The 56,871-nt window shown below is 71.3% G+C and carries 48 protein-coding genes (1 of these 48 cut by a window edge); 19 read left to right on the top strand and 29 right to left on the bottom strand.

From position 1 onward, the window contains the following. The coding region (locus ACHBTE_RS21785; RefSeq protein WP_394725672.1) for a TerD family protein at positions 1 to 649 on the bottom strand (649 nt) is incomplete at its 3' end. Positions 650 to 807: 158 nt separating this feature from the next. Continuing rightward, complete coding sequence (locus tag ACHBTE_RS21780; RefSeq protein WP_394725671.1) at positions 808 to 1,404, bottom strand: M48 family metallopeptidase; 597 nt, start codon at positions 1,402 to 1,404, stop codon at positions 808 to 810. Positions 1,405 to 1,722: 318 nt separating this feature from the next. On the opposite strand from ACHBTE_RS21780, the gene ACHBTE_RS21775 reads away from it, so the two are divergent. Then, positions 1,723 to 2,931, top strand: a complete 1,209-nt coding sequence (locus ACHBTE_RS21775; protein WP_394725677.1) for a TOMM precursor leader peptide-binding protein — start codon at positions 1,723 to 1,725, stop codon at positions 2,929 to 2,931. Beyond that, a complete protein-coding gene (locus tag ACHBTE_RS21770) occupies positions 2,924 to 4,294 on the top strand; it encodes an ABC1 kinase family protein (RefSeq protein WP_394725670.1) in 1,371 nt (456 codons plus the stop codon). The genes ACHBTE_RS21775 and ACHBTE_RS21770 overlap by 8 nt, the downstream gene beginning before the upstream one ends. Before the next feature lie 13 nt (positions 4,295 to 4,307). Here the strand turns inward: ACHBTE_RS21770 and ACHBTE_RS21765 are convergent, their stop codons facing one another. The 5 genes from ACHBTE_RS21765 to ACHBTE_RS21745 all read right to left on the bottom strand — a co-directional run bounded on the left by ACHBTE_RS21765 (position 4,308) and on the right by ACHBTE_RS21745 (position 8,301). Further along, a complete protein-coding gene (locus tag ACHBTE_RS21765) occupies positions 4,308 to 4,559 on the bottom strand; it encodes a hypothetical protein (protein ID WP_394725669.1) in 252 nt (83 codons plus the stop codon). A gap of 134 nt (positions 4,560 to 4,693) precedes the next feature. Continuing rightward, positions 4,694 to 5,017 carry a hypothetical protein gene (locus ACHBTE_RS21760; RefSeq protein ID WP_394725668.1) on the bottom strand — a complete coding sequence of 108 codons (324 nt, stop codon included), beginning with the start codon at positions 5,015 to 5,017 and terminating at the stop codon, positions 4,694 to 4,696. Continuing rightward, positions 5,014 to 5,382 carry a WhiB family transcriptional regulator gene (locus tag ACHBTE_RS21755; protein WP_394725667.1) on the bottom strand — a complete coding sequence of 123 codons (369 nt, stop codon included), beginning with the start codon at positions 5,380 to 5,382 and terminating at the stop codon, positions 5,014 to 5,016. Before ACHBTE_RS21755 ends, ACHBTE_RS21760 begins: the two co-directional genes overlap by 4 nt. Positions 5,383 to 5,556: 174 nt before the next feature. After that, positions 5,557 to 5,883, bottom strand: coding sequence for a hypothetical protein (locus tag ACHBTE_RS21750; protein ID WP_394725666.1), 327 nt, complete (start codon positions 5,881 to 5,883; stop codon positions 5,557 to 5,559). Between the two features lie 165 nt (positions 5,884 to 6,048). Continuing rightward, positions 6,049 to 8,301 carry an ATP-dependent DNA helicase UvrD2 gene (locus ACHBTE_RS21745; RefSeq protein ID WP_394725665.1) on the bottom strand — a complete coding sequence of 751 codons (2,253 nt, stop codon included), beginning with the start codon at positions 8,299 to 8,301 and terminating at the stop codon, positions 6,049 to 6,051. Between the two features lie 126 nt (positions 8,302 to 8,427). Between ACHBTE_RS21745 and ACHBTE_RS21740 the strand changes: the two genes are divergently transcribed. Beyond that, complete coding sequence (locus tag ACHBTE_RS21740) at positions 8,428 to 8,670, top strand: mycoredoxin (protein WP_394725664.1); 243 nt, start codon at positions 8,428 to 8,430, stop codon at positions 8,668 to 8,670. A 93-nt stretch (positions 8,671 to 8,763) separates the two neighbouring features. On the opposite strand, the gene nudC is transcribed toward ACHBTE_RS21740, so the two are convergent. The 5 genes from nudC to ACHBTE_RS21715 all read right to left on the bottom strand — a co-directional run bounded on the left by nudC (position 8,764) and on the right by ACHBTE_RS21715 (position 19,312). Continuing rightward, positions 8,764 to 9,708, bottom strand: a complete 945-nt coding sequence (gene nudC, locus ACHBTE_RS21735) for an NAD(+) diphosphatase (RefSeq protein ID WP_394725663.1) — start codon at positions 9,706 to 9,708, stop codon at positions 8,764 to 8,766. 156 nt (positions 9,709 to 9,864) lie between these two features. After that, positions 9,865 to 11,268 (bottom strand): dipeptidase, encoded by a 1,404-nt coding sequence (locus ACHBTE_RS21730; RefSeq protein ID WP_394725662.1) that lies wholly within the window; start codon positions 11,266 to 11,268, stop codon positions 9,865 to 9,867. Positions 11,269 to 11,278: 10 nt separating this feature from the next. Continuing rightward, complete coding sequence (locus tag ACHBTE_RS21725; protein WP_394725661.1) at positions 11,279 to 14,944, bottom strand: UvrD-helicase domain-containing protein; 3,666 nt, start codon at positions 14,942 to 14,944, stop codon at positions 11,279 to 11,281. Positions 14,945 to 15,092: 148 nt separating this feature from the next. Further along, positions 15,093 to 18,638 carry an ATP-dependent helicase gene (locus ACHBTE_RS21720; RefSeq protein ID WP_394725660.1) on the bottom strand — a complete coding sequence of 1,182 codons (3,546 nt, stop codon included), beginning with the start codon at positions 18,636 to 18,638 and terminating at the stop codon, positions 15,093 to 15,095. A gap of 266 nt (positions 18,639 to 18,904) precedes the next feature. Continuing rightward, positions 18,905 to 19,312, bottom strand: a complete 408-nt coding sequence (locus tag ACHBTE_RS21715) for an MGMT family protein (RefSeq protein WP_394725659.1) — start codon at positions 19,310 to 19,312, stop codon at positions 18,905 to 18,907. Positions 19,313 to 19,498: 186 nt separating this feature from the next. On the opposite strand from ACHBTE_RS21715, the gene ACHBTE_RS21710 reads away from it, so the two are divergent. From ACHBTE_RS21710 to ACHBTE_RS21700, 3 genes are all read left to right on the top strand, one after another. After that, positions 19,499 to 22,393, top strand: coding sequence for a YbhN family protein (locus ACHBTE_RS21710; RefSeq protein ID WP_394725658.1), 2,895 nt, complete (start codon positions 19,499 to 19,501; stop codon positions 22,391 to 22,393). A gap of 165 nt (positions 22,394 to 22,558) precedes the next feature. After that, positions 22,559 to 24,106 carry an alpha/beta hydrolase gene (locus ACHBTE_RS21705; protein WP_394725657.1) on the top strand — a complete coding sequence of 516 codons (1,548 nt, stop codon included), beginning with the start codon at positions 22,559 to 22,561 and terminating at the stop codon, positions 24,104 to 24,106. A 128-nt stretch (positions 24,107 to 24,234) separates the two neighbouring features. Next, entirely contained in the window at positions 24,235 to 25,794 is a 1,560-nt protein-coding gene (locus ACHBTE_RS21700) for an alpha/beta hydrolase (RefSeq protein ID WP_394725656.1), read from the top strand. 155 nt (positions 25,795 to 25,949) lie between these two features. On the opposite strand, the gene moeZ is transcribed toward ACHBTE_RS21700, so the two are convergent. From moeZ to ACHBTE_RS21665, 7 genes are all read right to left on the bottom strand, one after another. Continuing rightward, complete coding sequence (gene moeZ, locus ACHBTE_RS21695) at positions 25,950 to 27,128, bottom strand: adenylyltransferase/sulfurtransferase MoeZ (RefSeq protein ID WP_394725655.1); 1,179 nt, start codon at positions 27,126 to 27,128, stop codon at positions 25,950 to 25,952. A 63-nt stretch (positions 27,129 to 27,191) separates the two neighbouring features. After that, positions 27,192 to 27,941: a spherulation-specific family 4 protein gene (locus ACHBTE_RS21690; RefSeq protein ID WP_394725654.1), complete on the bottom strand. Its 750-nt coding sequence runs from the start codon at positions 27,939 to 27,941 to the stop codon at positions 27,192 to 27,194. After that, positions 27,929 to 28,912: an NAD-dependent epimerase/dehydratase family protein gene (locus tag ACHBTE_RS21685; protein WP_394725653.1), complete on the bottom strand. Its 984-nt coding sequence runs from the start codon at positions 28,910 to 28,912 to the stop codon at positions 27,929 to 27,931. Before ACHBTE_RS21685 ends, ACHBTE_RS21690 begins: the two co-directional genes overlap by 13 nt. A gap of 251 nt (positions 28,913 to 29,163) precedes the next feature. After that, the gene (locus tag ACHBTE_RS21680) at positions 29,164 to 30,501 is read right to left on the bottom strand and encodes a hypothetical protein (RefSeq protein WP_394725652.1); all 1,338 of its coding nucleotides are present in this window, start codon (positions 30,499 to 30,501) and stop codon (positions 29,164 to 29,166) included. Next, a complete protein-coding gene (locus ACHBTE_RS21675; protein ID WP_394725651.1) occupies positions 30,498 to 32,204 on the bottom strand; it encodes a DUF3492 domain-containing protein in 1,707 nt (568 codons plus the stop codon). Before ACHBTE_RS21675 ends, ACHBTE_RS21680 begins: the two co-directional genes overlap by 4 nt. Before the next feature lie 254 nt (positions 32,205 to 32,458). Further along, positions 32,459 to 33,985, bottom strand: coding sequence for a DUF3152 domain-containing protein (locus tag ACHBTE_RS21670; protein WP_394725650.1), 1,527 nt, complete (start codon positions 33,983 to 33,985; stop codon positions 32,459 to 32,461). Positions 33,986 to 33,993: 8 nt separating this feature from the next. Next, positions 33,994 to 35,034, bottom strand: coding sequence for an alpha/beta fold hydrolase (locus ACHBTE_RS21665; protein ID WP_394725649.1), 1,041 nt, complete (start codon positions 35,032 to 35,034; stop codon positions 33,994 to 33,996). A gap of 421 nt (positions 35,035 to 35,455) precedes the next feature. On the opposite strand from ACHBTE_RS21665, the gene ACHBTE_RS21660 reads away from it, so the two are divergent. From ACHBTE_RS21660 to ACHBTE_RS21645, 4 genes are all read left to right on the top strand, one after another. Continuing rightward, positions 35,456 to 35,680 (top strand): hypothetical protein, encoded by a 225-nt coding sequence (locus ACHBTE_RS21660; protein WP_394725648.1) that lies wholly within the window; start codon positions 35,456 to 35,458, stop codon positions 35,678 to 35,680. Between the two features lie 197 nt (positions 35,681 to 35,877). Further along, positions 35,878 to 36,519, top strand: a complete 642-nt coding sequence (locus ACHBTE_RS21655) for a TetR/AcrR family transcriptional regulator (protein ID WP_394725647.1) — start codon at positions 35,878 to 35,880, stop codon at positions 36,517 to 36,519. A 197-nt stretch (positions 36,520 to 36,716) separates the two neighbouring features. Then, the gene (locus ACHBTE_RS21650; RefSeq protein ID WP_019754243.1) at positions 36,717 to 36,944 is read left to right on the top strand and encodes a DUF3107 domain-containing protein; all 228 of its coding nucleotides are present in this window, start codon (positions 36,717 to 36,719) and stop codon (positions 36,942 to 36,944) included. 219 nt (positions 36,945 to 37,163) lie between these two features. After that, complete coding sequence (locus ACHBTE_RS21645; RefSeq protein WP_394725646.1) at positions 37,164 to 37,433, top strand: hypothetical protein; 270 nt, start codon at positions 37,164 to 37,166, stop codon at positions 37,431 to 37,433. A gap of 185 nt (positions 37,434 to 37,618) precedes the next feature. Here ACHBTE_RS21645 and ACHBTE_RS21640 read toward each other — a convergent pair whose 3' ends face one another. Further along, positions 37,619 to 38,383 carry a ferritin-like fold-containing protein gene (locus ACHBTE_RS21640; protein ID WP_394725645.1) on the bottom strand — a complete coding sequence of 255 codons (765 nt, stop codon included), beginning with the start codon at positions 38,381 to 38,383 and terminating at the stop codon, positions 37,619 to 37,621. A 472-nt stretch (positions 38,384 to 38,855) separates the two neighbouring features. Here ACHBTE_RS21640 and ACHBTE_RS21635 point away from each other — a divergent pair, with 472 nt between their 5' ends. Together ACHBTE_RS21635 and ACHBTE_RS21630 are read left to right on the top strand one after the other, a co-directional pair. Beyond that, positions 38,856 to 41,411 carry a DEAD/DEAH box helicase gene (locus ACHBTE_RS21635; protein ID WP_394725644.1) on the top strand — a complete coding sequence of 852 codons (2,556 nt, stop codon included), beginning with the start codon at positions 38,856 to 38,858 and terminating at the stop codon, positions 41,409 to 41,411. A gap of 207 nt (positions 41,412 to 41,618) precedes the next feature. Further along, on the top strand, positions 41,619 to 42,530 hold the full coding sequence (locus ACHBTE_RS21630) for an alpha/beta fold hydrolase (protein WP_394725643.1): 912 nt from the start codon (positions 41,619 to 41,621) through the stop codon (positions 42,528 to 42,530). Positions 42,531 to 42,574: 44 nt separating this feature from the next. Here ACHBTE_RS21630 and ACHBTE_RS21625 read toward each other — a convergent pair whose 3' ends face one another. Next, positions 42,575 to 43,468, bottom strand: coding sequence for an NYN domain-containing protein (locus ACHBTE_RS21625; protein ID WP_394725642.1), 894 nt, complete (start codon positions 43,466 to 43,468; stop codon positions 42,575 to 42,577). A 206-nt stretch (positions 43,469 to 43,674) separates the two neighbouring features. On the opposite strand from ACHBTE_RS21625, the gene ACHBTE_RS21620 reads away from it, so the two are divergent. Next, on the top strand, positions 43,675 to 43,827 hold the full coding sequence (locus tag ACHBTE_RS21620; RefSeq protein WP_394725641.1) for a hypothetical protein: 153 nt from the start codon (positions 43,675 to 43,677) through the stop codon (positions 43,825 to 43,827). A gap of 125 nt (positions 43,828 to 43,952) precedes the next feature. Here the strand turns inward: ACHBTE_RS21620 and ACHBTE_RS21615 are convergent, their stop codons facing one another. The 3 genes from ACHBTE_RS21615 to ACHBTE_RS21605 form a co-directional block, all read right to left on the bottom strand. After that, positions 43,953 to 44,558, bottom strand: a complete 606-nt coding sequence (locus ACHBTE_RS21615) for a MarC family protein (RefSeq protein ID WP_394725640.1) — start codon at positions 44,556 to 44,558, stop codon at positions 43,953 to 43,955. A 137-nt stretch (positions 44,559 to 44,695) separates the two neighbouring features. Next, complete coding sequence (locus ACHBTE_RS21610) at positions 44,696 to 45,553, bottom strand: PHP domain-containing protein (protein WP_394725639.1); 858 nt, start codon at positions 45,551 to 45,553, stop codon at positions 44,696 to 44,698. Between the two features lie 371 nt (positions 45,554 to 45,924). Continuing rightward, positions 45,925 to 46,566, bottom strand: a complete 642-nt coding sequence (locus ACHBTE_RS21605; RefSeq protein WP_394725638.1) for a DUF6758 family protein — start codon at positions 46,564 to 46,566, stop codon at positions 45,925 to 45,927. Positions 46,567 to 46,735: 169 nt separating this feature from the next. On the opposite strand from ACHBTE_RS21605, the gene ACHBTE_RS21600 reads away from it, so the two are divergent. Further along, positions 46,736 to 47,962, top strand: a complete 1,227-nt coding sequence (locus ACHBTE_RS21600; protein ID WP_394725637.1) for an MFS transporter — start codon at positions 46,736 to 46,738, stop codon at positions 47,960 to 47,962. 30 nt (positions 47,963 to 47,992) lie between these two features. Here the strand turns inward: ACHBTE_RS21600 and ACHBTE_RS21595 are convergent, their stop codons facing one another. Continuing rightward, positions 47,993 to 48,577 carry a suppressor of fused domain protein gene (locus ACHBTE_RS21595; protein ID WP_394725636.1) on the bottom strand — a complete coding sequence of 195 codons (585 nt, stop codon included), beginning with the start codon at positions 48,575 to 48,577 and terminating at the stop codon, positions 47,993 to 47,995. Between the two features lie 504 nt (positions 48,578 to 49,081). Here ACHBTE_RS21595 and ACHBTE_RS21590 point away from each other — a divergent pair. Together ACHBTE_RS21590 and ACHBTE_RS21585 are read left to right on the top strand one after the other, a co-directional pair. Then, positions 49,082 to 50,197 (top strand): magnesium and cobalt transport protein CorA, encoded by a 1,116-nt coding sequence (locus ACHBTE_RS21590; protein WP_394725635.1) that lies wholly within the window; start codon positions 49,082 to 49,084, stop codon positions 50,195 to 50,197. A gap of 33 nt (positions 50,198 to 50,230) precedes the next feature. Further along, positions 50,231 to 50,743 (top strand): hypothetical protein, encoded by a 513-nt coding sequence (locus ACHBTE_RS21585; protein WP_394725634.1) that lies wholly within the window; start codon positions 50,231 to 50,233, stop codon positions 50,741 to 50,743. Between the two features lie 54 nt (positions 50,744 to 50,797). Here the strand turns inward: ACHBTE_RS21585 and ACHBTE_RS21580 are convergent, their stop codons facing one another. Next, positions 50,798 to 51,544: a hypothetical protein gene (locus tag ACHBTE_RS21580; protein WP_394725633.1), complete on the bottom strand. Its 747-nt coding sequence runs from the start codon at positions 51,542 to 51,544 to the stop codon at positions 50,798 to 50,800. Between the two features lie 235 nt (positions 51,545 to 51,779). On the opposite strand from ACHBTE_RS21580, the gene ACHBTE_RS21575 reads away from it, so the two are divergent. The 3 genes from ACHBTE_RS21575 to ACHBTE_RS21565 are packed head-to-tail and all read left to right on the top strand — an operon-like array spanning position 51,780 to position 54,852. Then, positions 51,780 to 53,075 carry a magnesium transporter MgtE N-terminal domain-containing protein gene (locus ACHBTE_RS21575; protein ID WP_394725632.1) on the top strand — a complete coding sequence of 432 codons (1,296 nt, stop codon included), beginning with the start codon at positions 51,780 to 51,782 and terminating at the stop codon, positions 53,073 to 53,075. Then, positions 53,065 to 53,676, top strand: coding sequence for a DUF1003 domain-containing protein (locus ACHBTE_RS21570; RefSeq protein ID WP_394725631.1), 612 nt, complete (start codon positions 53,065 to 53,067; stop codon positions 53,674 to 53,676). The genes ACHBTE_RS21575 and ACHBTE_RS21570 overlap by 11 nt, the downstream gene beginning before the upstream one ends. 42 nt (positions 53,677 to 53,718) lie before the next feature. Then, positions 53,719 to 54,852 carry an Mrp/NBP35 family ATP-binding protein gene (locus ACHBTE_RS21565; protein WP_394725630.1) on the top strand — a complete coding sequence of 378 codons (1,134 nt, stop codon included), beginning with the start codon at positions 53,719 to 53,721 and terminating at the stop codon, positions 54,850 to 54,852. 142 nt (positions 54,853 to 54,994) lie between these two features. On the opposite strand, the gene ACHBTE_RS21560 is transcribed toward ACHBTE_RS21565, so the two are convergent. The 3 genes from ACHBTE_RS21560 to ACHBTE_RS21550 form a co-directional block, all read right to left on the bottom strand. Then, positions 54,995 to 55,666, bottom strand: coding sequence for a hypothetical protein (locus ACHBTE_RS21560; protein WP_394725629.1), 672 nt, complete (start codon positions 55,664 to 55,666; stop codon positions 54,995 to 54,997). Between the two features lie 268 nt (positions 55,667 to 55,934). After that, positions 55,935 to 56,387 carry a sec-independent translocase gene (locus ACHBTE_RS21555; protein ID WP_394725628.1) on the bottom strand — a complete coding sequence of 151 codons (453 nt, stop codon included), beginning with the start codon at positions 56,385 to 56,387 and terminating at the stop codon, positions 55,935 to 55,937. 225 nt (positions 56,388 to 56,612) lie between these two features. After that, positions 56,613 to 56,871: the end of a trypsin-like peptidase domain-containing protein gene (locus ACHBTE_RS21550; protein WP_394725676.1), read on the bottom strand. 1,460 nt of this gene lie beyond the right edge of the window; only the last 259 of its 1,719 coding nucleotides appear in the window; the start codon falls outside the window, past its right edge; it ends in the stop codon at positions 56,613 to 56,615.

Raw genomic sequence — 56,871 nt, 5'->3', positions numbered from 1 at the left:
CGGGAGCCGCCGGTGCCGGTGCGCCCGGGGCGCCGAACGCGGGCGGGGCGGCGGCCTGAGCGGGCGGCGCGAAGCCGGGGGCCGCACCTCCCTGGGGCTGCGGGGCGGCCGGGGCCTCCTCCTCGGCGACCTCGCCGCCGAAGTTCCTCAGCAGTGCGTCGAGGCCGCCGTCGAAGCCCTGTCCGACCGCGGCGAACCGCCAGACGTCCTTCAGATAGAAGTCGCCCAGCATCACGGCGCGCTCGGTGGAGAACTCCGAGCCGCTGAAGGCGTACCGGGCCACCTCCTCGCCGCCCGCGACGATGCGCAGGTACCCGGGGCCGATCTGCGACATCTGTCCGGCGCCGTCGATCGTCGCCGTGAAGGACAGCTTGTGGATCTGCGGGGGGATCTTGTCGAGCGTGACCCTGAAGGACTCCGTGTCACCGGCCTGGGCGCCGAGGAGCTGGACGGACTCCTCGGGTGACTTCGGCTGGTTGAAGAAGACGAAGTAGCGGTCGTCCGAGAGCCGTTCATCGGCGTCGAGACCGAAGCAGCTGATGTCGAAGGTCAGCCCTGGAGCGGAGATCTGCACGCCTACGTACAGATCTGTGCCCGCGGTGAGGTCACTGATCCGGGCCTTGTGGCCGCGTTGGAATTCCCTGGCCATGCGTAACGACCGTCCCCCATCCCGAGTGTGAGTGCGTCGCGCCAGGCTAACGGCAAACTCGGACATCGGACGAAGCCGGTACAGACCCGGTACACAACGTTCTCCGGCGAGAGGGGAAGAACTGCTTCCGCGGGCACCCGAGGTGGCTCAGGGCGCCGTCACTCGTCGCGCGCGCCGGGCACATGGGGCAAGCGCTCGGCGGCGACGACGCCTTCGAGGTAGCCCTTCGCACGCTCCGTACGGGGATACGCCTCCAGCAGCCGCCAGAAGCGCGGCCCGTGTCCGGGCACCAGCAGATGGGCGAGCTCGTGCAGGAGGACGTAGTCCACGACGTACTCGGGCATCCCCTGGAGGCGGTGCGAGAGACGGATACTGCCCTCGGCCGGGGTGCACGAGCCCCAGCGTGTGTTCTGGTTGGTGACCCAGCGCACCGACTTGGGGCGGGCGCGGCCGTCGAAGTACTGGGACGACAACTGCTGGGCGCGCTCCGCCAGTTCGGAGTCGCCGAGAAGCTGCCTGCTCTCCTGGGCGGCCAGCTTGTCGAGCATGACGTTGACCCAGCGCTGCTCCTCCGCCTCGGACATCCGGGCAGGGATGAGCACGACGGTGCGATCGCCCTCGCGGTACGCCGAGACCGTCCGGCGGCGCCGGGCGCTCCTGCGGACCTCGATCGCGTTCGCCCCCGAGCCGCTGGACGGCGGGCTCGTCGTACTGCGCTGTGGCGTTCCGGCGCGGTGCAGTGGGTCGGCGGACACGCCCCGACGTTACCCGCTGCACATGGGGGAAGTCCCGACTCCGGGACGGTTCGATGCCGATCCCCCACCGAGCGTTTGATTTGTACGACGAATATCCACTGCCTGTGGACAACTTCGGACGACGAGCGCCGCGCCAGGGCATGCTGGCTGTGCCGGCGGAGCTGGGACCGAGCTCCACCGACAACGGGGACGTTGGGCGACGACTACGGGGGCCTGTTCATGCATACGAAGTTCTCGGCATCATCAGACATTTCGAAGATGTCTGATACATCGGGCGGGTTGAGCTCGGCACCTTCGACGACCGTGCAGGTTCCGCAGATGAAGCCCGCGCTCAGGAGAGGCTGGCGCGACCTCAACACCGTGCAATTCGGGATGACTCCGGCACATGCGATGACGGTGGGTCCGATGGACACGGCGACAGGCAGCTTTCTCGACCTGCTCAACGGCACGCGCGGAATGGACCTGCTGCGCGAGGAGGGCCGCCGCATGGATCTGCCGGACGGTCACGTCGACGAACTGGTGCGACGGCTGGCGCGCGCCGGGCTTCTGGACGACGCGAAGGGTGGCGGCCCGGCCGCCGAGGCGTTGCGGGGAAAGACGGAAATCCTGGACCGGCTGCGCCCCGACCTGGCCTCGCTCTCCCTGATGACGTCCGAGCCGGGCGAGGCGATCGGCCGTCTGGCCGCCCGTCGTGCCCTGCGGGTCCAGGTGTGGGGTGCCGGGCGGGTCGGTGCGACGGTGGCCTCCCTGCTGGCAGGCGCCGGGGTCGGCGAGGTCGACGTACGCGACGTCGGCCGTGTCGAGCCCTGGGACGTGGCGCCGGGCGGCCTGCCCACCGAGGCGGTCGGCGACCGCAGGGACGAGGCCGCGCCTCGGGCGGCACGCCGCTCGGCACCGGGTCGTCCACCACGCCGACGCCCCCAGCCATCCGCCGGAGAGGACTGCGCGGGCCGCTCCCTGGTGATCCTCGCCCCACGCGACGACGTCGCGGTGCACGCGCCTGCCCCGTCCACGGCCGAACCCCTCATCGCCTCCGGTACGCCGCACCTGTACGCCGGTGTCGTGGAAGGAACCGGTGTCGTCGGCCCGCTCGTCCTGCCCGGCGAGACCGGCTGCGCCGGCTGCCTCCACGAGGGGCGCACCGACCGGGATCCCGACTGGCCGCGCCTGGTCACCCAGTGGCGCACGGGTTCGGTGAGGTCCCATGATGTGCGACCCTGCGATCTCACTCTGGCCACCACGGTCGCCGGGCTGACGGCCGCGCACGCCCTCGCCTTCCTGGACGGGCACGTTCCGTCCAGCGCTGGTGCACGCTGGGAAGTGTCCCTGCCCGGTCTGAACTGGCACGCCCGGCCGGTGGGGGCGCATCCCGCGTGCCCGTGCGGCGCCGCGCGAAAAGGTGAGGGAGAACACCCCTCCGAGGACGGGGAGTCGCACGAGACAATGGCGGAACAAGGGCCGTCGTCCGAGTCACGCCGTGAGGCGGACGCGGAGCGGCCGGCTGTGACCTGGAGGGCGCATGTCTGATCTTCCCCGCAAGGCGGTGACCCGTACCGCCAAGCTCGCCGCGCTACCGCTCGGCTTCGCAGGGCGCGCGACCTGGGGACTGGGCAAGCGGATCGTCGGCGAGTCCGCGGAGCTCGTCGGCCGCGAGCTTCAGCAGCGCACCGCCGAGCAGATGTTCAAGGTGCTCGGCGAGCTCAAGGGCGGCGCGATGAAGTTCGGCCAGGCCCTGTCCGTCTTCGAATCGGCCCTGCCCGAGGAGATCGCCGGCCCCTACCGCGCGGCGCTCACCAAGCTGCAGGAGGCGGCGCCCCCGATGCCGACGCGCACCGTGCACGCGGTGCTGGCGGAGCGGCTCGGCGAGGACTGGCACGACCTGTTCCTGGAGTTCGAGGACAAGCCCTCGGCGGCGGCCTCGATCGGCCAGGTGCACCGCGGGGTGTGGCACGACGGCCGCGAGGTGGCGGTCAAGGTGCAGTACCCGGGCGCCGGTGAGGCCCTCCTGTCCGACCTGAACCAGCTGAGCCGCTTCGCCCGCCTGCTGGGCCCCCTGGTGCCCGGCATGGACATCAAACCGTTGATCGCGGAGCTCAAGGACCGGGTCTCCGAGGAACTGGACTACGCCCTTGAGGCACAGGCCCAGCAGCAGCACGCGCAGGAGTTCGCCGACGACCCGGACGTCGTGGTGCCGGCGGTGGTCCACCACTGCGACCAGGTCCTCGTCACGGAGTGGATCGACGGTGTCCCGCTCTCGGAGGTGATCTCCGAGGGCACTCAGGAGCAGCGGGACCGTGCCGGTCAGCTCCTGGCCCGTTTCCTGTTCTCCGGCCCGGCCCGCACCGGTCTGCTGCACGCCGACCCTCACCCCGGGAACTTCCGTCTGCTGCCCGGCGGCCCGGACGGCGAGGACGACTGGCGGCTCGGCGTCCTGGACTTCGGCACGGTGGACCGGCTTCCGGGCGGTCTGCCGACCCCCATCGGCGACTCCCTGCGCATGACCCTGGACGGCGAGGCGGACGCGGTCTACGAGCTCCTTCGCACCGAGGGTTTCGTCAAGGAGACCATCGACCTGGAGCCCGACGCCGTCCTCGACTATCTCCTGCCGATCATCGAGCCGGCCCAGGTCGAGGCGTTCACCTTCACCCGCGGCTGGATGCGCAGCCAGGCCGCGCGGGTCGCCGATCCCCGCTCCCCCGCCCACCAGCTGGGCAAACAGCTCAATCTGCCTCCGGCCTACCTCCTCATCCACCGCGTGACCCTCAGCACCATCGGTGTCCTGTGCCAGCTGGGCGCGACGGTGCGGCTGCGCGAGGAACTGGAGGAGTGGCTGCCGGGCTTCGCACCGCAGGACACGACGGACGAGGAGGAGTCCGCGGCTCAGGCCTGAGCCGATGTGCGGCCTACCACCACTCCGAGTCCAGCCGCCCCTCGATGGCTCGGAGGTTCTCCCGGGAGCAGGCATCGCAGAAGTAGTGGCGGACGCCGTTCTCCACGGAGAAGGTCCAGGTGGGCTGCGGGGCCTCGGCCCGGGTGCCGCAGCGGGCACAGACAAGAGGCTCGGGCTTTGTGCCGGAGTCGTCGTCATCACGGCCGTTGTCATCACGACCGCTGTCGTCACGGCCGTTGTCACTGCCTCCGGGAAGACTCGTCACCCGGCGACGATAACGCCGCCGCTGACTGATCGCCGGGCACAACGCACCGCGGGGGCCGGTCCGTTCGCACGGACCGGCCCCCGCGGGAAGCCACTGCCTGCCGAGGCCGGGAGGCTGTCTGGCGGTGGGGTCGACTACTGCATGACCGCCATGGCGAGCGCACGGCGAGCGCGCAGCGAGGCGCGCTCGGCCCTGCGCTGCATGCGGCGAGCGGAGGCCAGGCGCACGGCCCGCCTTTCCCGCTCGGCCTCATGCTGTCGCTCGTGCATATGCGCACGCGCGAGGGCTTCTTGGATGAGTTGCATCTCTCGGTTCCTGTTCTGACGCGAGGCGTTCGCGCCGCTGGTGGTGAAGTCTTCAGGCGCGGGGCCTGCTGGTTCGTGGGTGGACGGCTTCATCGGGGCCTGCTTCTGGGGGTCGTGCGTGAAGGGACGGTCGATCGTTCCTGCGGTGTTCATGCCGTGACCGGGTTCTTGCGCGGGCGACCACGCGGCCGCTTCCGGGCGACGACGACACCCTGGACGAACAGCTCGCCACCCCAGACGCCCCAGGGCTCACGCCGCTCCTTGGCGCCGGCGAGGCAGGCCTCGATCAGCGGGCAGGTGCGGCAGAGGGACTTGGCGTACTCGACGTCCGCCGGCGACTCGGCGAAGAAGACCTCCGGGTCGTAGGAACGGCAGGGGACGGGTACGCCGAGGTTCTCGATGGCGTCGTCGAGCGCGGTGAGCGCAGTGAGCGGGGTCAAGGTGGGGTCCTCCGTGGAGCCGGGCTTGGGAATCGCGTCTGAAGGCGGTACGGACGGGGCGTGCGCTTCGAGTTGCACGGTTCGTCTTCCTCGTCTGGTCGTTCCGGCCCTGTTGGACCGGGTGGCGGCTGGTACCGGGTCTTTCCTGTCCCGAGGCCCCTTCACTCCGTCATCCCTGGTGGGGGACAAACAGAAGGGCCGCGGATCCCGGATGGGGTTCCGCGGCCCTGAAGGCGCCGGCCTGATCGACGATCAGGCTGGATCACTCCAGGGTTCTGGCCCACGGAAGGCCCACATCAGGTGGTGCTGCTTCGTCTGCTTCCGGAATCCGGCACCGGTCGCCGTAAAGGCATAGGCCTGTGCCTGTGCCTCTACTGCCGCTTCCAGTGCCTCGGTCGGTCGCTCATTGCGCTCACGGACGGGAAGGCCCGCGAGAGAGACGGAGGACGCCGGACGAACGGCACGGATGCCGGACAGACCGGTGCCCTGGCCCGAGGCGCTGAGCATGCACAGGGAAGCGACGACCGAGCGATCGGTCATTTTGACGGTGCTGATGGTGCTGGCGTTGATGCTGATCACTGGACTCGCCTCCTCTCGGCGTCTCGGGGGACTGGGGTGAACCAGTCCGACGGGTATGCAAGTACATCACGGAATTGGGGCCTCCGAGAAGGCCGCCGTTCGCGTGGTTAAGAACCTATGGGGATTGCTGGGGCATGCGCAAACTATTTTTTCGACGAGTTCGCATCATTCCCCGTCGCTGCCCTCACCAAGCTCCTGACCTGCGCAGATGGCGAGCACATCGGCTCCGTAGCGGTCCAGCTTGCGCTTGAGGACGCCGGGGATGCCGGAGAGCTCTACCGGAGTGGTCGGCTCCGCCTCGGCGATCGCCATCAGGGTGCGGTCCGTGAAGACGCAGAAGTCCGGCTGGCCGCTCTGCCGGGCCTGGACCGCACGCCACTCACGCAGTCGTAGGTAGAGGCCCTCGTCCATGTCGGAAGGGCAGTCCTCGCAGCGCATCAGCTTCATCTCACCGGCGTCGGTGAGGGTGCGCCCGCAGACGCGGCAGCGGGCGGGAGTGCGCTGAGTCCGTCTCGGGACGGCATCCGGCCTGCTGGTGAAGCCGCGCACGACCCCTCCGCCGCCACCGGCGGCGCCGCGTCCGACGGTGGCGGTCGAGCCGGGGCGCAGGCCGTCCAGGAAGCGGCTGGGGCGGCGGTTGGGCCTGCCGCCGGGTGCCCGGGTGAGCGCCCAGGAGACATGGAGGTGCTGCCGGGCGCGGGTGACTCCGACGTAGAGGAGGCGGCGCTCCTCCTCGATCTGCTCGTCGGTCCTGGCGTAGGTGATCGGCATCATGCCTTCGGCGACGCCGACCAGGAAGACGACGTCCCACTCCAAGCCCTTGGCCGAGTGCAGGGAGGCAAGGGTGACGCCCTGGACGGTCGGGGCGTGCTGGGCGTTCGCGCGTTCGTCGAGTTCCGCGACGAGGTCGGCGAGGGTGGCCGCGGGTTTGGCGGCGGCGAAGTCCTGGGCGAGGTTCACCAGGGCGGCCAGCGACTCCCAGCGCTCTCTGACGGCGCCGGAGCCGGCCGGGGGCTCGGTCGTCCAGCCCTCCCCCGACAGGACGGCGCGCACCTGCGAGGGCAGGTCGACGGCGTCGTCGAGGAGCGAGTCGTTGCCTCCGAAGCGAGCCGCGCCGCGCAGCGCGATACCCGCCTTGCGCACCTCGGGCCGGTCGAAGAACCGCTCGGCGCCGCGCAGCTGGTAGGGGATGCCCACGTCGGCGAGGGCCTGTTCGTAGGTCTCGGACTGGGAGTTCGTACGGAACAGTACGGCGATCTCGCCGGCCGGGATGCCTGCCTCCATGAGTTCCCGGATGCGACGGGCCGCGCCCTCGGCCTCGGCGGGTTCGTCGGTGTACTCGGTGTAGCGGGGTTCGGGGCCCGGGGCGCGCTGGGAGATCAGCTCCAGGCGGTGGTCGGCGGCGCGGCCTCGGGCCTGGGCCAGCAGGCCGTTGGCGAGGTGGACGACCTGCGGGGTGGAGCGGTAGTCGCGGACCAGTTTGACGACGGTGGCCCCGGGGTGGCGGGTGCGGAAGTCGAGCAGATGGTCGGGGGTTGCTCCCGTGAACGAGTAGATCGTCTGACTGGCGTCGCCGACCACGCACAGATTGTCGCGGTCGCCGAGCCACAGCTCCAGCAGGCGTTGCTGGAGAGGGCTGACGTCCTGGTACTCGTCGACCACGAAATGCTGGTACTGGGAGCGGACCTGGTCGGCGACGTCGTGCCGGTCCTGGAGGATGCCGACGGTGAGCAGCAGGACGTCCTCGAAGTCGATGACCGAGCGGTCGCGCTTGAGGTCCTCGTAGACGTTGTAGAGCTGGGCGATCTCGGCAGCGTCGCGGGGGATGTCGCGACCCGCCTTGGCGGCGGCGAGTGCGTAGTCGGCGGGGACGGTCTGGGTGACCTTCGACCATTCGATCTCGGCGGTCACGTCGCGCAGCTCGTTCCGGTCGAGGCGGATGCGGCAGGCGGCAGCCGCGTCGACGACGATCTGGATCTTGCGGTCGACCAGCCGGGGCATGGAGCCGCCGATCGCTTTCGGCCAGAAATACTGAAGCTGACGGAGGGCTGCCGAGTGGAAAGTGCGGGCCTGGACTCCGGCGGCACCGAGCTGGCGCAGCCGGCCGCGCATCTCTCCTGCGGCGCGGTTGGTGAAGGTTACGGCGAGGACGCTGGAGGGCTGGAGGATCCCAGCACGCACCCCATAGGCGATGCGGTGAGTGATCGCCCGGGTCTTACCCGTGCCGGCACCCGCAAGCACGCACACCGGACCGTGCAGGGCGGTCGCCACCTCGCGCTGCTCGGGGTCGAGCCCTTCGAGCACCGCGTCGGCAGTGTCCGGTGCCTGCGGGAAGAGGGTGGAGTGCGTTGCTGCTGTCACACGGCCATGCTGCCAGGTCGCCGGAGACGGCTGCGCCGGTTGTCCACAGGCGGGCATGGATAGTCGTACTAATGCGGCAGGCGTCACGTGGCCGGGCATACCCCGGGTGGGAATGGCTCCCCGAGTCCGTGCGTTCATTACCCCGGACGAGTTCTTCCCCGACCCCCGAGGAGCGCGCGAGACATGCAGGGCACTGTGACGATGTACAGCACCACCTGGTGCGGCTACTGCCAGCGGCTGAAGAAGCAGCTGGACCGCGAGGGCATCGCGTACACCGAGATCAACATCGAGCATGACCCGCAGTCCGCGTCTTTCGTCGAGAAGGCGAATGGCGGAAATCAAACGGTCCCGACCGTGCTCTTCGCAGACGGTTCGACGCTCACGAACCCGTCGCTGGCTCAGGTGAAGCAGAAGATCGGCGTCTGACCGACGCCCGCGTTCATCACGCACAAGGAGAGGGTGGCCACCCGGGCTGGGCGGCCACCCTCTCTTTGTACGGCTCTTCGAGGCTCTTCCGGCTCAGAAGGAGCTGCGCGTCGGCAGCGGCTTGCCGTACCAGAGCTCGATCAGTCGGGCCGCGATCGAGATTCCGTACGGCGGCAGGACCTCGCCGGATTCGAAGGCGTCGCGCAGTTCCTCGCGGGAGAACCAGCGGGCCTCGTGGATCTCGTCGCCGTCGACCTGGACCTCGGTGGAGGTGGCGCGGGCCATGAAGCCCAGCATCAGGCTGGACGGGAACGGCCAGGGCTGGCTGGCGACGTACTCGACCTGGCCGACGCTGACGCCGACCTCCTCATTGACCTCGCGGCGCACCGCCTGCTCGATGGACTCGCCCGGTTCGACGAAGCCGGCGAGGGTCGAGAAACGCCCCTCCGGCCAGTGGACCTGGCGGCCGAGGAGGATGCGGTCGTCCTCGTCGGTGACGGCCATGATCACGGCGGGGTCGGTGCGCGGGTAGTGCTCGGCGCCGCATGCGGGGCAGCGACGGATGTGGCCGGCTGCGGCGATCACGGTGCGCTCGCCGCAGCGGGAGCAGAAGCGGTGGGTGCGCTGCCAGTTTTCCAGGCCGACGGCGTGCACCATCAGGCCGGCGTCGCGCGGTGACAGCAGCAGGCCCGCCTCGCGCAGGCCGGCCGGGCGGGCGGACTGGTCGATACGGCCGGGCAGCGCGTCCTTCTGGAGGGCGAAGTAGCTGACACCGTCCTCGTCGATGCCGAGGAAGTAGCGGTGGGCCTCGGTGAGGGGGGCCTCGAAGGACGGGGTCATGACGAGCTCGGTGCGCCCGTCCGTCGTCTCGTCGATGAGGACCTGGCCGCCGGAGACCACGAAGCAGCGGGTCGTGGGGTGGCTCCATGCCGCCGCGAGCCAGGCCTCGTCGAGCCGGTGGTGGGCGGCGCGGTCGATGCCGCTCGGGAGGGTCAGCGAGACGGGTCGGTCGGCGGTGTGGTCGGTCGAGGTGGTCACGGGTGCTTCCAACTCCCCCAGTGGAACGGTGTGCTTCGGCGGGTGGATCGGCGGGACGTACGACGGGTTGCGACCGGAGGCGGCAGGGCTCTATGACGCGGGGCGGCCCCTTCAGTGTGCCCCGCGCGCGAGGCCGGTCCGGACGGACGGGGGCGCTCAGGGCGCATGGCGCCAGTTCGCGGCGAGGTCGCCCCAGAGGTAGGCGGTGCTCTCGACGCCCTTGAGCAGCAGCTCGAGCTCGACCTTCTCGTTCGGGGCGTGCCAGCCGTCGGAGGGGACGGAGATGCCGAGGAAGAGCACGGGTGCGCCGAGGACGTCCTGGAGGTCGGCGGCGGGCCCCGAGCCGCCTTCGCGCGTGAAGCGGACGGGCCCTTCGAAGGCGCGGCCCATGGCCCGGGCCACGGACTGAAGGGCCGGGTGGTCCAGGGGCGTCAAGCATGGGCGGGTGCCCGCCGAGAAGGTGATCTCCGAGCGGATACCGGCGGGCGTCCGGTCGTCGGCCCAGGCTCGGACGATCTTCTCGATGTGGTCGAGGTCCTGCCCCGCGACCAGTCGGAAGGAGAGCTTGACCATGGCGGAGGACGGGATGATCGTCTTGCTGCCGGGGCCCTGGTAGCCACCTCCGATGCCGTTGACCTCGGCGGTGGGGCGGGCCCAGATGCGCTCCAGGGTGGTGTGACCGATCTCACCGTGGGTGGCGTACGACTTGGCGGTGCGCAGCCACTGCTGCTCGTCGAAGGGCAGCTCGGCGAAGAGCTCGCGCTCGCGGTCGGTCAGTTCCACCACACCGTCGTAGAAGCCGGGGATCGCCACGCGCGCGTGCTCGTCGTTCAGGGCGGCGACCAGGCGGGCGGCAGCGGTCGCCGGGTTGGGCACGGCGCCGCCGAAGGAGCCGGAGTGGATGTCCTGGTCGGGGCCGTACAGCCGGATCTCGCATTCGGCGAGGCCCCGCATGCCGGTGCACACGGTCGGAGTGTCCTCGGACCACATGCCGGTGTCGGAGACGATCACGGCGTCCGCCGCGAGGCGCTCGGCGTGCTCCTCGACGAGCGCGCGGAAGTGCGGGGAGCCCGACTCCTCCTCGCCCTCGATCAGCAGCTTCAGAGTGACGGCCGGGGTGGTGCGGCCGGTCGCGGCGAGGTGGGCACGGACGCCGAGTGTGTGGAAGAACACCTGGCCCTTGTCGTCGGCCGCCCCCCGCGCGTGGAGGCGTCCGTCGCGGAGGACCGGCTCGAAGGGCTCGCTGTCCCAGCCGTCCTCCAGGGCGGCGGGCTGCACGTCATGGTGGCCGTACACGAGGACCGTGCGGGCCTCGGGGTCCTCGGAGGGCCACTCGGCGAAGACGGCGGGGGCGCCCGGTGTCTGCCAGACCTCGGCGGTCGGGAAGCCGGTCTCCTTGAGCTTGGCGGCGAGCCAGTCGGCGCTGCGGCGTACATCGTGCGCGTGGTCGGGCTGGGCCGACACGGAGGGGATGCGCAGCCATTCGGCGAGGTCGGCGAGGAAGGCGGCACGGTGCTGCTCGATGTACGTACGGACGGCGCTGTCCGGGGTCTGGCTCATGGTCACGAGCCTATCGGCCCGCACCGACATCCTGATTGGGCGGTTCCTCACAGTCCGTCTCCGCGACCGGCTCCTGTGTGAGCAGTCGCTCCAGTGCTGCCCGGCCCGGCAGATCGTCCGGACGTACGACCTCACCGCTGCGGACGTACAGGAACGCGGCGCCGACCGATTCCAGGGGCACACCCTGCTGCTCGGCCCAGGCGAGCCGGTACAGAGCGAGCTGGAGTGGGTCGGCGGTGCGCGAGCGGTTGGTCTTCCAGTCGACGATCTCGTAGGTCGCCGCCGTGCCGTCGCCTTCCTTGTAGACGGCGTCGATACGGCCCCGTACGACGCGCCCGGCGATCGTGAGCTGGAACGGGGCCTCCACCCGGTATGGCGTGCGGTGCGCGTACTCCGTGCGCTCGAAGGCGTCCTTGAGCGCTTCCAGGTCGCGTTCGTCGGCGATCTCGGCCTCGCTGCCGGGCAGGTCCTCCGGTTCCAGCATGGGCAGCGTCAGCTCTTCGAAACGGGCCTCGACCCAGGCGTGGAATCGGGTGCCTCGACGTGCGGCGGGTTGTGGGGGGCGTGGCATGGGGCGCGCGAGTTCCTGCGCGAAACCATCCGGGTCGGCGGCCAGGCGCAGCAGCTGGGACGCGGTGAGGGAGGTGGGCAGGGGGACGTCCGTGACACTCGCGCGGGCGCGAAGGAGCTCGCCGGTGAGGGCGTCGAGGTCACGGTCCCAGGAGGCGATGGTGCGGGCCTCCTCCGGAGTGAGAGGACTCGGCTCCTGGGCGAGGGGATCCGGCGCCGCGGTGAAGGGGTTCGGTTCGGAGGTGAAGGGGTCCGGTTCGGAGGTGAAGGGGTCCGGTTCGGGGCTGACGGGTTCCGCTCCCGAGGTCACGGGTTCCGGTTCCGTGGGGTGGGGTGGGCGGGCCGGTGGGGTGACAGGGTCCGGGGACGCCGCCTGGTGCGGGACCGTCGGGCGGTCGGTGCTCCAGGAGTCCCAGTCGGCGGGGTCTTCCTCGGAGTAGGGGTCAAGGTCCGAGAAGGAGCCCTCCCCGGCGAACGGGTCCTCCTGCGCGTACTCCTCGGAAAGCGCTTCGGGGAGCGCTTCGTCGTCCGGGGGCGCGGGCCAGTCCGGGTCGTCGTAGGTGTCCGGGCCATGAGTCGCGGTGGGGTGGCCGTCCTCCTGGGACGCCAGCTCCTCCAGGTGGGCCAGGACCGTCTCGGCGGCTGCGCGGCGCCGGGCCAGCGCCCTCTCGTCGAGGGGCAGGGGCCACGCCTGGTCGGTGCTCTCGCGGTGCAGGGCAGGGTTCTGCGCGTTTTCAGCCGGCTCGTCGGCCCACGCCTCGATCTCGCCGTACCCGGCCGCGCAGTGCTCGTACAGGGCCGTCAGGAAGTCGGAGGGGCCGCGGGGCTTCTTCTGGGTGGGGCCCCACCAGTGGCCGGAGCCGAGGAGCAGGGAGCGGGGACGGGTGAAGGTGACATAGCCGAGGCGGAGTTCCTCGGTGTGCTGGTGGTCCTTCATGGCCTCGTGGAAAGCCTTCAGGCCGCGGGAGTCCCAGGAACCGACGTCGGGCAGGGTGTCGGCGTCGCCGCGCAGCTCGTGCGGGAGCACCTTGCCCTGGGCGGTCCACTTCTCGCGGCCCTGGGTGCTCGGGAAGCTGCCGGTGACCAGGCCGGGGACGGCCACGACGTCCCACTCCAGGCCCTTGGACCTGTGCGCCGTGAGCACCTTGACGGTGTTCTCGCCACCGGGCAGGGCGTTGTCGAGGCCCTTCTCGTACTGGGCGGCGGTGCGCAGGAAGCCGAGGAAGGCGAGCAGGGTCGCCTCGTTGTCACCGGCGGCGAAGGAGGCGGCGATGTCGAGGAAGTTGGAGAGGGTCTCGCGGCGACGGGCGGCCAGGGCGTGCGGGGACGCGGAGAGCTCCACCTCCAGGCCGGTGACGGCGAGGACGCGGTGCAGGACGTCCATCAACGGGTCGGACAGGGAGCGGCGCAGGTCGCGCAGTTCGCCGGCCAGGCGGGCGAAGCGCACGCGCGCGTCCGGCGAGAAGGGAAGGCCGTCGTTGTCACCGTCGCCGTCCAGCGGCGTCTCGAGGAAGGTGTCGAGGGCGTCCGCGAGCGAGATCACCTCGGCGGGGTCGACGCCCTCCACGGCCTCGGCGAGTCTGCGGTCCGGGTCGTCGTCGCCGACCACGCGCGCGGGGGACACCAGCAGCCGTGCGCGGCGCCCCAGGAGGGCGAGGTCGCGCGCGCCGATGCGCCAGCGCGGGCCGGTGAGCAGGCGGACCAGGGAGGCGTTGGCGCCGGGGTCCTGGAGGACCTCGCAGACGGCCACCAGATCGGCGATCTCGGGCAGGTGCAGCAGCCCGGACAGACCGACCACCTCGACGGGGACGTCCCGGGCGACGAGCGCGCCCTGGATCGCGGCGAAGTCGGTCGCCGTACGGCACAGGACGGCGATCTCGCCGGGCGCTTTACCGGTCCGTACGAGATGGGCGACGGAGTCGGCGATCCAGTCGATCTCGTCGGCGTGGGTGGGCAGCAGTGCGCAGCGGACCGTGCCGTCGCGCTCGGCACCGGGGGCCGCGCGGAGGGCCTCCACGCCCGCGTGCATGGCGCGCAGGGGGTCGGCGAGGCCGTTGGCGAGGTCGAGGAGGCGACCGCCGCTGCGGCGGTTCTCGCTGAGCGCCTGGCGGGTGGCGGGGCGGCCGTCGGCGTGGGCGAAATGCTCGGGAAAGTCGTCGAGGTTGGCGACGGAGGCGCCGCGCCAGCCGTAGATCGCCTGGCAGGGGTCGCCGACCGCGGTCACGGGGTGGCCGGTGCCGCCGCCGAACAGCCCTGCCAGCAGGACGCGTTGGGCGACGGACGTGTCCTGGTACTCGTCCAGGAGGACCACACGGAACTCGTCGCGCAGGATGCGGCCCACTTCGGGGATGCCCGCGAGCTGTGCCGACAGGGCGATCTGGTCGCCGAAATCGAGCAGGTCGCGCTCGCGTTTGGCGGCCCGGTAGCGGCCCACGAGAGCGGCGAGTTCGCGCCGCGCCGCTGCCGCCTCGGGGACCTTGCGCAGATCGGCGTTGGTGAGCTTGGCACTCCGCAGGCCCAGCAGCAGCTGGGCGTCGTACGCGCGCAGGGCCTCGGGGCGTACGAGGTGCTCGGCGAGTTCGGAGTCGAGGGCGAGGAGGTCGCTCACGAGGTCCGCGAAGGAGCGGGTCAGCGCCGGGTACGGGCCCGGGGCCTCGCGCAGCACGCGCGCGGCGAGTTGGTAGCGGGTGGCGTCGGCGAGCAGGCGGGAGGTCGGTTCGAGGCCGATGCGCAGGCCGTGGTCGGTCAGCAGGCGGCCGGCGAAGGCGTGGTAGGTGGAGATCACCGGTTCGCCCGGGGGGTGGTCCGGGTCGATGACGTCGGGGTCGGTGACACCGGCTTTGACGAGTGCGGTGCGGACGCGCTCGGCGAGTTCACCGGCGGCCTTGTTGGTGAAGGTCAGGCCGAGGACCTGTTCCGGGGCGACCTGGCCGGTGCCGACGAGCCACACCACGCGAGCCGCCATCACCGTCGTCTTGCCCGATCCCGCTCCGGCCACGATCACCTGCGGGGCGGGCGGCGCGGTGATGCAGGCCGTCTGCTCCGGGGTGAACGGGATGCCGAGGAGCTCCTTGAGCTGCTCGGGATCGGTGATACGGGCGGACACCTCAGAGAGGCTAGCGGCGGCCACTGACACTCGATGCCGGACCGGCCTCCGAGGCGTGAGAAGCGCAGGTCAGCACACGGGGTGCGATCGATCACGCCGGTCACTCGACCATCCGCGATGCGACCGATTCGCCCTCGTACAGACCGATTTACTCGACCACGTGCCGTCCTTCGGGTCGCGCGCTGCACGACGCCCGGAACGCGCAGTGTGTGCAGTGTTGTCCCGCACTGGGCGCGAACCGCTCGTCAAGGACCTTGCCGGCCGCCGTGGCCAGCAGCTCGCCGACCCACTCCCCCTCCGGCCCGTCCAGCGGCTGCTGCCCCTGCACCTTGGGCAGTGTCTCGCCGCCGTCACGCTTGGCGGCACCTTGGCGCAGCTGGACGAGTTCGGCGCCGCCGGGCTCGGGCCGCAGACCGTCGAACGCCTCGTCGACGGCGCCCTCGCGTACGGCGAGCTGGTAGACGGCGAGCTGTGGATGGCGGGCCACCTCGGCCGCGCTCGGCGCCTGCTTGCCGGTCTTGAAGTCGACGACGTAGGCCCGTCCCTCGCCGTCGGCCTCGACGCGGTCCATCTGACCGCGGATGCGCACCTCGAAGTCTCCGGCGCCCAGCGTCACATCGAAGTCGTGCTCGCTCGCCACCGGTGTGCGCCCGGCGCGGTCCATCACATGCCACTTCAGGAAGCGTTCGAGCGCCACGCGCGCGTGCTCCTTCTCCTGCGCCGACTTCCAGGGCGCGTCGAAGGCCAGCGCGTTCCACACGGAGTCGAGGCGCTCCATGAGGACGGCGAGGTCGGCCGGGGTGCGCCCGGAGGCGACCTCGTCGGCGAGGACGTGCACCACGTTGCCGAAACCCTGGGCGGCGGTCGCGGGCGCGCCGGCCTTCACCTCCCGGCCCAGGAACCATTGCAGGGCACAGGTGTTGGCCAGCTGGTCGAGGGCGCTTCCGGAGAGCACGACGGGCTGGTCGCGGTCACGCAGCGGCACTTTGGACTCGGTGGGCTCGAACATGCCCCACCAGCGGTAGGGGTGCGCGGACGGGACCAGCGGGCGGCCGTCCTCGTCGGCGAGCGCGGCGAGCCGGGCCAGGCGGCGAGCAGCGGCCTCCCTGAGCCCGTCCGAGACGCGCGGGTCGACCGTCGTCGCCCGGAGTTCGGCGACGAGTGCGGCGACGGACAGGGGGCGGCGCGGGCGGCCCGTCACGTCCTTCGGTTCGACGCCCAGTTCGGTCAGGAAGCGGGAGGGCTGGTCGCCGTCTTCGGCCGGGGCCTTGACCGCCGTGACGACGAGGCGCTCACGCGCGCGTGTGGCGGCCACGTAGAACAAGCGGCGCTCCTCGGCCAGCAGCGCGCCCGGCGTGAGGGGTTCGGCGAGGCCGTCGCGGCCGATGCGGTCGGCCTCCAGAAGGGAGCCGCGGCGGCGCAGGTCCGGCCAGAGGCCCTCCTGGACGCCGGCGACGACCACCAGGCGCCACTCCAGGCCCTTGGAGCGGTGCGCGGTCATCAGGCGCACGGCATCGGGGCGCACGGCACGCCGCGTGAGGGTGTCGGCGGCGATGTCCTCGGCGTCGATCTCCTCCAGGAAGTTCAGGGTGCCCCGGCCGCCGATGCGCTCCTCCGCGCGGGCCGCCGTCGCGAACAGGGCGCATACGGCGTCGAGATCACGGTCGGCGTTGCGTCCGGCCGCGCCGCCGCGCCGCGCCGCCCGCTCCAGCCGCGTGGGCCACGGAGTGCCCTCCCACAGGTCCCACAGCGCCTCCTCGGCCGTGCCGCCGCCCGCGAGTCGCTCACCGGCCTTGCGCAGCAGTGCGCCCAGTCGCTGAGCGCCTCGGGCGTAGGTGGGGTCATGCACCGCCAGCCGCTCCGGCTCGGCCAGCGCCCGCGCGAGCAGCTCGTCCGAAGGGGGTGGCAGCGGGTTGCCTGCGGCCCGCTCCTCGTCGCGCAGGGCGCGCCCCAGGCGACGCAGATCGGCGGCGTCCATGCCGGCGAGGGGGGAGGCGAGAAGGGTGAGGGCGGTCTCGGTGTCGAGCCAGCAGGCGTCGGGGACCGGCTCGTCGGGGCCGGACTCCGCTCGGGTCGCGTCCGGGTCCGCGGAACGGTCCTTCCGCTCTGCCGCACCGGCGTCCCCGGAGTGGTCCAGGAGGGTGCGGCCCTCATGCTCTGCCGTGTCCGCGTCTGCGTCCGTGTCCACGTCCGCGTCCGTCGAGCCAGCGCCGGCCCCCTGTTCGGCCGTCTCAGCCCCGTCGGACGAGATTTTCCGTCCCGCTGCCTCCGTCGCCGCCGAGGAGCCCTCCCGCCGCGCAGCCTCCGCGCCGGCCACCGCCCTCAGAGCCGTCAGCAGGGGCGCCACGGCCGGCTCGTGGCGTAGGGGCAGGTCGTCGCCGTCGATGTCCAGGGGCACCCCGGCGGCGGTGAGGGCGCGGCGCACCGTCGGGATCGTGCGCGACCCCGCGCGCACCAGCACGGCCATCTCGCTCCAGGGCACGCCGTCCTCCAGATGGGCGCGGCGCAGGATGTCGGCGATGTTGTCCAGTTCGGTGCCGGGCGTCGGACAGGTGAAGACCTCGACGCGGCCGGACTCGCGGATCGGGGTGAGTTCGCGGTGGGCGCGCACCTTCTCCGCCGGGAGGCGGGTGAGCGGCATGCGCTGGGTCAGCAGTCGGGTCGCGGTCAGCAGGGCGGCGCCGGAGCGGCGGGAGGTGCGCAGGACCTCGACGGGCGCCGGACGGCCGTCCACGCGCGGGAAGGCATGGGGGAACTCCAGGATGCCGTTCACGTCGGCGCCCCGGAAGGCGTAGATCGACTGGTCGGGGTCACCGAAGGCGACCAGGGTGCGTCCTGCGCCGGCGAGGGCGTGCAGCAGCCGTACCTGGGCCGGATCGGTGTCCTGGTACTCGTCGACGTACACGGCGTCGTACTGGGCGGCGAGCCGCTCTCCGGCGCCGGGGCGGCGGGCGAGGAGCACCGCGCGGTGGACCAGCTCCGCGTAGTCGAGCACGCCCTGCATGTCGAGCACGTCGAGGTACTCGGCGAGGAAGGACGCCGCGGCACGCCAGTCCGGTCGGCCGAGACGACGAGCGAAGGCGTCCAGGGCATCCGGGCCGAGGCCCAGTTCGCGGCTGCGGGCCAGGACCGCGCGGACCTCGTCGGCGAAGCCACGGGTGGTGAGGCAGGCGCGCAGTTCGTCGGGCCAGCGCACATGCGCCAGTCCGAGCCCCTCCAGGTCCGGCTGGCCCGCGAGCATCTCCCGCACGGTCACGTCCTGCTCGGGGCCGGACAGCAGCCGCAGCGGTTCGACGAACAGCGCGCTGTCCTGGTTCGCGCGGACCAGGGCGTAGCAGAACGAGTGGAACGTGGTCGCGCGGGGCGCGCGAGCCGCCCCCATGCGCAGCGCCATGCGGTCGCGCAGTTCCACGGCTGCCTTGCGGCTGAACGTCAGCACCAGGATGCGCTCCGGGTCCCCGCCGCGGGCGATGCGCTGTGCCACCGACTCGACCAGTGTGGTGGTCTTTCCGGTGCCTGGACCTGCGAGAACGAGCAAGGGGCCGGTCTCATGGTCAACCACGGCGCGCTGTGCGGCGTCAAGACGAGGGGGAGCCGCCCGCACCACAGGGGTACGCACCAGCCGGTAAGCGCCACGGCTCCCCTGTCGCATCCGGGGATGCGACAGGCGCCTGGTGGAGGAAGAGGAGCTCACGTGGTTCGCCGGTCCTGGTGGGTGTGCTGGTGGGTCGTCCCTCGCGTGGGAAGGGCGGGGGCCGCGGGATGAGGGCGACACGTGCAGCCGACGCTACGCCGACGGAGGGTGCGGAAGCAGGGCTTCCGATTTATCCTTCGGGCCACTCGCGGCACTCGCGGCACATGCGTCCCTCGACTCACGAACGTACGTCATGCCACAGACGTGCCCTCTTTCCCTCGTACGGATCACGGGTCACACCGAGGGTCGTCCGATGGCGGAAGCTGTCAAGTGTGACCCTGTGCGCGCTCACCGCCGTCCCACCGCGCCCGCTTCATGTCCAGGCGCGGCAGGTGGCCCTCGGCGGCCCTGCTCGCCTCCTTCAGGGGGGTGCACTCCCGGCGGTAGTGCCCCAGCGCTCTCAGCTCATGGCCCGGCAGCAGCGCCCCGTCCGCGCGGACCACGCGCCACCACGGCACCGCTCCCCCGTAGAGCGCCATCACCCGGCCGACCTGGCGGGGTCCGCCCTCTTCCAGCCACTCCGCGACGTCCCCGTACGTCATGACGCGCCCCGGCGGAATCAGTTCGGCGACCTCGAGCACCCGCTCGGCGTACTCCGGCAGCGTGTCGGCGTACTCCGAGCGGGTCTCCTCGTACTCCGGGCGGGCGTCGTCCGGCAGGCTCTCCTCGCTCATCCGCCCCATCCTGCCCCACGCCACCGACAATGTGACGCGCTCGCCACTGTGCGTACCCTTCGCCCCGAGGCGATGCTTCGGGCAGACTGTCCGCCCCCGCATTTGCACCCTGATGCCCCCGTGTGTCGGTGGGGCATGCCACCATCGTGCGGGCGGTGACTGGTGATACGAGACCAAGAAGAGACGATGAAGCAACAGGGTGTGCACCCGGAGGACGCGGAGAGCACCTCTGACGCTTCGTCGCGCCCGGGCACCGTGAAGGGCGACAAGAAGGACATCGACGAGCAGGCCGGCGACAAGAAGGACGTCGAGAACAAGGACGTCGAAGCCAAGGACGTCGAGAACAAGGACGTCTTGGACAAGAACCTCGGCGATAAGGCCGAAGCCGAGAAGGGCCGGGCCCGCAAGGGCGCCGGCTCCACGGACGTCGGCCGGAAGGCCGTCGAGGGGAAGGCCGCGTACGACGTGGACGAGGCGCACGTCGACGAGGTCGAGGGCGACGAACCACTGCTCCCCGCGCGCGTGCACCGTCCTTCCGACCTGATGCGGCTTCTGGTGGGTGTCCTGGGCATCGCCCTGCTGCTCGCGATCGCCGCGTTCGCGCACGGCACCACCTCGGGTCTCGAACAGGACATCAACAAGGGCACCGGCCAGGCGCCCGACGTGTTCAGCAAGCTGGCCGGACTCGTGTCCAGCATCGCGATCCTCCTCGTGCCGGTGGCGTTCGCGATCGAGCGGCTGATCAAGCGGGACGGGCTGCGGATCGCCGACGGCGTCCTCGCGGCCGTCCTCGCGCACGGTGTGACGCTCGCCACCGACCTGTGGGTCGCGCGGGCTGCCCCCGGATCCATCCGGGACGCGCTCACCCAGCCCGCCCCCGGCGACGTCGGCTCGCTCACCGACCCGGTGCACGGCTATCTCGCGCCGGTCATCGCGTACATGACGGCCGTGGGCATGTCCCGCAGACCGCGCTGGCGTGCGGTCCTGTGGGCGGTTCTGGTCCTGTACGCCTTCTCCATGCTGGTCACCGGCTACACGACGCCGTTCTCGATCCTGCTGACGCTGCTGATCGGCTGGACCGTCGCCTACGGCACCCTGTACGCGGTCGGCTCGCCCAACGTCCGGCCCACCGGACGGACCCTGATGGCGGGCCTACGGCACGTCGGCTTCCGTCCGGTGAGCGCGGCCCGCGAGGAGGCCACCGACGCTCAGGAGCACACCACCGACCGCGGCCGGCGCTACTTCGTCACACTCGAGGACGGCCCGCCGCTGGATGTCACGGTGGTCGACCGCGAGCAGCAGGCACAGGGCTTCTTCTATCGCGCGTGGCGCAATCTGACGCTGCGCGGGTTCGCCACCCGCAGCAGCCTCCAGTCGCTGCGCCAGGCCCTGGAGCAGGAGGCGCTGCTCGCCTACGCGGCCATCGCCGCCGGCGCCAACGCGCCCAAGCTGATCGCCACCTCCGAGCTCGGCCCGGACGCCGTCATGCTCGTCTACGAGCACACCGGCGGGCGCACCCTGGACTCGCTGCCCGACGACGAGATCACCGACGACCTGCTGCGCGGCACCTGGCACCAGGTCAAGGCGCTCCAGTCGCGGCGCATCGCCCACCGGCGGCTGGTCGGCGACGCCATCCTGGTGGATCGTTCCGGCAAAGTGATCATCACAGATCTGCGCATCGGTGAGATCGCGGCCAACAGTCTGCTGCTGCGCATGGACATCTCCCAGCTGCTGGTGACGCTGGGCCTGCGGGTGGGCGCCGAGCGCGCGGTGGCGACAGCGGTCAGCGTGCTGGGCCCCGACGCCGTGGCCGACTGTCTGCCCATGCTCCAGCCCATCGCGCTGAGTCGCTCCACGCGCGCGACGCTGCGCAAACTCGCCCGGGAACGCGCCGAGCGCGAGCGCGAGGCGGTGCTGGAGGCCTCCCGGCACGCCAAGCACGCCCGTAGCGAGGAGGCCGATGGCGAGACCGGCCCCGCGCTCGAACCGGACAGACCCGACAAGAAGACCGTGCGGGCGCAGGCGCGAGCGGAGAAGCGGGCCATCGACGAGGCCCTTGAGGATGCGCGCGAGGAGGATCTGCTCACGCTGATCCGCCACGAGGTGCTGCGGATCAGGCCGCAGGCGCCGGTCGAGCCGGCTCGGCTGGAGCGGGTGCGGCCCCGCACACTGATCAGTTTCATCGCCGGTGCCATCGGCGCGTACTTCCTGCTGACGCAGCTCACACACATCGAGTTCGGGCCGCTCATCTCCAACGCGCAGTGGGGCTGGGTGGCCGCGGCCGTGCTGTTCTCGGCGGCCAGCTACTTCGCGGCGGCGATGGCGCTGCTGGGCTTCGTGCCGGAGCGGGTGCCGTTCCGGCGGACGGTGACTGCCCAGGTCGCCGGGTCGTTCGTGAAGATCGTCGCGCCGGCGGCGGTCGGTGGCGTGGCCCTGAACACGCGGTTCCTCCAGCGCGCGGGGGTGCGTCCCGGGCTCGCGGTGGCGAGCGTGGGCGCGTCGCAGCTGTTCGGGCTCGGCTGTCACATCCTGATGCTGCTGGCCTTCGGCTATCTGACCGGGACCGAGAAGACGCCGTCGCTGTCGCCGTCCCGGACGGTCATCGCGGGCCTGCTGACGGTGGCGGTCCTGGTGCTCGTGGTGACCTCCGTGCCGTTCCTGCGGAAATTCGTCGTCACGCGCGTGAGGTCGCTGTTCGCGGGTGTCGTGCCGCGCATGCTGGACGTGCTCCAGCGACCGCAGAAGCTGATCACCGGCATCGGCGGCATGCTGCTGCTGACCGCCTGCTTCGTGATGTGCCTCGACGCGTCGATCCGGGCCTTCGGCAGCGAGGGAACCTCCATCAGCCTCGCCAGCGTGGCCGTCGTCTTCCTGGCCGGCAACGCGCTCGGCTCGGCCGCGCCCACCCCGGGCGGCGTCGGCGCCGTCGAGGCGACCCTGACCGTCGGTCTGATCGCCGTGGGCCTGCCCAGCGAGGTCGCGGCGCCCTCGGTGCTGCTGTTCCGGTTGCTGACGCTGTGGCTGCCGGTGCTGCCGGGATGGCTGGCCTTCAACCATCTGACACGCAAGGGCGCGCTGTAGCGGGAGGTGTGGGGCCGCCGGGGTGCGAGGACGTCGCGCACGGGACCTTGTCGTGCGAGGAGGACGGCGTCGTACGTTGTAAGGGCACGGAAAAGTGAGGCGTCGCGGTACCTCGTACGGGCCCGCGCCCGAGCGCCCCACCACGGACGACCGCAGGATGGGACCATGCCGAACCCCGCCCGGATGCGCGCCGCTGTCCTGACCGCCACGGCACTCCTGCTGTCCTCCCTGCTGGCGGGGTGCAGCGACGACGAGTCCGGCGAACAGGATCTGACGGCCCAGGAACTGAGCTGGGCGGACTGCCCCGCCCCGTCCCAGGCGCAGGGCGGTGGGGGCAGCCCGTCACCGCTGCCGGACGGCGGCACCTGGCAGTGCGCCACGATGAAGGCGCCCCGTGACTGGAACGAGCCCAAGGGCGACACGATCGACATCGAGCTGATCCGGGCCAGGAGCAGCGGCGACAAGAACCAGCGCATCGGCTCCCTGATCTTCAACTTCGGCGGCCCCGGCGGCTCGGGTGTCACCACGCTGCCCGCCTTCGGCGAGGGCTACGAGAAGCTGCGCACCCGCTACGACCTGGTGAGCTTCGACCCGCGCGGCGTCGGCCGCAGCGCTCCCGTGCGGTGCGAGAACGACCAGCAGCTCGACGCCTACTTCCAGCAGGACGCGACCCCCGACGACGCCACCGAGCGGACCGAACTGATCGACAGCACCAAGCAGTTCAACGAAGCGTGCGAGGACAACTCCGACGGGATGCTGCCGCATGTGCGCACCACCGACGCGGCCCGCGACATGGAACTGATGCGTCAGGTCCTCGGCGACGACAAGCTGCATTACTTCGGCATCTCCTACGGCACCGAACTCGGCGGCGTCTACGCCCACCTGTTCCCCAAGAACGTGGGCCGGGCGGTCTTCGACGCCGTGGTCGATCCGACGCAGACCCCCGAGCAGGGCTCGCTCGGGCAGGCCAAGGGGTTCCAGCGCGCGCTGGACAACTTCGCCGCGGACTGCACCTCCAAGGCCGAGGACTGCCCCATCGGGGACACTCCCCAGGACGTCAAGGACCGCATCGCCACCCTGCTGAACGACCTCGACAGCCAGCCGATCCCGGGCATCCTCCCGCGCCAGCTGACGCAGAGCGCCGCGGCCGGCGGCATCGCCCAGGCGCTGTACTCGCAGGAGTTCTGGCCCTACCTCACCCAGGGACTTGAACAGGCCTACGACGGCGACGGCCAGATCCTGATGCTGCTGTCCGACTCGATGAACGGGCGCAGCGAGAACGGCGAGTACAGCAACATCACAGCGGCCAACATCTCCATCAACTGCGCCGACGACAAGCCGCGGTACACGCCCGCGTTCGTGGAGGAGAAGCTTCCGGAGTTCCGGTCGGCTTCGCCCCTGTTCGGCGAGTTCATGGCCTGGTCCATGCTGAGCTGCACCGACTGGCCCGTCGCGGGCGCCGCCGACCATCCCGACGTCAGCGCGCCCGGCTCGGCTCCGATCCTCGTCGTCGGCAACACCGGCGACCCCGCCACGCCGTACGAGGGCGCCCGCAAGATGGTCGAGGCACTGGGCGAGGGCGTGGGCGTCGAGCTGACGTACCGAGGACAGGGGCACGGGGCGTACAACAGCAAGAACCGGTGCGTGCAGGCCGCGGTGAACGGCTATCTGCTGGACGGGAAGGTGCCGGCGGCGGGCAGCGTCTGCTCATGAGACAGACCTGCTAAACCAGCAGGTCAGAGGGTTATCCACAGGGTCGAACGGCCTTTTCGCGATCCGCCTACTATGGCCTGACCGCCATCCGCGGCACAGTGCGGACGGCCTGCGAGGGGGGAAGTGACATGGCGCGTTTCGTACGGTGGACGGCCCTGACGGCCGCCGCCGCGCTGCTGGTGACGGGGGTGACGGGGTGCAGCGGAGGCTCGTCCGACGGCGGCGAGGGCGGCGGTGAGACGAGCGGGACGGGCCCGTCGTCCGCGTCCTCCGTCGGCCCGACGACTCCACTGCCGACGTCACTGACCGCACAGAAGCTCGACTGGGGACGCTGCAAGGGCACGGCGGACTCCCCCGAACCGGGGGGCGCATGGCAGTGCGCGACGCTCAAGGCGCCGCTGGACTGGACGAAGCCGGAGAGCAGGACGATCGACCTCGCGCTGATCCGTGCCGAGGCCACCGGCGGCGACCGCATCGGATCGCTCCTGTTCAACTTCGGCGGCCCCGGCGGCTCAGGGGTGTCCACACTGCCGTGGTACGCCTCCTCCACGGCCGAGTTGGGCAAGCGCTACGACCTGGTGAGCTGGGACCCACGTGGAGTGGGCGCCAGTCAGGGTGTGCGCTGCCGCAGCGATCAGCAGATCGAGGCCGCCGAGTCCGTGGACAGCACCCCGGACACGCCCGCTGAGGAAAGGGCGTACTTCCGGGACGCCGCCGCGTTCGGCAAGGGCTGCCAGAAGTCCGCCGGGACCTTGATGGCGCATGTGTCGACGACCGACACCGCCCGCGACATGGACCTCATGCGCCAGGTCCTCGGCGACCCGAGGATGCAGTACTTCGGCGTCTCCTACGGCACCGAACTCGGCGGTGTCTACGCCCACCTGTTCCCCAAGACGGTGGGCCGGCTGGTCCTCGACGCCGTCGTCGACCCGAGCGCCGACTCGGCGGGCCACGCCGAGAACCAGATCAGGGGCTTCCAGCGCGCCCTGGACAACTACCTCGAGTCCACCGGCGAGGACGCGAAGGACGGCACCCGGAAGATCGTGGACCTGCTCCGGCGGATCGATGCGGAGCCGTTGTCGACGTCCTCCGGGCGCAAGCTCACCGAGACGCTCGCGCTCACCGGCCTGCTCTACCCGCTCTACAGCGAGACGAGCTGGCCGAGGCTGACCAGCGCCCTGGAGGCGGCCGGACAGGGGGACGGCACGGAACTCCTGGCCCTCGCCGACGAGTACAACGACCGCGACGCCTCGGGGCATTACCTGACGGGGAGCCATTCACAACGGGTCATATCGTGCCTGGACGAAAAGCAGCGGCCGACGATCGAGGAGACGAAGAAGCTGCTGCCGCGATTCAAGAAGATCTCACCCGTGTTCGGACCCATGCTGGGCTGGGACACGGCCGGCTGGTGCCACGACTGGCCGGTGGCCGGACAGTACGACACCCCGGAGGTGAGTGCCCCGGGTGCGGCACCGATCCTGCTGGTGGGCAACACCGGCGACCCGGCCACGCCCTACGAGGGCACCCGGAGGATGGCCGACGAACTGGGCCGGGACGTGGGCGTGACGACCACGTGGAACGGCGAGGGACACGGCGCCTACGGGAAGGGGAGCAGCTGCGTCGACTCCACGGTGAACGCGTATCTGCTTCAGGGGTCGGTGCCCAAGGACGGCAAGGTCTGCTCATGACGCCGGCCGCCGAGTCGGCGGCCCCGCCCGGCAGGGGCTTTTGCGGGGGCGGGGGCGGCTGCACCGGCCCGGCCCGCGCAGCAGAAACCCACGGCGTCCGAGCTGGTCGGACACCGTGGGCCTCAACTGGTCCGCCTGTCGGCGGAAGGGTCTGGCTAGTAGACCGGCTTGTGCGGTTCGATCTGGTTGACCCAGCCGATCACGCCACCACCGACGTGGACGGCGTCGGAGAAGCCCGCCGACTTCAGAACCGCGAGGACTTCCGCACTACGGACACCCGTCTTGCAATGCAAGACGATCTTCCTGTCCTGCGGGAGGCTCTCCAGGGCGGTGCCCATGAGGAACTCGTTCTTCGGGATCAGACGGGCGCCGGGGATCGAGACGATCTCGTACTCGTTGATCTCGCGGACATCGATGATGTCGATGCTCTCGCCGTCGTCGATCCACTCCTTGAGCTGCTTGGGAGTGATCGTGGAGTCGGCCGCCGCCGCCTGGGCCTCCTCGGACACGACGCCGCAGAAGGCCTCGTAGTCGATGAGCTCGGTGACGGTCGGGTTCTCGCCGCAGACCGCGCAGTCCGGGTCCTTGCGGACCTTGACCTGGCGGTACTGCATCTCCAGGGCGTCGTAGATCATCAGGCGGCCGACCAGCGGCTCACCGATGCCCGCGAGGAGCTTGATGGCCTCGTTGACCTGGATGGAGCCGATGGACGCGCACAGCACGCCCAGCACGCCGCCCTCGGCGCAGGAGGGGACCATGCCCGGGGGCGGGGGCTCCGGGTAGAGGCAGCGGTAGCAGGGGCCGTGCTCGGACCAGAAGACGGAGGCCTGACCGTCGAAGCGGTAGATCGAGCCCCACACGTACGGCTTGTTCAGCAGCACGCAGGCGTCGTTGACGAGGTAACGCGTCGCGAAGTTGTCCGTGCCGTCGACGATCAGGTCGTACTGGCTGAAGATGTCCATCACGTTGTCGGCCTCGAGCCGCTCCTCGTGAAGGATCACGTTCACGTACGGGTTGATGCCCTTGACGCTGTCGCGGGCGGACTCGGCCTTGGAGCGGCCGATATCGGACTGGCTGTGAATGATCTGGCGCTGGAGGTTCGACTCGTCGACCTCGTCGAACTCCACGATGCCGAGCGTGCCGACGCCCGCCGCGGCGAGGTACATCAGCGCCGGCGAGCCCAGGCCGCCGGCGCCCACACAGAGCACCTTGGCGTTCTTCAGCCGCTTCTGCCCGTCCATCCCGACGTCCGGGATGATCAGGTGGCGGGAGTACCGGCGAACCTCGTCTACGGTGAGCTCGGCGGCCGGCTCGACCAGGGGTGGCAGCGACACGGGGACTCCGTTGGTCGGTCGATCACTACATTTGTTCTCCTGGTAACAGTGCCATGGCCTTTTTCATTCCGAGACACCTGTTCCGATCCGCGAGACGATTTCGTCCCAGTAGCCGGGCATGGTCTCCCAGGGGTCGGTGCGGCCGGAGCGGTCCATGCGGTCGGTGAACCAGATCGTCGCGGCGCCCTGCCAGCGGGCGATGCGCAGCGCCTCGTCGAGATGGCCGAGGGGCACCCCCTGGACGAAGTGGCAGAAGCGGTCGGGCGGATAGTCGGCCGTCCACTCCGCGACCTGGGACCAGCGGTAGTCGTTCCACGAGCCCCTGAAGGTGACCAGTTGGTCGGCGCACTCGGCATAGCCGGGGTGCGGATGGGTGTTGTGGCCGAAGACGATGTGCGCCTTGTCACGCAGGGTGCGCAGTGCGGTGGCCATGCGGCGGATCTCGGGCAGGGCGGTCCGTTCGGTCGGGCAGCGGTCCAGGAGGAAGCCGTCGACCCGGTACCAGTCGATGTACCGGTGCGCCTCGGAGATCACCTCGCCGAAGGGGCTGCCGCCGCGTGCCGTGTCCAGGTGGCCGAGGACGCGGATCCCCGCGTTGCGCAGCCGCCCGGCGGCCTCCAGGCAGTGCGGATCGGGGCGGGTGCCGGGGCCGTCGGCGACGTTCAGGACGACCCAGTCCAGGGGGATGCCGGGGCGGGTGAGTTCGCCCCATTCGGTGGGCGCGAGCAGGGGGTGGGCGTAGCCGGGTACGCCGAGGCCGGTGCGGAGGGCGGTGCTCGACGCGGCCTGTTTTGTGCCGGTCAGATACGGCATGCGGCCTCCATCCAGATGTCGCCGAGGGACTCTTCGAGGTTGATGCGGGGGCGCCAGCCGAGCCGGTCGCGCGCGGTGCGTACATCGGCCTGCTGCCAGCTGCCGCAGCCGTCCGGGTACGGGTACGCGACCGGGGCGTGGCCGGCGTGGGCCGCGTGCGTCATGTGGTCCGGGTCGGTGCGGGGGTGGCCGATGGACGGTCGCAACGGGACGGGAGGTCCGTCGAGTTCATGGAGGGCGCCGCCGTAGCCGGCCACGCGGGCGAGGACCGCCGCGGCGTCACGGAGGCGGACGGCGCGGCCGGAGCCGATGTTGATGACGCCCTGGGCGGCGGAGAGCGAGGCGGCGTGGACCGCGCGGGCGACGTCGCGGACGTCGACGAAGTCGCGCTGAGCGCCCAGGCCGGTGAGCTTGAGCTCGCCGTCGCCCGACTGCATCGCTCGGCGCATGGCCTCGGCGAGCCGGCCGAGCGGGGAGCCGGCGGGGGTGCCGGGGCCCGCGGGCGAGAAGACGCGCAGGACCACGGCGTCCAGACCGGAGCCCAGGACCAGTTCGGTGGCGGCGAGTTTGCTGACGCCGTAGGGGCCGCCGGGGCGGGGTACGGCGTCCTCGGCCGTGGAGGAGCCGGGCTGGCTCGGACCGTATTCGGCGCCGCAGCCGATCTGCACGAGCCGGGCGCCGCAACCGCTGCGGCGCAGGGCCTCGCAGACGGTGGCGACGGCGACGGTGTTGTGGCGGGTCAGTTCGCGGGCGCCGCCCCTGGTGGCACCGGCGCAGTTGATGACCACGCCGGGGTGGACCGCGTCGAGGAAGCGGGTGAGGGCGCCGGGGCTGCCGGACGCGAGGTCGAAGCGGACATCGGCGTCGTCGCCGCGGCCCAGGGCGGTGAGTTGGACAGCGGGGTCGGCGAGGAGGCGGTCCGCCACGAAGCGGCCGAGGTAGCCGTTGGCTCCGATCAGCAGGACTCTCATCGGGCGGCTCCCGGAGCCGAGTGGTGATCGGGTCGGGAGGTGATCATTCGGGGGTCTCCTTCATGGGGCTTCAGGCCGAGGGACTTTCGGGGAGAAGGACTTCTGGGGGTTCGGACTTGTGCGGGTGCGGACTTCTGCGGGTGCGGGGCGTACGACTGCGGCGGCAGCTGCCGTCGGGCACGGGTTTGCGTTGCGCCCGACGGGGCGTCAGGGGTCGGGGCCGCTGCGCGACGGGGGTGGCCGGCGGGTCGTCACGGCCGGTCCTGTGAGGCGTGTGCCGACGCGGTGCTCAGCGTCCGCATCGAATGGAGCAGGAGGACCAGGGCCCCCGCGCCGCAGGCCGTTGCCGGGACGGCGCCCGGGCCCCAGGTGTCGACGAGGGTCCTGAACGGCGTCGCCAGCCAGGCGCAGCCGGGGAGGCGGGAGGCGAAGGCGGCGGCCAGGGCCGTTGCCTCGGCAGTGGCCGTGGCGGTGAGGACCAGGGCGGGGGCGTGGGTGAAGCCGTGGGTCGTCAGGAGGCGGGCGAGGAGCAGCAGGGCGCCGAGGGCGAGGGTCTGGGGGAAGGCGGCGGGCTCGTCCAGGGCCGTGGTGGTCAGCAGCAGGAGGGCCGTGAGGGCGCAGAGGTAGAGAGCGACGGTGCCGAGGAGCAGGGGCTTGACAGAGGTGGCGAACTCTTCCAGGGCTCGGCTGGCCGACAGTTTGCGACGCGCTCGTACGGCGAGGAGATGAGCGCACCATGCCGCGGGGGCGACGGACACGGTGAGGGCGAGGACGGGGGCGGTGGCGAGGGGCCAGGAGCCGTCGGCGGTGCCGGTGGGCAGGGCGTCTGGGGCCGCGGTGGCGGCTGCGCGGAGGAGTCCGTCGCCGAGGAGGGCGTAGGTGATGAGCCAGCTGATCCTGGTGGCCGTCGGGTGCCTGCGCTCCTTGGCCGCGAAGGGGCCGCGGGCCAGGGCCACGCGCAGGGCCAGGGCGACGGCGAGGGTTCCTACGGCGGCCGTGATCAGACGGGACTGGCCTTGTGTGAGGTGCAGGCCGGTCACGGTGGCCGCGCACAAGGCTCCGGGGAGGAGGGTGAGGAGCAGCCAGTCGGCACGGACGCGGGTCGTGGGGACGGCATGCGAGCTGGGCAGCGGCTGGTCCCCGTCGCGGGGCACTCGGGCGTACATCTCCTCGGCGAGGGAGAAGACGTCGCGGTGCAGAAAGCGTGCCGCTGTGCGGTCGGTGATGCCGTGTGCTTCCAGGCCGGCGGCGATCTCCAACGGGTCGACCGCTCGCTCGCACAGGTCACGATGCCGGTGCATGAGCGCTTTCACGGGGTCGGCGCCGGTCCGGCGGGCGGGGGCCGTCCGGTGGGTGGGGGTGGTGCGGGTGCCGGTGGCGTGGGGCGCGGTGGCGTGGGTCGCGGTGGGCTTCGAACTGCCGACGGCAAGGGGCTCCGGGCTGCCGGCGGCAGGCACCTGCGAGTTGCCGACGGCAGGCCGCTCCGCGCTACCGGCGGTACGGAACTCCGAACCGCCGACAGCAACCGGCTCCGGACTGCCGGCGGCAGGCGACTCCCCGCCACCGGCAACGGCTCCGAGGTCACTCATAGCGCCCCCTCCGTCGCCGGGAGCGCGGCGGCGCGCACCGGACGCCCCGAGCGGTCGGGGGCGCCGCGGGCCGGCAGGCGGGGGGCGCGTTCGGTCCAGCGGCCGGGGACGTGGGCCTCGGCGGGGAACGCGAAGGGCAAGGGGGCCCCGGCGTCGTCGAGGACGACGCGGCGGACCGGGGTGCGCGAGACGATCTCCAGGTAAATGCCGTGAAATGCCGCGACGTTCTGCTCGACGGTGAACAGTTCGAGCGCCCGCGCCCGAGCTGCCGCGCCCAGGCGCGCACGTCGCTCGGGGTCGCGCAGCAGCGCCACACAGGCCTCAGCGAGCGCCCGCGGATTGCGCGGCGGTACGACGAGACCGGTGCCGCCGATGACCTCCACCACCGCGCCGACGTCGGTGGACACCGTCGCGCGCCCGCAGAACATGGCCTCGACCAGGCTGACCGGGAATCCCTCGACGACACTGGACAGGACGGCCACGGCGCCCGAGGCGTACGCCTCGGCGAGCGTCGGGGCCTCCGGGCCGCCGAGTTCCTCGAAGGAGACCGGGTTGTCGCCGACGGTGTGCGGGCCCTCGGCCTCGTCGGGGAAGAGTTGCGCGGCCAGTGTTCTGCAATGGCCGAGGTAGGCGGCGCCCTCCACCCCCGAGGGGCTGCCGATGATGCGCAGGCGCGTCTGCGGCTCCTCCTTGCGGATCTCGGCGAAGGCATGGAGCAACGACACCAAGTCCCTGGCCGGTTCGACCCGGCCGACCCAGACGAGCGAGTCCGGGTCCGCGCACTCGGGGGTCTCACCGACCTCCGCGAAGCGGGTGGCGTCCATGCCGGGGTAGACCGTGCGGAGCTTGTCGCGGTCGGCGCCGCAGCGCTCCTGCCAGCGGCGGGCATGGGCGTTGCCGGGCGTGACGACGGCGGCGCGGGCATAGGTCTCGGCGGCGAGCCTGCCGTGGAAGGCGGCGAGCAGGGATCGTACGGCGGGTGAGGACTCGGTGGTGGCGAGGTAGTGCGTGCGGAGCCGGACGCCGTACTCGGTCACCAGCAGCGGTACGCCGCAGAAGTGGCGGGCGAGCAGCCCCGGCAGGGCCGCCGAGCCGCCTGAGGCGGCGTGGCACAGGTCGGCCGCGCCCAGTCCGTCGTCCTCGTACCAGTCGAGCGAGAGGGGGCGCAGGGCGCGCTCCAGGTGTGCGGCGACCGTCAGCAGATCGGGTACGCGCGCCTCACGCGCCGTGCGCAGGGCGCCCCGCGCCCGACAGGCGCGCTCGAGGGTGCGTACGGCGGACTCGGAGCGGAGCGCGCCCACCAGCCCGCCCTCGTCGCGGGCGAGTTCGGCGAGGCCGTACAGCGCGTTGGCGAAACGGTCCGCCTCAGCGGCCGAGGCGTCCTCGGCACCATCGCCGGCGCCTCCCCCACTCCCGGTGCAGAGCACGGCCGCCAACTCGCCGTAGCACTCGGCGAACCGCCTGCGCGCACGGCGGCCATGGGTGACCCCGTCCTCCTCGGCTGTCCAGAGCGGCGCGGTACGCACGCGGCTGACCTGCGCCGGCAGGGGAACCCAGCCTTCGTCCTCCTGCTGCTGGCTGCGGCTGAGCGCGTAGATGTCGAACTCGTGCTGTCCGAGCCCGCGCACGAGCCGGTCGCACCAGAGCCTGGCGTCACCGCTCACATACGGATAGCCACCCTCCGCAATCAGTCCGATGCGCACGAGTACACCCCCGATCTCCCTTGAGGGGAGCCGCCGTTCCCCCGGCGGCTCGCAGCGGGAAGAACGTATGCGGACAAGGCGGTGGCGCGACGGACGGTTGTCCATCGCGCCACCAAAAGGGGTGAACGGTCGTAACTTTCCCGTGCAGGACGCGTTTCGTCGCGCTAGGAGATCAGGCGCGTACGGATCGTCATGCCATGGCCGGCCGGACGGTCACATCGCGCCCGTCCGCAAGGCGACAGGTGAGCCGCCTGTCAACTCCCCGGATAAGGCCAGGGGTTGGCCCGGCAGCGGATCCCGTCGTGGTCGAGGAACTTGGTCTGCTGCTGCATGACCGGGGCGAGGTCGCCGTCCTTGTCGCAGGTGACGTGATCGAAGCCGAGCCGGTGGCCGACCTCGTGGTTGATCAGCATCTGCCGGTAGGCGTACATGCGGTCACCGTAGGTCTCGGCCCCCTGCGCCCATCGGTACGCGTTGATCATCACGCGCTCGGTGGAGGCCGAGTCGCACGAGACGTTCTGCTCGGCGGTGTCGAGTCCTGACTTGGCGCACCATTCGGCGGTGGTGCCGGGGCTGGCCAGGGTGATGACGAAGCGGGGCTTGCCGGAGTGGATGCGCTCGAAGGTACGGGCGCCGTCGTGGGACCAGCTCCGGTCGTCGTTGAGCGTCCTGTGCACGGCCTCGGCGAAGAGTTCACCGTCGAGCCCGAGCCCCTGCTCCACATCCACGCGATAGGTGAACTTCTGTCCCGTGCCGGGCGCCTTGTCGATCCCCGGAATCGCGTCGAACTTCCCCGACCCCTCGACCGTGGCACCGAGCGCGTACTTCTCGCCCATCTTCTGCTCGTACGTCAGGGGCGTCGCGCTCGGCGGACCGGAGGGCGTCGGCCGTCCGTCCCCGCGCGAGGCGGGGTCGCGCGCGTCCCTCGCCTGATCGGTGGAGGACTGCGACTGAACGTCGGCGTCGTCCCCGCCCTGTGCGACCTGACCGGCGACGACCACGGCCAGCGCGGTGACCACGGCTGCCGCCGCGATGCCGGTGAACGCACGGCCCTTGCCGCCCTTGCCCACCACGGGCTCGCCGGTCGGCGGTCGCTCGGCGTCGGCGTCGGTGTCGCCAGCCACTCCGACGCCGGGACCGGGGTCCCAGTCGGTGACGGAGGCGTACTGGTCGGAGGCGTACGGATCGGAGGTGTGCGGGGCCTCGGGCCTGAGGGGCGCGAAGACGTCGGTGTCCTCGCCGAAGGCGGCGAGGTAGTCCTGCCGGGGCCCCTCGGACGGGGACGCCCGCCGGGGGCGGGGCAGGGAGGCTCCGGTGGCCGACGGAGCGCCCGCCACCCCGGGAGCGCCGTAAGCGACCCCGGTCCGCCCCTTCAGCTCGCCCCACCCGCCACCGGGTTCACGCTGCTCGGGGTGCCCGGCACGGGTCTGCGGGATGCCGTGGCCGGGGGTGCCGTCGGGGAGCCCGGGGAAGCCGTGCGCCGGTGTGCCGTCGGAGAAAGCCGGGAAGCCGTGCGCGGGCGTGCCGTCGGGGAACCTCGGAACCCCCTGCGCGGGCGTGCCGTCCGACGCGCCCCGTCCGCCGTACGCCGGCACCGCACCCGTCGTCCAACTCCCCTGAGCCTCGCCCGGACCCGGACCCGGACCTCCATGCGGTCCCGGCACGGAGGGGCCCCGCTGGGCCGGGCCGGCCTCGGGCTGTGCCGCCCGGGCCCCCTGTCGTGCGGTTGCTTCCGCGGCGTCGCGCTGGGCGGCGAGCCCGCGGCGACTGTGGCGTCCCACTTCGCGCCTCAGCTCCCCGCGTTCTCGGTCACGGCCTTGTCCCTGTCCGCGTCCCCAGCGGCCCTCTCGCCACCGGAACGACCGGCGCCCGGCGGTTCCCCCACCTCGGCGGCGAACTCTCGGAACGCGCGGGCGACCAGATCGGGATACTCCATCATCGCCACGTGCCCGGCCTCCGGCAGGGTCAGCAGTCGGGAGGAACGGAAGCTGCGCGCGGCCTTGCGGCACATGCGGTAGCCCACGAGCTGGTCCCGGCCGCCGTAGATGAGCAGCGTCGGCGCCAGCACCCGCTCGGCCTGGCGCCACAGCGCGTGCTGCCCGCCCAGCGTGTACGCGTTGACCAGCCCCCGTGCGGAACGGGTCATCGCGTCCCAGAAGTACGGCAGTTGCAGCCGGCGTTCCATCTCCTGGACCGCGTTGCGGAACCCTTCCGGCGTCACGAGCCCGGGGTCGCCGTAGCAAAGGCGCGTCACGCCCCGGACCCGCTGCTCCGCCGTCCACCGCCTGGTGATCCGGGTGAAGAGCGCGGTCACCCCGGGCACCGCCAGCAGCCCCGTGGGCACGGCGGTGCGCTGGACGCGGAGCTCCGGCAGCGCGGGCGACACGAGGGTGAGGGTACGGACGAGGTCGGGGCGCACCGCGGCGACGCGCGTGGTGACCGCGCCGCCGAGCGAGTTGCCGAAGAGGTGAACGGGGCCGCGGCCGGAGGAGTCCAGATAACGGATCACCGCGCGTGCGTGCGCGGTGATCGAGTAGTCGCCGTCGTCCGGTGGCGGCGAGTCGCCGAAGCCCGGCAGGTCGACGGCCTCGCAGTCGACCTCGCCGTCGAGCCGCTCCATCAGCGCCGACCAGTTCTGGGAGGAACCGCCGAGCCCGTGGACGTACAGCGCGGGCGGCAGCCCCTCGCGCGCGGGGGGCCTCGACCGCACCGTCAGCGTGATCCCCGGCAGCCCGACCGACCGCAGGCGCTCGCCCTCCGCGACCCTGACGGCCGACACCTTGGGCAGCACATTGGCGGCCGGCACGGACGGGAGCTCGGTCGAAGACATGCGGCAATGTTACGAGACGATCACGTCGTGGTTCATGTGTTCGCCATCACAAGTCGACACGTACATGGCAGATTCCGGTCCGGGGAACGCGGACTCGGACGTCACGCTCACGGAAGCCGTCCGAAAGCAGTCCTGAAGCCGTCCGAAAGCAGTCCTGAAGCCGTCCGAAAGCAGTCCTGAAGCAGCCGAAGCGGTCCTGATCGGTCCGCCGAATCGTTCCGTCCATCGGTCCGCCGATCGTTCCGCCCTCGGTCGCCGATCAGTCCGACACCCGCCGCAATCGCCCGAGGATCCCCCCGCGCATGGCATAGCGTCCGAAATCGGTGTCTCCTAGGCTCGTACGCAGGGCACCCGTAGGAGTGCCCCTGCTTCACCCAGGGACGTCGTGCCCTCCGGGGACGTTCTAGGAAGGGAGCCCGCCATGGCCGTCGATCCCACCGACCCCGAGACCTTCACGGACGAGGACGTCGAGGAAGACCAGGAGTTCGACGTGGAGGCCCCTCCGGCCGACGCGGCCGAACAGCACGCCGATGTACGGCCGGACCGCGACGACCCGCTCACCGGCGTGGACCCGGACCGGGCCAACGAGGCGGATCTGGTCGAACAGGCGCGCGTCGTCTCCATCGACGAGGACGACTATCGGTGACCCCGGCCCGCTCGGAGCGTCGCTGAACAGGAAAGAGGCGCCCCCTTGCCCGTTCCGCACCGGTTTCAAACCCTCTGCGCGACTTTCGTCACCGTCCGGTCCGTGAAATTCTGCGCTCGTACCGCGCACACCCGGGTTACCGAAAAGTACGATGGCGACGCGGCGCACACCGCATGTGGACGACATTGGGAGGCGGCGTGACAGCCATCGAGCAGACAGAGGCGGCACGCCCGCGGGGCACGCGCCTGCCGCGCCGTGCCCGACGGAACCAGCTGCTGGGCGCTGCCCAGGAGGTCTTCGTCGCGCAGGGCTACCACGCTGCCGCGATGGATGACATCGCCGAGCGCGCCGGAGTCAGCAAGCCGGTGCTCTACCAGCACTTCCCGGGCAAGCTCGACCTCTACCTCGCGCTGCTGGACCAGCACTGCGAGTCCCTGATCCAGGCTGTACGGCACGCCCTCGCGTCGACGACCGACAACAAGCAGCGGGTCAGGGCGACCATGGACGCGTACTTCGCGTACGTCGAGGACGACGGCGGCGCCTTCCGCCTGGTCTTCGAGTCGGACCTGACCAACGAGCCCGCCGTGCGCGAGCGCGTCGACAAGGTCACGAACGACTGCGCGGAGGCGATCTGCGACGTCATCGCCGAGGACACCGGCCTCTCGCGCGCGGAGTCGATGCTGCTGGCCTCCGGCCTCGGCGGCCTCGCCCAGGTGGTGGCCCGTTCCTGGCTGCACAGCGACCGCAGCGTGCCGCGCGACCAGGCGGTGCAGCTGCTCACCTCGCTGGCCTGGCGTGGTATCGCCGGCTTCCCGCTGCACGGCTCCGAGCACCACTGACGCGACGCGCACGCGCGCGGGGCGCCGCACCGGCACGTACGTCCGGTACGCACACGCGTGTGCGGGGCGTTTGTTCCCGTCCGCTGTTCGCTCCTGGCGTTCTCGGGCGGAGGGTGCACGTCCCCTCACCGGGCTAATGTGTGCTGGGTACAGCGCGGAAGGTCGCGCACTTCACTGACCGTCGGAGGGACATAGCCGTGGAGGTCAAGATCGGCGTGCAGCACGCGCCCCGCGAGATCGTTCTGGAGAGCGGTCAGAGCGCCGAGGAGGTCGAGCGGGCCGTGTCCGAGGCGCTGGCCGGCAAGTCGCAGCTGCTGAGCCTCGTGGACGAGCACGGCCGTAAGGTCCTGGTCCCGGCCGACCGTCTCGCGTACGTGGAGCTCGGCGAGCCGGCCCCGCGCAAGGTGGGCTTCGGCGCGCTGTAGGAAGACGCCGACAGACAGGCGTGACAGCAGGGCCCGGCGACTCAGGTCGCCGGGCCCTGCTGCTTCAGCTCCCACCGCTTCCGCTGTCCCGCCGTACCCCTGGACTCCTCCACGAATGGAGCACGGTTCGATCACAGGGGAGGATTGCATTCCGCAGGTCAGGGGTATGACGGGCTACGACCGATTTGAGCAGGCCGGCCATGTGGGAGGGACCCCAACATGCTCTTGGAAGCGCTCAGCTCCGCGATCCTCGGCCTGGCCCTGGCGTGGGCTGCCGTCCACCGGCTGCCGCACCGTCTGCCCACCCGCTCGCTGGTCCTGCCGACAGGCGTCGCCGGTGCTCTCTTCGGCGCTTTCCTCACGCACACCGCGCTGGACTTCGCCAACCTCCTGGTGATCCTCGTCGGCGCCGCGATCGTCTCCGCCGCCTCGCTCTCCCTGCTGGTACGCCCGGCGGGAAGACTCCGCCGTCACTCGGCGACCGCGTAGACCCCGAGGACCGGCCGCCGGAGTCGTGACGCGCCTGCGGGGCCGAGGCCGGGGCTCACCGATCGGCCCCGGCCCGCGTCACACGCCGCACCCGGCTTCGAAGACGAGGCCCGACACCGCACGAGGCACGAGGCACCGGGCACCGGGCACCGGGCACCGGGCACCGGGCACCAGGCACCCCACCACTAAGCCGCGAGGCCCAGCGCGGCCATCCGCTTGGTGTGCGCCTCGGTGATCCGCGAGAACATCTTGCCGACCTCGGCGAGGTCGAACCCGTCCGCGACGCCGCCCACGAGCATCGTCGACAGTGCGTCCCGGTCGGCGACCACGCGCTGCGACTGCGACAGCGCCTCGCCCATCAGCCGTCGCGCCCACAGCGCGAGCCGTCCGCCCACGCGCGGATCGGCGTCGATCGCCGCGCGCACCTTCTCCACGGCGAACGAGGCATGCCCGGTGTCGTCGAGCACGGCCAGCACCAGCCCGCGCGTGTCCGAGTCGAGCCGGGCCGCGACCTCCCGGTAGAAGTCACTGGCGATCGAGTCACCGACGTACGCCTTCACCAGCCCCTCGAGCCAGTCCGACGGAGCCGTCTGCTTGTGGAACCCGTCCAGGGCGGCGACGAACGGCTCCATGGCCTGCGTGGGCTCGGCCCCGATGTCGGTGAGCCGGTCCCGCAGCTTCTCGTAGTGGTGGAACTCGGCCGACGCCATCTTCGCCAGCTCCGCCTTGTCCGCCAGCGTCGGCGCCAGCTTCGCGTCCTCCGCCAGCCGCTCGAACGCCGCCAGCTCGCCGTAGGCCAGCGCGCCGAGCAGATCGACGACAGCGGCCCGGTACTGCGGATCGGCCGAGGCCTGCGCCCAGTCCTGGGCGGCGACCCCGGTGTGTTCGACGGTGGAGTCGGCGGTGTCGGAGGCGTCAGGGGTGTTGTCAGGCGTCGTCATGAAGCGCACAATAGCCCGCTCATCGCGTCACGGAAGGCCCTGGTCAATCAGTGTGACGCCGACTACGTGACCAATTCGGCCATCGCATGTGCGCGATTCCGGGGTATGGTGGTAATGCGCCCGCTGAGTACTCAGACGTATCTCGACGGGCCGCACGTTATGAGGATGCCCGGTCGGTGGCCCGATCGGCTCCGACCCGACAGCCCTCCCCGGCCGTACGGCACTGTGCGTACGACGACCGGAGGGACACCCTCAGCGGTACGAGCGCTAGAGCGTCGGCAGTGGTCCCGTGTCCTACGGCCCGACCGTATGGCAGCCGACGTCCCCGACACGGTCCGTCAAGACCCCCGCGCTCGCCTCGCACCGCGTACACAGAAGAGGCAGCACCCTGACTACGACTTTCCGAGAGCTCGGAATCCTTCCCGAGACCGCCGAGGCCCTTGAGGCCGTCGGCATCGTCAATCCCTTCCCCATCCAGGAGATGACCCTCCCCGTCGCCCTCTCCGGCACGGACGTCATCGGCCAGGCCAAGACCGGCACCGGCAAGACGCTGGGCTTCGGTCTCCCGCTTCTGGAGCGCGTCACCGTCCCCGCCGACGTGGAGGCCGGCCGCGCCCAGCCCGAGGCGCTCACCGACGCCCCGCAGGCGCTCGTCGTCGTCCCCACCCGCGAGCTGTGCACGCAGGTCACCAACGACCTGCTGACCGCGGGCAAGGTGCGTAACGTACGCGTCCTCGCCATCTACGGCGGCCGGGCCTACGAGCCGCAGGTCGAGGCCCTGAAGAAGGGCGTCGACGTGATCGTCGGCACCCCCGGGCGACTGCTGGACCTCGCGGGCCAGAAGAAGCTCAACCTCAAGCACATCAAGGCGCTCGTCCTCGACGAGGCCGACGAGATGCTCGACCTGGGCTTCCTGCCCGACGTCGAGAAGATCATCGACATGCTGCCGGCCCGGCGCCAGACCATGCTGTTCTCGGCGACCATGCCGGGCGCGGTCATCGGCCTCGCCCGCCGCTACATGTCGCAGCCGACCCACATCCGCGCCACCGCGCCGGACGACGAGGGCGTGACCGTCGCGAACATCGCGCAGCACGTCTACCGCGCGCACAACATGGACAAGCCGGAGATGGTCGCGCGCATACTGCAGGCCGACGGCCGGGGACTGGCCATGGTCTTCTGCCGCACCAAGCGCACGGCGGCCGACCTCGCCGACCAGCTGCAGCAGCGCGGCTTCGCCTCGGGCGCGGTCCACGGCGACCTCGGCCAGGGCGCCCGTGAGCAGGCGCTGCGTGCCTTCCGCAACGGCAAGGTGGATGTCCTCGTCTGCACCGATGTCGCCGCGCGCGGCATCGACGTCGAGGGCGTGACCCACGTCATCAACTACCAGTCGCCGGAGGACGAGAAGACGTACCTGCACCGCATCGGCCGCACCGGCCGCGCGGGCGCCTCGGGTACGGCGATCACGCTGGTCGACTGGGACGACATCCCGCGCTGGCAGCTGATCAACAAGGCGCTGGAGCTCAACTTCAACGACCCGCCGGAGACGTACTCCACGTCCCCGCACCTCTTCGAGGAACTGAAGATCCCCGCGGGCACCAAGGGTGTCCTGCCCCGCTCGGAGCGCACCCGCGCCGGGCTGGCGGCGGAGGAGCTGGAGGACCTCGGCGAGACCGGTGGCCGCGGTGCGCGCGGTCGCGGTGGCCGGGGCGGCCGGGACGAGTCCCGTTCGTCCTCGTCCGACCGCGAGCGCGAACGCCCGGCGCGTACGCCGCGTCGCCGTCGCCGTACGCGCGGCGGGACCCCGCTGGACGCCACCTCGGCGCCCGCCGGTACGCCTACGCCGGACGAGTCGGCCGAGTCCGCCACGGCGGAGTCGGGCACCGCTCGCACCCCGCGCCGCCGTCGGCGTACCCGCGGCGGGGCGGCGGCCGAGTCGGCCCCGGTCGCCACGACCGCCGCAACGACCGCCGCCGCGGACGCCGCCGAGGCTGCCGTGACGACGGCGGAGGGCCCGGCCCTGGACACCGTCGAGGAGACCACGGCCAAGCCGCGCCGCCGTCGGACCCGCAAGTCGGCCGAGGCGAAGGCGACTTCGGCCGAGACGGTCGCGACGACGCCCGAGATCGCCGCGCCGGCGCCGGAGACCGTCGCGGCTCCGGAGGCCACGCAGGTCGCACAGGACTCGCAGCCGCAGGAAGCACCCGCCGCCAAGCCGCGCCGTCGCACCCGCAAGGCGACCGTCGCCGCGGAGACGGCCGTCGACACCGCCGAGGGCAACACCGAGGCCGTACGGGAGACCCCGGCGGCCGACGCCCCGGAGGCGACCGAGGCCAAGCCGCGCCGCCGTACGCGTAAGGCAGCGACTGCCGCCGAGCCGACCGCGCCGGAGACGGCCGTCGACACGGCGGAGGCCGCCGAGGCCAAGCCGAAGGCACGCCGCACCCGCAAGACCGCGGCCACCGCCGACGCTGCCACGGTGCCGGCGCAGACGGCCCAGGAGCCGGAGGCCGAGGAGGCCAAGCCGAAGACGCGCCGGACCCGTAAGACCGCGGTCGCCCCCGAGGCGGCGGTCGACACGGCCGAGGGCACGGAGGCCAAGCCGAAGGTGCGCCGCACCCGCAAGGCCGCGGCCACCGCCGAGGAAGCCGTCGACACGGCCGAGGCCACTGAGGCCAAGCCGCGCCGGACCCGCAAGGCCACCGCGGCGACCGTCGCGGAGCCGGAGGCCGCCGAGGCCAAGCCCAAGGCACGCCGCACCCGCAAGACCGCGGCCACCGCCGAGGAAGCCGTCGACACGGCCGAGGCCACGGAGGCCAAGCCGCGCCGGACCCGCAAGGCCACCGCGGCGACCGTCGCGGACCCGGAGGCCGCCGAGGCCAAGCCCAAGGCACGCCGCACCCGCAAGACCGCGGCGTCCTCCGCCCCGGCCGCGGGCATCCCGGCGCAGGCCACGCAGGAACCCACGGCCACGGAGGCGCCCGCGCCTCGCCGCCGTACCCGCAAGGCCACGGCCGCCGCGGAGCCCGCGGAGAGCTGAGTCCCGTACGACGGCCCGGTCCCACCACGCGTGGGGCCGGGCCGTCGGCATTCTCCCGGATGCCGTCCGGATCCCCCGGGATGACCCGAGGCGGTGCAGCACACGTCGGTGCCGGCGATCCGAGCCGTCCCGATGTTCTTCCCGATGTCCGCCCCGACGGCCGCCCCGACCCGCGCCACCGCCCGCTCCGCCCGCTACCCTCCCCCCGTGACCACCGAACCCGCCTTCACGCCGCCCCCGAACGCCCGCGCCTACCCCCTCCACACTTCACGTGGCGCCTTCGCCGTGGTCGACCACCCCGTCGCCCCCGGCGTCGAACCCCGAGGTGCCGCCCTGCTGCTCCCCGGGTTCACGGGCAGCAAGGAGGACTTCACGCTGATGCATGAGCCGTTCGCGGCGCGCGGCTACCGCACGATCGCCGTGGACGGACGCGGGCAGCACGAGTCGGACGGCCCCGAGGACGACGAATCGGCTTACGCGCGGGGCGAGTTGGCCAGGGATGTGCTGGCCCAGGCGGCGGCGCTGGAGACCGGTGACAGTCCGCTCCACCTCCTCGGCCACTCCCTGGGCGGCCAGATCGCCCGTGCCGCCGTCCTGCTGGACCACACGCCGTTTCGTTCGCTGACCCTCATGGCGTCCGGCCCGGCGCAGATCTCCGACTCCCAGCAGCAGCGTGTGAAGCTGCTGCGGGACGCGCTGGCGGTGATGACGATGGCCGAGACCTGGGAGGCGATCCTCGCGATGGGACCGCCGGAGGAAGTCGGCGGACCGGCGCGCGGCATCGGCGGTCCGGAGCTGCTGCGCCGCCGCTGGCTCGGCACGAAGCCCGCTCAACTCATCGCCACGGGACGGCAGTTGACCACAGAACCGGACCGCGTCGACGAACTCGCCGCTCTCCCGCTGCCGTTCCATGTGCTGTCCGGCGCGAGTGACGACACCTGGCCGGTTCCCCTGCTCGACGACATGGCCGTACGGCTGAAGGCCCGCCGCAGCATCATCCCCGGCGCCGAGCACTCCCCCAACGCCGACCAGCCCCTGCTCACCGCCCGGGCCGTCGCCGACTTCTGGGAGAGCGTCGACGGGCCGGACGCGTCCGCCACCGCGCCCACGGACGCCTAGCGCTCGCCTGGCCAGTGCCCGCCCGGTACGGCACCAGCGCTCGCCTAGTACTGCGCCTGGAGGTGCTCCCAGAACCCGTCGCGCAGCGCCCGCCGCAGATCCGCCTGCCCGCGCAGCGAGTACTGGAGCAGCCCCTCGGCCTCCACCAGTAGATCCTGGTCCACCGACCCGGGCAGATACGGGTGCCCGGGCAGCAGTTCCACCAGGGACTCCCGCCCGCGCGCCACGAGCCACTTCGCGGCGATCTGGGCGCCGACGAACCGGACGTCCTCGCGGGTGGGCCGCGCACCCGCGGTCTCGAAGGCGGCGGCGGTACGCCGGGAGACGTACGGCTTGAAGAAGTCGAGGTCGAAGGTGCGCTGGCTGTCGACCTCCCAGAGCAGCGGCTCGGCCTGGTTGCGGCCCTCCGGTGCCTCGATGCCCCACAGGTGCACCCGCGCCCCGTACCCCTGTGCCGCCTCGACCGCCGACACCAGGTCCTCGTCCCCGCCGAGCAGGGCCGCGTCGCTGATGGCGCGATGGCGGGCCAGTGATTCCAGGTCGGTCCTGATGAGGGAGTCGACGCCTTTCTGCTGGTTGTTGGCGTTGAGATTGCCCAGCCGCACCTTCACATCGGGCAGCTCGGCGATCGACTGCTGCTCCGCCGTGTGGATGCGGCGCCGGGCGCCGTCGTACCAGTAGACCCGCAGCAGCCTGCTGTCCGCGAAGATCGTGCGCGCCTTGTCGATGAGTGCCTCGATCAGCCCCTCGGCGTCCAGATCGAAGGCCCGGCGGTCCTCCGTTCCGGCGACCAGCCTGCCCGCAGCGGCGTACAGATAGCCCGCGTCGACGAAGATCGCATGGGTGGAGGGCGTCTTCGCCACCTCGGCGAGCATGCGTTGCAGCAGCTCGTTGGTGCGGTCGATGCGGGCGCCGAGCGCCGCGAGGTCGTCGTTCATCGTCTCCATTGTCCCGGCGGTCACGCTGCGAACACAACCGGTCCCGGTCGGTCCCGCATCGGTCTCTCAGCAGCCGCTTACCGGTCAGTAGTTAGCCAATCGAAAATTTTCTTTAGCGTAGGGAATGTTTGACCCTCACTCACCGTTGCATACGTGTGTAACCGAGTAGTTCTCCTCAGGAGGATGACCAGACGAAGGGAGAAGCCATGCGCTTCGAGATCATGCGACTCGACGAGGTCGACGGCACGGCCGTGGACAGCACCGTCGTGGACGCCGCCTCCGTCAACCGGATCGTTCAGCAGGCCGCCGCTGTCGGCCAGCGTCTTTGGATCCGCCCGACCGAAACCACGGCCTCGTGACATACGGCCTCGTGATTTTCTGAATCTACGGCTCGTAGTGTTCTGAGCTGATTGCCGATGACTCAGGGCCCCGTACGGCAGTGACGCCGTACGGGGCCCTTGTGCGTGGCGAGGCCGGGCGGGCCTCAGCCTCCCTTGATGACCTGGGTGACGCCGTTGATGATCTGCTGCACGGCGATCGCCGACAGCATCATGCCCGCGAGCCGCGTCACCAGGACCACGCCGCCGTCCTTGATGACCCGGATGATCAGCAGCGAGTACCGCATCACGAGCCACAGCACGACATGGATGGCGAGGATCGCCGACCACACGGAAACCTGCGTGGCGACGCTGCCGGCCTTCTGCACGGCGAGGATGACCGACACGATCGCACCCGGCCCGGCCAGCAGCGGCATGCCGAGCGGTACGAGGGCGACGTTGACGTCCTTGGTCTGCTTCGGCTCGTCCGTCTTGCCGGTGAGCAGGTCGAGCGCGATCAGCAGGAGCAGCAGCCCGCCCGCGATCATCAGCGCGGGGACGGAGACATGCAGGTAGTTGAGGATCTGGTGGCCGAGGAGCCCGAAGACCGTGATCACCGCGCCGGCCACACAGACGGCCTGGAAGGCCATGCGCCGCTGCACCTTGGCCGGCCGGCCCGCGGTGAGGGCGAGGAAGATCGGGGTGATCCCAGGGGGATCCATGATGACGAAGAGGGTCAGGAAGAGGGAGCCGAAGACGGCGACGTCGAACATACGGAGATGGCCTTGCGAGGTGAGTGAACGCGCGGTGGGCAGGCAGCACTACCGCTGTGGGCAGACGTTCCGCGAGGCGGAACGCGTGGGCAGAGCCGACGGTGCCGGGTGCCGTGACGGACAGGAAGGTGACCGGCTCAGTTCCCGCCGGCCCCCGGCACGGGAAACGCCCCGGTCGCCCGTCGCGTGATCTCGCCGTACACCTCGGGATCGGTCGTGTACTCCCCGAGCACGCAGGTCTTGCGGCTGCCGTGGTAGTCGCTCGACCCCGTCGCCAGCAGCCCGAGCTCCTTCGCGAGCCCGCGCAGTCGCGCCCGCGCGTCGGGGTCGTGGTCCATGTGGTCGACCTCGATGCCGTCGAGTCCGGCCGCGGCCATCTTCGCGATCGCGGCGTCCGGCACCGTCCGGCCCCGCTTGCTCGCGGCCGGGTGCGCGAAGACCGCGACGCCGCCCGCGGCCTTGATCAGCCGGATCGCCTCGAACGGATCGGTCTCGTGCTTCGCGACGTAGGCCCGTCCGCCGTCGGCGAGCCAGTCCTCGGTGAAGGCGTCTCCCACGGTCGGTACGACCCCGAGCTCGACCAGCGCGGAGGCGACGTGCGGGCGTCCGACCGAGCCGTCACCGGCGATGCGCAGCACCTGCTCCCAGGTGACGGGCACGTCCAGCGCGTTGAGCTTGGCGACCATGCCCCGGGCCCGGGGAACCCGGTCGTCGCGCACCAGCTCACGCTCCGCGAGCAGCGCGGGCTCCTCGGGGTCGAAGAGGTAGGCGAGCATGTGCATGCTGATGCCATCGACACGGCAGGACAGCTCGGCGCCGGTGACGAGGGTGAGCCCCGCCGGCAGCGCGGCGATCGCCTCGGCGTACCCGCGGGTGGTGTCGTGATCGGTGAGCCCCACCACGTCCAGCCCGGCCGCGGCGGCACGCCGCACCAGCTCGGCCGGCGTGTCCGTGCCGTCGGAAGCGGTGGAGTGGGTGTGCAGGTCGATACGCACGACACGGACTCCAGACGACGACGAAACGGAAAGGGCCGCTCAAGGATAACCGCATTTTCAACGACCCCTGTCACACCCGCACCCCACTAGCGCCCCCTACACCCGACCCGCAGGGCGCGCGGAACGGCGTGACCGGCCACCGAACACAGACAGCGACAGCCGCACACGCCGACCGGCCACGAGGCCCGGACCACCGACATTGCCGCACACGCCGACCGACCGCGAGACCCCGGACCACCGACAGCCGCACACGCCGACCGACCGCGAGACCCGGACCACCGACAGCCGCGCACGCCCCCGATGCCCGCGGCCCACGCCCGCGGCCCACGCCTGCGGCCCGCAGCCCCAGGCGCCCTACGACCCCAGGGCCCCTACGGCTCCAGCAAGCGCGGCGAGAGCGCCCCGCACGGCACCAGATCCACCTCGGCGCCGGCGTCCCGCAGGTCCGTCAGCACCATCTCGTCGTACATCAACAACCCGGACTGCTCGGGCCACACCACCGCCCACAGCCACATCCCGAGCGCCTCCCCCGCGAAGACGGCACGGTCGTCGGGGGTGCCGGAGACATGCCACAGCGGCGTGGGGCGGCCGGCGGCGAGGACTTTGACCTGGGGCGGCTTCTCGACGTTCATGTACAGCCCGGGGTCCGGGCCGTCCATGCCGGCATAGCGCGCGCCGAGGCCGACGCCGAGTTCCTCGGCGACCAGGATCAACTCCCCCATGCCGCCGAGCGGGCCGGGCCCGGAGCAGGCCACGGCGGTGGCACGGCCGCCGCCGCGGTCGTCGCCCGCACTCGCGACACCCGTGAACAGCCAGCCGATCGGCAGCGGCCACGGCATCCACACCGGCACCTGTGTGCGGTGCACCACGACGCCGAGGGCCTCGACGCTGGGCGGGATCACGGGCTGCACCGGATGCACGGTGCCGTGCACAGCACACTGCCAGGTGTCGGCGAAGAGTCCGGGAGCCCTGACCCGGCCACCACACTTCGGGCAACTGGGTTCGCCCCTCATAGGGCCCCACGGTCCTACCCCTTGTGCGTCACGTCAAGGACGATCACCCGTCCGGACGGAACCCGCGCGCACCTATTTAGATGTAGCTGACATTAATTAGATTAGCTAATATATTCTTTGCATCGACCACGCAATCAACCAACCAGCACCGTCGGGATTGGAGAACGGAATGGACCCCCTCGACGCGGGAGCGGGCGGCATCCTCCGGCAGCCGAAGGCCGTCTGGGCGACCGCCGGCGCGTCCGTCGTGGCCTTCATGGGCATCGGGCTCGTCGACCCGATCCTGCCGTCCATCGCCAGCGGCCTGAATGCCACGGCCGGCCAAGTCTCCCTGCTCTTCACCTCGTACTTCCTCATCACCGCCGTGGCGATGCTGCTCACCGGGTTCGTCTCCAGCCGTATCGGCGGGCGCCGAACGCTGCTGCTCGGCCTCGCCCTCGTGGTCGTCTTCGCCGGACTCTCGGGGACCTCCGGCTCGGTCGGCGAACTGGTCGGCTTCCGGGCGGGCTGGGGACTCGGCAACGCCCTGTTCGTCTCCACGGCCCTCGCGGTCATCGTCGGGGCGGCGGCCGGCGGCAGCGCGGCGGCGATCCTGCTGTACGAGTCCGCGCTGGGCCTCGGCATGGCATGCGGTCCACTGCTGGGCGCGCTGCTCGGGGACGCGAGCTGGCGCTACCCGTTCTTCGGTACGGCCTTCCTGATGGCCGTCGGCTTCCTGTGCATCGCGGCCTTCCTCAAGGAGCAGCCGAAGCCGGCCCGCAGGACCTCGCTCCTGGACCCCGTGAAGGCGCTCGGCCACGGGGGCCTGGCGGCCACGGCGGTCTCGGCGTTCTTCTACAACTACACGTTCTTCACCGTGCTGGCCTTCACACCGTTCGTGCTCGACATGAGCCCGTACCGCTCGGGTGCGGTGTTCTTCGCCTGGGGTGTGCTGCTCGCCGTGTTCTCGGTGATCGTGGCGCCGCGCATGCAGAAGCGGTTCGGCTCACTGAAGGTGCTCGGCGGCTCCCTGGTGCTGCTCGCCGCGGACGTACTCGTCCTCGGCTACGGCGGCCACACCACCGCCGTCGTCTGCACGATCCTGTCCGGCGCGTTCATCGGCGTGAACAACACCGTCTACACGGAGCTGGCCCTCGGCGTCTCGGATGCCCCGCGCCCGGTGGCGAGCGCGGGCTACAACTTCGTCCGGTGGTTCGCGGCGGCTGCGGCGCCGTTCTTCGCGCCGAGGATCGAGGAGTGGACCGGCAGTGTCCGCGTCCCGTTCGCCGCGGCGACGGTCACCGCCCTCGCGGGCGCGCTCGTGGTCGTCGTACGGCGGAGGGCGCTCACGCACGAGGCGGCGGAGCTCCGGCCGAAGCACGCGGCCGGGGACCCGGTCACCGTGTTCGCCAACTGATGCTTTTCGGCCACCGGTTGGTGAGGTTACTCACTCCAGCGGGACGGACCTGCGGGCGGGATCCCGCAGATCCGTCCCGCCGGCCAGCCAGCGCTCCTGGAGGGCCTGGGCGCCGTGCACACGCTTCCAGGCGGCCTCGTTCGGGGTCATGGGCAGCAGCGGCAGGAAGGCGACCGGCCCGGCGGGCCCGTCGAGCTCCAGGTCCTCGATCAGGCCGCCCGGCTCGGCGACCAGCACCGAGGTGAAGGGGGCGCCGGGCCACAGCGGCTCACCGACGTCCAGGGAGGCTCCGGGGGCCACGATCACACCCTCCACCTGCGGGGACGCGGCGAGCACGGCGAGCGGGCGAAGCACCTTGTCGGTATCGGCGACCCCGGAGCGGACGGAGAGGACCAGCTCGGCGCGGGGGCCCGCGACCGGGTCGGCGACCATCGCGGTGGGGTCGTTCATGGGCTGTGCGGACATGCCGAGCGTGGCGTAGCGGACGATGTCGCCCTCCTGGAAACGGAGCACCTCGATGCGTTCCGTACCGAGGAAGGTGACTGCCGCGCGCGCGTCCGGTTCGCCCAGCGCGCTGCGCAACCGGGCCTCGACCAGAGGAAGAACATCAGCCATGCGGCGAGCATAGAACTCGTCAGTACCCGGCAAAGCAGCGCCTTGACACTTCAGTCGGCTGATACTCTTGGCCGGTGTTCGGGGCAGCACGCAGAAGCGTCGCAATCGAGTCCCGACGCCTGAATACTCCCCTACGGGGAACCCTTGACGGGGTATGGAACGTCCCTCACGAGGGACCGGCCGGAGGAGGTGGGGCTGTCATGGATCGAAGTCGACCGTGCAGTACCACTCGCTCTTCCCGCCACTGATGTAGCTGATTCGGCTGTTCCGCTCCGGCTGACCGCCGTCCTCTCATGCTTGCGTCCTACCCGGAAGAGCACTTCGTTTCGCTTTGCCTGATCGGTCCGATCTGAATCAGCAACGAAGCCCATCACCGCAACGGTGCGGTGCTCCCCGCTTTGTGGACGTACCAAACATCCTGAGGTCAGGACGTCCCCATTCCGGGCAGTTCCAACCGTGCTGCGGTTACCGACGCTTCGTTGCCCGTTGCGAAGGAGCCTGCTCATGTCGATGATTCGCGACCTGCGTGCCGTGGTCCGCCCGTCCCGCGTCTCGCTGCGCAAGGACAACGGCGCTTACGACACCACCCGCGACCCCGCGACGCCGTCGGCCGTCGTCGACTGTGCCGTCTACCGCGACGGGCGGCGCGTGACCACCGAGAACGCGCTGACCCCGCACGAGGCGATGCGCCAGGTGCGGCGCGACGGGGGCTTCGTGTGGATCGGGCTGCACGAGCCGACCGAGGAGGAATTCTCCGGTATCGCGGGCGAGTTCGGGCTGCACCCGCTGGCCGTCGAGGACGCGGTGCAGGCCCACCAGCGGCCCAAGCTGGAGCGCTACGACGACTCCCTGTTCACCGTCTTCAAGACCATCCACTACGTCGAGCACGACGAACTCACCGCCAACAGCGAGGTCGTCGAGACCGGCGAGGTCATGTGCTTCACGGGCCGGGAGTTCTTCATCACCGTCCGGCACGGCGGGCAGGGCTCGCTGCGGGCGCTGCGACACCGCCTCCAGGACGACCCCGAACTGCTCGCCAAGGGCCCCTCGGCCGTGCTGCACGCCATCGCCGACCATGTCGTCGACGGGTACATCGCCGTCGCCGACGCCGTGCAGGACGACATCGACGAGGTGGAGACCGAGGTCTTCTCGCCGGGCCGCAAGGGCGCGCCGCGCGGTACGGACGCGGGGCGGATCTACCAACTCAAGCGCGAGGTGCTGGAGTTCAAGCGGGCGGTGTCGCCGCTGTTGCGTCCCATGCAGCTGCTGAGCGAGCGGCCGATGCGGCTGATCGACCCCGACATCCAGAAGTACTTCCGGGACGTCGCCGACCATGTCGCGCGCGTGCACGAGCAGGTCATCGGCTTCGACGAGCTCCTGAACTCGATCCTCCAGGCCAACCTCGCCCAGGCGTCGGTCGCGCAGAACGAGGACATGCGGAAGATCACCTCCTGGGCCGCGATCATCGCCGTACCGACGATGGTGTGCGGTGTGTACGGGATGAACTTCGACTACATGCCGGAGACGCACTGGAAGTACGGCTACCCGGTGATCATGAGCATCACGGTCGCCATCTGTCTGGGCATCCACCGCACGCTGAAGCGGAACGGCTGGCTCTGACCCCTCGGGGCGGCGCTGGATAGTCTTGGGGCCATGACAAGCGAGCTGCTCGACCAGGCCCTCGTCGAGGAGGCCACGAAGAAGTCCGGCCTCATCTGGGTCAAGGGTCCCGGCGTCCCGGCCCGGGCGCTGTGGCACGTGTGGCACGAGGGTGCAGCGTGTGTCGTGGGCGACGGACCGGGCGAGCAGCCGCTGCCGGGGCTGGCCGACGGGGCCGGCGCCGAGGTCACGGTCCGCAGCAAGGACAAGGGCGGCCGGCTGGTGGCGTGGTCGGCGACGGTGGTGGAGCTGGCGCCGGGGTCGGAGCAGTGGGACGCGACGGTCGCCGAGCTCAAGGGCAAGCGGCTGAACGCGCCCGACGGCGAGGCCATGCCCGAGCGCTGGGCGCGTGAATGCCGGATCCTGCGCCTGGAGCCCACCGGCGCCACCGCCCCGCTGCCGGACGGTTCCCTGGCCGAGGCGCCGCTGCCCTCCCCGGCCGTCACCCGCCGGCCGATTCCCGCGGCCCTCCCGCGACTGCTGCTCAAGCGGAAGCGGCGTCGCTAGGTCGTGTCAGGCGGTCGCGGAGCAGGCGGCACTTAGCGGACACGACCTGGCCGGTCACGACGTCGGCAGCTGTTTGCCGTAGTCCACCGTGTCGTTCTTGGCCGGCTTCTTCAGGGGGAAGTCCTGGCCCCAGGAGGAGAACGTCAGCGTGCCCGCGTCGCCGCCTCGGGTCAGGCGGAGGGGGTACGGGGTGCCCTCCAGGGAGACGTCGAGGGTGCCGCCGGAACCGGCGTCGCCGGTGATGCGGATGACCCGGGTGCCCGCCTGCTCGTGGTGGCCGTCCTTGCCCAGGCTGCCGTGCAGCGTCAACAGGCCGCCGAGGAGTACGTCCTTCTCCGTGAAGCCGCTGAACTTCTTGTACGACGGATCGCCCTGCGGCACCTTCACATACTTGCCGCCCAGCTTGTCCACGGCCGCCGCGTCCGCCTTGCCGTCCGTGCCCGCGTCGCTCCAGAAGCCGGCGTCGGCCTTCAGATAGAGCTGCTCACCGATCCGCAGCAACTGGAACGTCGACCCCTGCGCGGTGACCGACCCCGTTCCGCCGTCGGACTTCAGCTGCATGTCGAGGGTGTAGGTGCGCCCACTGGTGACCACGTTCCCCGAGAGCCGCACCGCGTCGGCGGAGTCGGCGGCGGCACGGGACTTGCGCTGGATCTCGGCGGCCGACAGCTTGCCGACCCCGTTGGTGCCCTCGTCGGGGTCCTCACTGCATCCCGTCAGCGCCGTTCCCGACACGAGCAGCGCGCACACGGCGCCCGCCAGCGCGGCCCGGCGCGTACGACCCCGCGGAATCGCAGTCACAGGTGGGGCTGCCTTTCTGTCGAGTGACGGGAGCGGCGTACCGCAGCGTACCGGCCGTTCGGGGCACGAGCGGAGCCAGTCCGTCCGGACCCCTCACCAGGGCGTACCGGATCCGGACGGGCTAGCCTGAAGCCCACCCGAGCGGGCAATTCGCAAAAAGCGCCACAGTCAGCGAAACGGCACGACCAGCAGCAACAGCACCACGGCACACCCCGCACGAAAAGGAGCCGCAGCCATGGCAGCCGGCGCCCCCCGGATCTTCGTCTCGCACCTCGCCGGTGTCGCCGCGTTCGACCCGAACGGCGACCAGGTGGGCCGCGTCCGCGATCTGGTCGTCATGCTGCGCGTCGGCCGGCGCCCCCCGCGCCTGCTCGGCCTGGTCGTCGAACTGTCCACCCGGCGCCGCATCTTCCTGCCCATGACCCGCGTCACCAGCATCGAGTCCGGCCAGGTCATCACCACCGGTGTGCTCAACGTCCGCCGCTTCGAGCAGCGCCCCACCGAGCGCCTCGTCTTCGGCGAGCTGCTCGACCGGCGCGTCACCCTCGTCGAGAGCGGCGAGGAGGTCACCGTCCTCGATCTGTCCGTCGGGCAGCTGCCGGCCCGCCGGGACTGGGAGATCGACAAGGTGTTCGTGCGCAGGGGCGGCCGGAGCGGCGCCTTCCGGCGGGCCAGGGGCGAGTCGCTGACCGTCGAGTGGTCCGCCGTCACCGGGTTCTCCCTGGAGGAGCAGGGCCAGGGCGCGGAGAACCTCCTCGCCACTTTCGAGCAGCTGCGCCCGGCCGACCTCGCCAACGTCCTGCACCATCTCTCCCCCAAGCGTCGCGCCGAGGTCGCCGCGGCCCTGGACGACGAGCGTCTCGCCGATGTCCTCGAGGAGCTCCCCGAGGACGACCAGATCGAGATCCTCGGCAAGCTGAAGGAGGAGCGCGCGGCCGACGTCCTGGAGGCCATGGACCCGGACGACGCGGCCGACCTGCTCGGAGAGCTGCCCACGGACGAGCAGGAGCGGCTGCTGAACCTGATGCAGCCCTCGGACGCCGCCGACATGCGCCGCCTGATGGCGTACGAGGAGCACACGGCCGGCGGTCTGATGACGACGGAGCCGATCATCCTGCGCCCGGACGCCACCGTCGCCGACGCCCTCGCGCGCATCCGCAACCCCGATCTGTCCCCCGCCCTCGCCGCCCAGGTCTATGTCTGCCGCCCACCGGACGAGACGCCGACCGGCAAGTACCTGGGCACCGTCCACTTCCAGCGCCTGCTGCGCGATCCGCCGTACACCCTGGTCAGCGCGCTCCTGGACGAGGCCCTCGAAGCCCTGGAGCCGGACGCCGCGCTGCCGGTCGTCGCCGGGTTCTTCGCGACGTACGACATGGTCGCGGCGCCCGTCGTCGACGACTCGGGGTCGCTGCTGGGCGTGGTGACCGTGGACGACGTACTGGACCACATGCTGCCCGACGACTGGCGGGAGACGGAGTTCCATCTGGACGAGGACACGGGCGAGGGGATGACGGCCCATGGCTCCTGACCGCGAGGGCACGCGCGAGCGCACTCCGACGGGTGCGACCGCCGCCGGCCGCGGGCCCCGCGCGCGCCTGGACCAGCCCCGGCCGCCGCGCCGCCGGATCCTGCCCGAGTGGGACCCGGAGGCTTTCGGACGGCTGTCCGAGCGGATCGCCCGCTTCATCGGCACCGGACGGTTTCTCGTCTGGATGACGGTCGTGATCATCGTGTGGGTGCTGTGGAACATCACCGCCCCCGGTGACCTGCGGTTCGACGAGTACCCGTTCATCTTCCTGACCCTCGCCCTGTCCCTCCAGGCCTCCTACGCGGCCCCGCTGATCCTGCTCGCGCAGAACCGGCAGGACGACCGCGACCGGGTCAACCTCGAACAGGACCGCAAGCAGAACGAGCGCTCCATCGCCGACACCGAGTACCTGACCCGTGAGATCGCCGCGCTGCGCATCGGCCTCGGCGAGGTCGCCACCCGCGACTGGATCCGCTCCGAGCTCCAGGACCTGGTGAAGGACCTGGAGGAGCGGCACGACGGCCATCGCGGCAACGGCCACCACGAGCACGGCGTATTCCCGGCGGAACGGTCGCGCGGACGTGACGTAGACGACCGCTGACAGGCTTTCCGGGGCATGGCTACCGAGCCGTACCATCGTCCTATGGCTACGGAAGACGCGGTGCGCGAGGCACTGGCGACGGTGAACGACCCCGAGATCAACCGCCCCATCACCGAACTGGGGATGGTCAAGTCGGTGGAGATCGGTGCGGACGGTGCGGTCGCGGTCACCGTGTACCTGACCGTCTCCGGCTGCCCGATGCGCGAGACGATCACGCAGCGCGTGACGGACGCCGTCTCCGCGGTCGGGGGTGTCACCCGCGTCGACGTCACGCTCGACGTGATGAGCGACGAACAGCGCAAGGAGCTGGCGAACGCCCTGCGCGGCGGAGGCGCCGAACGCGAGGTCCCCTTCGCCAAGCCCGGCTCGCTCACCCGCGTGTATGCGGTCGCCTCCGGCAAGGGCGGCGTCGGCAAGTCCTCCGTCACGGTCAACCTGGCGGCGGCGATGGCGGCCGACGGCCTGAAGGTGGGCGTCGTCGACGCCGACATCTACGGGCACAGCGTGCCGCGCATGCTGGGCGCCGACGGGCGTCCGACCCAGGTCGAGAACATGATCATGCCGCCGTCCGCGAACGGCGTGAAGGTCATCTCCATCGGCATGTTCACGCCGGGCAACGCCCCGGTCGTCTGGCGCGGCCCGATGCTCCACCGCGCGCTCCAGCAGTTCCTCGCCGACGTCTACTGGGGCGACCTGGACGTGCTGCTGCTGGACCTGCCGCCCGGCACCGGTGACATCGCGATCTCCGTCGCCCAGCTGGTCCCGAACGCCGAGATCCTGGTCGTGACGACCCCGCAGCAGGCGGCGGCCGAGGTGGCAGAGCGGGCCGGCGCGATCGCCGTGCAGACCCACCAGAAGATCGTCGGCGTGGTCGAGAACATGTCCGGCCTGCCCTGTCCGCACTGCGACGAGATGGTCGACGTCTTCGGCACGGGCGGCGGCCAGCTGGTCGCCGACGGCCTCACCCGCACGACCGGCGCGACCGTCCCGGTCCTCGGCAGCATCCCCATCGACGTCCGCCTGCGCGAGGGCGGCGACGAGGGCAAGCCGGTCGTCCTGACGGACCCGGACTCCCCGGCGGGCTCGGCCCTGCGCGGGATCGCCGGAAAGCTCGGCGGACGGCAGCGCGGCCTTTCGGGGCTGTCCCTGGGGATCACCCCCAAGAACAAGTTCTGAGCCGCCCTGCCTGAGACGCCCTCAGGGGGCGCGAGTGCGCGTGGAAAAGGGCGCGGGAGGCGCGGGGAAGGGGCACCGATATCCACCGGTGCCCCCTTCTGTCCGCCGCGCCGTCCGTCACTCCGTACGCCGCTCCACCCGCCTACGCGTACGCGCTGATGTCCTTGATCACGGCGAAGCCGAGGCCGTAGGCGCTCATACCGCGCCCGTAGGCACCCACATGCACGCCCGCCTGCGTCGACCCGGCCAGCACCCACCCGAACTCCGACTCCCGGTAGTGGAAGGGCGTCGGCACGCCGTCCACCGGCAGCGACAGCGTCGACCAGTCCGGCCCGTCGAGATCGTCGGCCAGCGCCCACGCCGTCTCCGTCTGCTGATCCAGCCAGTTGTCCCGCAGCGAGTGGTCCATCTGCCCCGGCCAGGTGAACGACAGCAGCCCCACACCCGCGAGCCACGCCGCCGAGGACACCGAAGTGGCCTCCAGCAGCCCCGTACCGTCGGCGCTGCGCCGGTCCGGATTCGCCGCGACGGTCACCACCACCGCGAACTTCTCCCGCTCCTCCGCCGTCGCCTCGTTCCGTACGGAGGGCTCGTCACCGTGCCCGATCGATCCGTGTTCCACGGCCCCGTCGGCCGCCGTTCCGACCTGCATCAGCCAGCGCGGTCCCGTGAACGCCTCGTCGAGGCCGTACCAGGGAAAAGGCGCCAGCAGGTAGCCGTCGACCGTGCGCCGGGCGGAGGGGACCTGCTGTCCGCTCTCCTCGGCCGGTGCCTGCGCGACTGCCCGACTCGTCGTCTGACTCGTCGTCTCCATGTGCCCGGACGCCTCCTCGCTCTCGCCGGACCGGCCCGCCCCCCTTCGGGCGGCGCTACCTTTTGGGTACGGTCCGCACAACAACTCGGCAGCATAGCCACACCGCTCCGAGCAGCAGGGAAAGCGCCCGGCGCGTGGGCCGCGCGAAGGGCAGGTTCAGGCCGTGTGCGACCCGGGCGGAGTATGAGAAGCGTCACGTACGGGCGGTGTTCCGCCCTGGTGTTCGTACGCGGTGTCCGTACCCGCGCGCCTACCCGTTTCGTACTGCTCAGGTGGCGTCCGCGTCGAACGGCGGGCGCTCGTCGCGAGGGTTCTCGGGCTTCTTCGTCATGTCGATGGAGCCGCCGGAGGAACCCGAGGAGGTCGACGAGCCCGAGGACGCGGCGGACGAGTCCGAGTCACGGCCGTGCACGGCGTCGGTGACCTCGGCCATCTCCTTCTTCAGGTCGAAGCCGTTGCGGATCTCCTTCAGCCCCAGCTCGTCGTTGTCCAGCTGCTTGCGGATGAACGTCTTGGGGTTGAGGTCCTCGAATTCGAAGTCCTTGAACTCCGGGCCCAGTTCCTGCCGGATGTCCTGCTTGGCGCTCTCCGAGAACTCGCGGATCTTGCGGATCGTCCGGGTGATGTCCTGGATGACCTTCGGGAGCTTGTCCGGACCGAAGACGAGCACGGCAAGGACGATGAGCGTCACCAGCTCGAGCGCACCTATGTCATTGAACACCTGAAGCTCCTTGCGATGTCCTCGGTCCTCGGCCCTCGGTGGTCGATTGCGGGTCTTCCGTGGTCCGGGCCGGATCCACGGTACCTGCCCATCCCGTACGACCGGTACTGTCCCGAGCCCTCCGACTGCGCGTACGCGTGCGGTTTTGTGGGCTGTTTGCCTCGTCGGAGCTGTTTCGGAGCTGTTTCGGAGCTGTTCGGGGCGGCCATCGGGATCTGTCCTGTCTCAGTCACCGCCCGACGAGCCCAGGGTGAGGGAGATCGTCATTTCCTTGCCGCCGCGTTCCAAGGACAGCTCCAGGCGGTCGCCGGGGCGGTGGGCGCGGGTCTTGACGATCAGCTCCTCACCGGAGTGGACAGGCTGGCCGTCGACCTCGGTGATGACGTCGCCCGGCTTGATGCCGGCCTTGTCACCGGGGCCGCCCCGGGTGACCGCGGAGCCGCCGTCGCTGCCCTTGGTGCCCACGCGGGCACCGTCGCCGGTG

This window comes from Streptomyces sp. M41 (assembly GCF_043673425.1).
Lineage (GTDB): Bacteria > Actinomycetota > Actinomycetes > Streptomycetales > Streptomycetaceae > Streptomyces.
This window is presented reverse-complemented; position numbering and strand designations above follow the sequence as displayed.

Excerpts from the sequence above, each read along its gene's own strand:
- ACHBTE_RS21775 (WP_394725677.1), top strand. The coding sequence starts at position 1,723 with ATGAAGCCCGCGCTCAGGAGAGGCTGGCGCGACCTCAACACCGTGCAA.
- ACHBTE_RS21770 (WP_394725670.1), top strand. The coding sequence starts at position 2,924 with ATGTCTGATCTTCCCCGCAAGGCGGTGACCCGTACCGCCAAGCTCGCC.
- ACHBTE_RS21760 (WP_394725668.1), bottom strand. The coding sequence starts at position 5,017 with ATGAACACCGCAGGAACGATCGACCGTCCCTTCACGCACGACCCCCAG.
- ACHBTE_RS21745 (WP_394725665.1), bottom strand. The coding sequence starts at position 8,301 with ATGCCCGCCTGTGGACAACCGGCGCAGCCGTCTCCGGCGACCTGGCAG.
- ACHBTE_RS21740 (WP_394725664.1), top strand. The coding sequence starts at position 8,428 with ATGCAGGGCACTGTGACGATGTACAGCACCACCTGGTGCGGCTACTGC.
- ACHBTE_RS21730 (WP_394725662.1), bottom strand. The coding sequence starts at position 11,268 with ATGAGCCAGACCCCGGACAGCGCCGTCCGTACGTACATCGAGCAGCAC.
- ACHBTE_RS21715 (WP_394725659.1), bottom strand. The coding sequence starts at position 19,312 with ATGAGCGAGGAGAGCCTGCCGGACGACGCCCGCCCGGAGTACGAGGAG.
- ACHBTE_RS21710 (WP_394725658.1), top strand. The coding sequence starts at position 19,499 with ATGAAGCAACAGGGTGTGCACCCGGAGGACGCGGAGAGCACCTCTGAC.
- ACHBTE_RS21705 (WP_394725657.1), top strand. The coding sequence starts at position 22,559 with ATGCCGAACCCCGCCCGGATGCGCGCCGCTGTCCTGACCGCCACGGCA.
- ACHBTE_RS21700 (WP_394725656.1), top strand. The coding sequence starts at position 24,235 with ATGGCGCGTTTCGTACGGTGGACGGCCCTGACGGCCGCCGCCGCGCTG.
- ACHBTE_RS21690 (WP_394725654.1), bottom strand. The coding sequence starts at position 27,941 with ATGCCGTATCTGACCGGCACAAAACAGGCCGCGTCGAGCACCGCCCTC.
- ACHBTE_RS21685 (WP_394725653.1), bottom strand. The coding sequence starts at position 28,912 with ATGAGAGTCCTGCTGATCGGAGCCAACGGCTACCTCGGCCGCTTCGTG.
- ACHBTE_RS21680 (WP_394725652.1), bottom strand. The coding sequence starts at position 30,501 with ATGAGTGACCTCGGAGCCGTTGCCGGTGGCGGGGAGTCGCCTGCCGCC.
- ACHBTE_RS21665 (WP_394725649.1), bottom strand. The coding sequence starts at position 35,034 with ATGTCTTCGACCGAGCTCCCGTCCGTGCCGGCCGCCAATGTGCTGCCC.
- ACHBTE_RS21660 (WP_394725648.1), top strand. The coding sequence starts at position 35,456 with ATGGCCGTCGATCCCACCGACCCCGAGACCTTCACGGACGAGGACGTC.
- ACHBTE_RS21645 (WP_394725646.1), top strand. The coding sequence starts at position 37,164 with ATGCTCTTGGAAGCGCTCAGCTCCGCGATCCTCGGCCTGGCCCTGGCG.
- ACHBTE_RS21635 (WP_394725644.1), top strand. The coding sequence starts at position 38,856 with ATGACCCTCCCCGTCGCCCTCTCCGGCACGGACGTCATCGGCCAGGCC.
- ACHBTE_RS21625 (WP_394725642.1), bottom strand. The coding sequence starts at position 43,468 with ATGAACGACGACCTCGCGGCGCTCGGCGCCCGCATCGACCGCACCAAC.
- ACHBTE_RS21620 (WP_394725641.1), top strand. The coding sequence starts at position 43,675 with ATGCGCTTCGAGATCATGCGACTCGACGAGGTCGACGGCACGGCCGTG.
- ACHBTE_RS21615 (WP_394725640.1), bottom strand. The coding sequence starts at position 44,558 with ATGTTCGACGTCGCCGTCTTCGGCTCCCTCTTCCTGACCCTCTTCGTC.
- ACHBTE_RS21605 (WP_394725638.1), bottom strand. The coding sequence starts at position 46,566 with ATGAGGGGCGAACCCAGTTGCCCGAAGTGTGGTGGCCGGGTCAGGGCT.
- ACHBTE_RS21600 (WP_394725637.1), top strand. The coding sequence starts at position 46,736 with ATGGACCCCCTCGACGCGGGAGCGGGCGGCATCCTCCGGCAGCCGAAG.
- ACHBTE_RS21595 (WP_394725636.1), bottom strand. The coding sequence starts at position 48,577 with ATGGCTGATGTTCTTCCTCTGGTCGAGGCCCGGTTGCGCAGCGCGCTG.
- ACHBTE_RS21590 (WP_394725635.1), top strand. The coding sequence starts at position 49,082 with ATGTCGATGATTCGCGACCTGCGTGCCGTGGTCCGCCCGTCCCGCGTC.
- ACHBTE_RS21585 (WP_394725634.1), top strand. The coding sequence starts at position 50,231 with ATGACAAGCGAGCTGCTCGACCAGGCCCTCGTCGAGGAGGCCACGAAG.
- ACHBTE_RS21575 (WP_394725632.1), top strand. The coding sequence starts at position 51,780 with ATGGCAGCCGGCGCCCCCCGGATCTTCGTCTCGCACCTCGCCGGTGTC.
- ACHBTE_RS21570 (WP_394725631.1), top strand. The coding sequence starts at position 53,065 with ATGGCTCCTGACCGCGAGGGCACGCGCGAGCGCACTCCGACGGGTGCG.
- ACHBTE_RS21565 (WP_394725630.1), top strand. The coding sequence starts at position 53,719 with ATGGCTACGGAAGACGCGGTGCGCGAGGCACTGGCGACGGTGAACGAC.
- ACHBTE_RS21560 (WP_394725629.1), bottom strand. The coding sequence starts at position 55,666 with ATGGAGACGACGAGTCAGACGACGAGTCGGGCAGTCGCGCAGGCACCG.